At 63.2% G+C, this 57671-nt stretch carries 56 protein-coding genes (1 of these 56 running past the window's edge); 35 read left to right on the top strand and 21 right to left on the bottom strand.

Annotated features, from left to right (window positions below; translation table 11 throughout):
* The 5 genes from HRF45_11045 to HRF45_11025 form a co-directional block, all read left to right on the top strand.
* A protein-coding gene (locus HRF45_11045) for a hypothetical protein (GenBank protein MEP0767062.1) crosses the window boundary here: on the top strand, positions 1-34 show its 3' end. The gene continues 233 nt to the left of window position 1, outside the view; only the last 34 of its 267 coding nucleotides appear in the window; its start codon lies off the left edge, out of view; the stop codon is at positions 32-34.
* Positions 34-846 carry a 4-(cytidine 5'-diphospho)-2-C-methyl-D-erythritol kinase gene (ispE, locus tag HRF45_11040; GenBank protein ID MEP0767061.1) on the top strand — a complete coding sequence of 271 codons (813 nt, stop codon included), beginning with the start codon at positions 34-36 and terminating at the stop codon, positions 844-846. Before HRF45_11045 ends, ispE begins: the two co-directional genes overlap by 1 nt.
* Positions 837-1598 (top strand): NTP transferase domain-containing protein, encoded by a 762-nt coding sequence (locus HRF45_11035; protein ID MEP0767060.1) that lies wholly within the window; start codon positions 837-839, stop codon positions 1596-1598. Before ispE ends, HRF45_11035 begins: the two co-directional genes overlap by 10 nt.
* Before the next feature lie 79 nt (positions 1599-1677).
* Complete coding sequence (locus HRF45_11030) at positions 1678-2355, top strand: hypothetical protein (protein ID MEP0767059.1); 678 nt, start codon at positions 1678-1680, stop codon at positions 2353-2355.
* Between the two features lie 289 nt (positions 2356-2644).
* Positions 2645-3232: a GIY-YIG nuclease family protein gene (locus HRF45_11025; GenBank protein MEP0767058.1), complete on the top strand. Its 588-nt coding sequence runs from the start codon at positions 2645-2647 to the stop codon at positions 3230-3232.
* 312 nt (positions 3233-3544) lie between these two features.
* Here the strand turns inward: HRF45_11025 and HRF45_11020 are convergent, their stop codons facing one another.
* A complete protein-coding gene (locus tag HRF45_11020; GenBank protein MEP0767057.1) occupies positions 3545-4549 on the bottom strand; it encodes a Gfo/Idh/MocA family oxidoreductase in 1005 nt (334 codons plus the stop codon).
* Between the two features lie 155 nt (positions 4550-4704).
* On the opposite strand from HRF45_11020, the gene HRF45_11015 reads away from it, so the two are divergent.
* A complete protein-coding gene (locus tag HRF45_11015; protein MEP0767056.1) occupies positions 4705-8358 on the top strand; it encodes a PDZ domain-containing protein in 3654 nt (1217 codons plus the stop codon).
* Between the two features lie 47 nt (positions 8359-8405).
* On the opposite strand, the gene HRF45_11010 is transcribed toward HRF45_11015, so the two are convergent.
* Both HRF45_11010 and HRF45_11005 read right to left on the bottom strand, forming a co-directional pair.
* Positions 8406-9425 carry a beta-lactamase family protein gene (locus tag HRF45_11010; GenBank protein ID MEP0767055.1) on the bottom strand — a complete coding sequence of 340 codons (1020 nt, stop codon included), beginning with the start codon at positions 9423-9425 and terminating at the stop codon, positions 8406-8408.
* Positions 9422-10528 carry a family 10 glycosylhydrolase gene (locus HRF45_11005; protein MEP0767054.1) on the bottom strand — a complete coding sequence of 369 codons (1107 nt, stop codon included), beginning with the start codon at positions 10526-10528 and terminating at the stop codon, positions 9422-9424. Before HRF45_11005 ends, HRF45_11010 begins: the two co-directional genes overlap by 4 nt.
* Before the next feature lie 115 nt (positions 10529-10643).
* On the opposite strand from HRF45_11005, the gene HRF45_11000 reads away from it, so the two are divergent.
* From HRF45_11000 to HRF45_10990, 3 genes are read left to right on the top strand one after another with little or no spacing between them, the layout of a single operon-like run.
* Positions 10644-11147: a purine-binding chemotaxis protein CheW gene (locus HRF45_11000; GenBank protein MEP0767053.1), complete on the top strand. Its 504-nt coding sequence runs from the start codon at positions 10644-10646 to the stop codon at positions 11145-11147.
* Positions 11148-11155: 8 nt separating this feature from the next.
* Entirely contained in the window at positions 11156-13084 is a 1929-nt protein-coding gene (locus HRF45_10995) for a chemotaxis protein CheA (GenBank protein MEP0767052.1), read from the top strand.
* Positions 13085-13963 (top strand): HDOD domain-containing protein, encoded by an 879-nt coding sequence (locus HRF45_10990; protein MEP0767051.1) that lies wholly within the window; start codon positions 13085-13087, stop codon positions 13961-13963. It begins immediately after the preceding gene.
* Between the two features lie 64 nt (positions 13964-14027).
* Here HRF45_10990 and HRF45_10985 read toward each other — a convergent pair whose 3' ends face one another.
* On the bottom strand, positions 14028-15128 hold the full coding sequence (locus HRF45_10985; GenBank protein MEP0767050.1) for a hypothetical protein: 1101 nt from the start codon (positions 15126-15128) through the stop codon (positions 14028-14030).
* 30 nt (positions 15129-15158) lie between these two features.
* On the opposite strand from HRF45_10985, the gene HRF45_10980 reads away from it, so the two are divergent.
* Positions 15159-15671, top strand: a complete 513-nt coding sequence (locus tag HRF45_10980) for a hypothetical protein (protein ID MEP0767049.1) — start codon at positions 15159-15161, stop codon at positions 15669-15671.
* Positions 15672-15816: 145 nt separating this feature from the next.
* Positions 15817-16668 carry a sugar phosphate isomerase/epimerase gene (locus HRF45_10975; GenBank protein ID MEP0767048.1) on the top strand — a complete coding sequence of 284 codons (852 nt, stop codon included), beginning with the start codon at positions 15817-15819 and terminating at the stop codon, positions 16666-16668.
* A 49-nt stretch (positions 16669-16717) separates the two neighbouring features.
* Here HRF45_10975 and HRF45_10970 read toward each other — a convergent pair whose 3' ends face one another.
* Both HRF45_10970 and HRF45_10965 read right to left on the bottom strand, forming a co-directional pair.
* The gene (locus tag HRF45_10970; protein MEP0767047.1) at positions 16718-16924 is read right to left on the bottom strand and encodes a hypothetical protein; all 207 of its coding nucleotides are present in this window, start codon (positions 16922-16924) and stop codon (positions 16718-16720) included.
* A gap of 126 nt (positions 16925-17050) precedes the next feature.
* Positions 17051-20497 carry a DNA polymerase III subunit alpha gene (locus tag HRF45_10965; GenBank protein ID MEP0767046.1) on the bottom strand — a complete coding sequence of 1149 codons (3447 nt, stop codon included), beginning with the start codon at positions 20495-20497 and terminating at the stop codon, positions 17051-17053.
* A 598-nt stretch (positions 20498-21095) separates the two neighbouring features.
* On the opposite strand from HRF45_10965, the gene HRF45_10960 reads away from it, so the two are divergent.
* The 17 genes from HRF45_10960 to HRF45_10880 all read left to right on the top strand — a co-directional run bounded on the left by HRF45_10960 (position 21096) and on the right by HRF45_10880 (position 34695).
* Positions 21096-22079: a hypothetical protein gene (locus HRF45_10960; protein ID MEP0767045.1), complete on the top strand. Its 984-nt coding sequence runs from the start codon at positions 21096-21098 to the stop codon at positions 22077-22079.
* Between the two features lies 1 nt (position 22080).
* Complete coding sequence (locus HRF45_10955) at positions 22081-22515, top strand: hypothetical protein (GenBank protein ID MEP0767044.1); 435 nt, start codon at positions 22081-22083, stop codon at positions 22513-22515.
* Between the two features lie 47 nt (positions 22516-22562).
* Positions 22563-23528, top strand: a complete 966-nt coding sequence (locus HRF45_10950; GenBank protein ID MEP0767043.1) for a Mu-like prophage major head subunit gpT family protein — start codon at positions 22563-22565, stop codon at positions 23526-23528.
* Between the two features lies 1 nt (position 23529).
* Positions 23530-23805 carry a hypothetical protein gene (locus HRF45_10945; protein ID MEP0767042.1) on the top strand — a complete coding sequence of 92 codons (276 nt, stop codon included), beginning with the start codon at positions 23530-23532 and terminating at the stop codon, positions 23803-23805.
* The gene (locus HRF45_10940; GenBank protein ID MEP0767041.1) at positions 23802-24257 is read left to right on the top strand and encodes a hypothetical protein; all 456 of its coding nucleotides are present in this window, start codon (positions 23802-23804) and stop codon (positions 24255-24257) included. The genes HRF45_10945 and HRF45_10940 overlap by 4 nt, the downstream gene beginning before the upstream one ends.
* Positions 24247-24492, top strand: a complete 246-nt coding sequence (locus tag HRF45_10935; GenBank protein ID MEP0767040.1) for a hypothetical protein — start codon at positions 24247-24249, stop codon at positions 24490-24492. Before HRF45_10940 ends, HRF45_10935 begins: the two co-directional genes overlap by 11 nt.
* Positions 24489-24668: a hypothetical protein gene (locus HRF45_10930; protein MEP0767039.1), complete on the top strand. Its 180-nt coding sequence runs from the start codon at positions 24489-24491 to the stop codon at positions 24666-24668. Before HRF45_10935 ends, HRF45_10930 begins: the two co-directional genes overlap by 4 nt.
* Complete coding sequence (locus HRF45_10925; protein MEP0767038.1) at positions 24665-25102, top strand: DUF1320 family protein; 438 nt, start codon at positions 24665-24667, stop codon at positions 25100-25102. The genes HRF45_10930 and HRF45_10925 overlap by 4 nt, the downstream gene beginning before the upstream one ends.
* Positions 25099-25581, top strand: a complete 483-nt coding sequence (locus HRF45_10920) for an N-acetylmuramoyl-L-alanine amidase (GenBank protein MEP0767037.1) — start codon at positions 25099-25101, stop codon at positions 25579-25581. Before HRF45_10925 ends, HRF45_10920 begins: the two co-directional genes overlap by 4 nt.
* Positions 25582-25592: 11 nt before the next feature.
* Complete coding sequence (locus HRF45_10915) at positions 25593-26012, top strand: hypothetical protein (protein MEP0767036.1); 420 nt, start codon at positions 25593-25595, stop codon at positions 26010-26012.
* The gene (locus HRF45_10910; protein ID MEP0767035.1) at positions 26009-26371 is read left to right on the top strand and encodes a hypothetical protein; all 363 of its coding nucleotides are present in this window, start codon (positions 26009-26011) and stop codon (positions 26369-26371) included. The genes HRF45_10915 and HRF45_10910 overlap by 4 nt, the downstream gene beginning before the upstream one ends.
* Positions 26372-26474: 103 nt before the next feature.
* On the top strand, positions 26475-26822 hold the full coding sequence (locus HRF45_10905; protein ID MEP0767034.1) for a hypothetical protein: 348 nt from the start codon (positions 26475-26477) through the stop codon (positions 26820-26822).
* Positions 26823-29048 carry a hypothetical protein gene (locus tag HRF45_10900; protein MEP0767033.1) on the top strand — a complete coding sequence of 742 codons (2226 nt, stop codon included), beginning with the start codon at positions 26823-26825 and terminating at the stop codon, positions 29046-29048. It begins immediately after the preceding gene.
* A gap of 34 nt (positions 29049-29082) precedes the next feature.
* Positions 29083-29310, top strand: a complete 228-nt coding sequence (locus HRF45_10895) for a hypothetical protein (protein ID MEP0767032.1) — start codon at positions 29083-29085, stop codon at positions 29308-29310.
* Between the two features lies 1 nt (position 29311).
* A complete protein-coding gene (locus tag HRF45_10890) occupies positions 29312-32236 on the top strand; it encodes an exo-alpha-sialidase (protein ID MEP0767031.1) in 2925 nt (974 codons plus the stop codon).
* Positions 32237-32245: 9 nt separating this feature from the next.
* Entirely contained in the window at positions 32246-33436 is a 1191-nt protein-coding gene (locus HRF45_10885) for a hypothetical protein (GenBank protein MEP0767030.1), read from the top strand.
* A 620-nt stretch (positions 33437-34056) separates the two neighbouring features.
* Entirely contained in the window at positions 34057-34695 is a 639-nt protein-coding gene (locus HRF45_10880; GenBank protein ID MEP0767029.1) for a hypothetical protein, read from the top strand.
* 74 nt (positions 34696-34769) lie between these two features.
* Here the strand turns inward: HRF45_10880 and HRF45_10875 are convergent, their stop codons facing one another.
* Positions 34770-35000, bottom strand: a complete 231-nt coding sequence (locus HRF45_10875) for a hypothetical protein (GenBank protein MEP0767028.1) — start codon at positions 34998-35000, stop codon at positions 34770-34772.
* Between the two features lie 474 nt (positions 35001-35474).
* Here HRF45_10875 and HRF45_10870 point away from each other — a divergent pair, with 474 nt between their 5' ends.
* The 3 genes from HRF45_10870 (at position 35475) to HRF45_10860 (ending at position 38550) form a co-directional block, all read left to right on the top strand.
* Entirely contained in the window at positions 35475-36362 is an 888-nt protein-coding gene (locus HRF45_10870) for a PEP-CTERM sorting domain-containing protein (GenBank protein ID MEP0767027.1), read from the top strand.
* Between the two features lie 163 nt (positions 36363-36525).
* A complete protein-coding gene (gene miaB / locus HRF45_10865) occupies positions 36526-37818 on the top strand; it encodes a tRNA (N6-isopentenyl adenosine(37)-C2)-methylthiotransferase MiaB (protein MEP0767026.1) in 1293 nt (430 codons plus the stop codon).
* Between the two features lie 180 nt (positions 37819-37998).
* Positions 37999-38550, top strand: coding sequence for a tRNA methyltransferase (locus tag HRF45_10860; GenBank protein ID MEP0767025.1), 552 nt, complete (start codon positions 37999-38001; stop codon positions 38548-38550).
* Positions 38551-38698: 148 nt separating this feature from the next.
* On the opposite strand, the gene HRF45_10855 is transcribed toward HRF45_10860, so the two are convergent.
* The 14 genes from HRF45_10855 to HRF45_10790 all read right to left on the bottom strand — a co-directional run bounded on the left by HRF45_10855 (position 38699) and on the right by HRF45_10790 (position 54056).
* Positions 38699-39301 (bottom strand): hypothetical protein, encoded by a 603-nt coding sequence (locus HRF45_10855; protein MEP0767024.1) that lies wholly within the window; start codon positions 39299-39301, stop codon positions 38699-38701.
* A 1-nt stretch (position 39302) separates the two neighbouring features.
* Positions 39303-41552 (bottom strand): hypothetical protein, encoded by a 2250-nt coding sequence (locus HRF45_10850; GenBank protein ID MEP0767023.1) that lies wholly within the window; start codon positions 41550-41552, stop codon positions 39303-39305.
* Positions 41549-42625: a YjgP/YjgQ family permease gene (locus HRF45_10845; protein ID MEP0767022.1), complete on the bottom strand. Its 1077-nt coding sequence runs from the start codon at positions 42623-42625 to the stop codon at positions 41549-41551. Before HRF45_10845 ends, HRF45_10850 begins: the two co-directional genes overlap by 4 nt.
* A complete protein-coding gene (locus HRF45_10840) occupies positions 42622-43416 on the bottom strand; it encodes a zinc ribbon domain-containing protein (GenBank protein MEP0767021.1) in 795 nt (264 codons plus the stop codon). The genes HRF45_10845 and HRF45_10840 overlap by 4 nt, the downstream gene beginning before the upstream one ends.
* Positions 43417-43542: 126 nt before the next feature.
* The gene (plsY, locus tag HRF45_10835) at positions 43543-44202 is read right to left on the bottom strand and encodes a glycerol-3-phosphate 1-O-acyltransferase PlsY (protein ID MEP0767020.1); all 660 of its coding nucleotides are present in this window, start codon (positions 44200-44202) and stop codon (positions 43543-43545) included.
* Positions 44203-44243: 41 nt separating this feature from the next.
* Positions 44244-45092 carry a carbon-nitrogen hydrolase family protein gene (locus tag HRF45_10830; protein MEP0767019.1) on the bottom strand — a complete coding sequence of 283 codons (849 nt, stop codon included), beginning with the start codon at positions 45090-45092 and terminating at the stop codon, positions 44244-44246.
* Positions 45093-45097: 5 nt separating this feature from the next.
* On the bottom strand, positions 45098-45544 hold the full coding sequence (locus tag HRF45_10825; GenBank protein ID MEP0767018.1) for an acetyl-CoA carboxylase biotin carboxyl carrier protein: 447 nt from the start codon (positions 45542-45544) through the stop codon (positions 45098-45100).
* Between the two features lie 273 nt (positions 45545-45817).
* Positions 45818-46189, bottom strand: coding sequence for a YraN family protein (locus tag HRF45_10820; protein MEP0767017.1), 372 nt, complete (start codon positions 46187-46189; stop codon positions 45818-45820).
* The gene (gene rnhB / locus HRF45_10815) at positions 46182-46805 is read right to left on the bottom strand and encodes a ribonuclease HII (GenBank protein MEP0767016.1); all 624 of its coding nucleotides are present in this window, start codon (positions 46803-46805) and stop codon (positions 46182-46184) included. Before rnhB ends, HRF45_10820 begins: the two co-directional genes overlap by 8 nt.
* 40 nt (positions 46806-46845) lie before the next feature.
* Positions 46846-50226 (bottom strand): efflux RND transporter permease subunit, encoded by a 3381-nt coding sequence (locus HRF45_10810; protein MEP0767015.1) that lies wholly within the window; start codon positions 50224-50226, stop codon positions 46846-46848.
* Positions 50227-50241: 15 nt separating this feature from the next.
* On the bottom strand, positions 50242-51738 hold the full coding sequence (locus HRF45_10805) for an efflux RND transporter periplasmic adaptor subunit (GenBank protein MEP0767014.1): 1497 nt from the start codon (positions 51736-51738) through the stop codon (positions 50242-50244).
* Positions 51739-53052: a TolC family protein gene (locus HRF45_10800; protein ID MEP0767013.1), complete on the bottom strand. Its 1314-nt coding sequence runs from the start codon at positions 53050-53052 to the stop codon at positions 51739-51741.
* A 2-nt stretch (positions 53053-53054) separates the two neighbouring features.
* Complete coding sequence (locus tag HRF45_10795) at positions 53055-53324, bottom strand: AbrB/MazE/SpoVT family DNA-binding domain-containing protein (GenBank protein ID MEP0767012.1); 270 nt, start codon at positions 53322-53324, stop codon at positions 53055-53057.
* Between the two features lie 117 nt (positions 53325-53441).
* On the bottom strand, positions 53442-54056 hold the full coding sequence (locus HRF45_10790; GenBank protein ID MEP0767011.1) for a LexA family transcriptional regulator: 615 nt from the start codon (positions 54054-54056) through the stop codon (positions 53442-53444).
* A gap of 251 nt (positions 54057-54307) precedes the next feature.
* Here HRF45_10790 and HRF45_10785 point away from each other — a divergent pair, with 251 nt between their 5' ends.
* From HRF45_10785 to HRF45_10770, 4 genes are read left to right on the top strand one after another with little or no spacing between them, the layout of a single operon-like run.
* Positions 54308-54550: a hypothetical protein gene (locus HRF45_10785; protein ID MEP0767010.1), complete on the top strand. Its 243-nt coding sequence runs from the start codon at positions 54308-54310 to the stop codon at positions 54548-54550.
* The gene (locus tag HRF45_10780) at positions 54547-54897 is read left to right on the top strand and encodes a hypothetical protein (protein ID MEP0767009.1); all 351 of its coding nucleotides are present in this window, start codon (positions 54547-54549) and stop codon (positions 54895-54897) included. The genes HRF45_10785 and HRF45_10780 overlap by 4 nt, the downstream gene beginning before the upstream one ends.
* Positions 54887-56254, top strand: coding sequence for a phage terminase large subunit (gene terL / locus HRF45_10775; GenBank protein ID MEP0767008.1), 1368 nt, complete (start codon positions 54887-54889; stop codon positions 56252-56254). Before HRF45_10780 ends, terL begins: the two co-directional genes overlap by 11 nt.
* A gap of 7 nt (positions 56255-56261) precedes the next feature.
* Positions 56262-57458 (top strand): DUF935 family protein, encoded by a 1197-nt coding sequence (locus tag HRF45_10770; protein MEP0767007.1) that lies wholly within the window; start codon positions 56262-56264, stop codon positions 57456-57458.
* Positions 57459-57671: the final 213 nt, after the last annotated feature.

Below are 57671 nucleotides of genomic sequence, written 5' to 3'. Positions count from 1 at the left end.
CGCCCTCGCCGTGGTAGCAGAGGTGATGCGCTGATGATGCAGCCCCCCGCCAAGATCAACCTCACGCTGGACATCGGGCCTCTGGGAGGGGATGGATACCACGCAATCGATACGATCTTCCAAGCCGTAGACCTGCGGGACGATCTCGTCGTGGACCTCTCCGGCGGGCCGGTACTGCCCGAGGACAACCTGGTGACGCGCGCGCTACGGCGGCTGGACGCGGAAGCTCCGTGGTCGGTTCGACTGAAGAAGCGCATCCCTGAGCGAGCGGGCCTCGGGGGAGGAAGCTCGGACTGCGCTGCGGCGCTACTCGCAGGCGCCCGGCTCTTGGACGTGCCCGTCACCCGCCTCGCGCGTCACGCCGCGTGTCTCGGCAGCGATGTGGCCTTCTTCCTGGTCGGGGGCGCTGCAAGGGGTCGTGGACGAGGCGAGCATCTCACCCCGCTGCCAGACCTGCCGCCGATATGGTTCTGCCTGGCAAAGCCGTCGCACGGCGTGCCTACGCCGGAGGCGTTTGGGCTATTGGACAAAGACGCGTGTACGATGGGCGCGGCTACGGAGCGACTCGCGCAAGCGTGGGCGGGGATCACCTCGCCGGAGATCCTTGCTCCACTGCTGGCTAACGACTTCGAGCCGGTTGTACGGCGCGCGTACCCCGAAGTGGATGCGCTGATGGACGAGGTGAGACAACGCGGCGCGCTCGGCGCCGTGCTGTGCGGAAGCGGCTCGGCAATTGCGGCCCTGACCACAGACGAAGAGCAGGCACGGCGGATGGCCGAGGCGCTCGAAGCGGAGGGCTACTGGGCCCGTGCCGTTCGCACGTTGCGTCGGGACGAATGGCCTTAGTACCCGGCTCCGTCGGGGCGGTTTTGCTCGCTGGAGGTCGCTGCCCCCCAGACCTAGCCGCTGCAGCGGGAGTGGAGTGCCGGGCGCTACTGCCCTTTCGCGGGCGCCCGATGGCCGAGTGGGTGCTGGAGGCCGTGCGCGCGGCACCTTCGATCGGGCGGATCGTGGCAGTCGGTGACCTGCCACAGACTCTGGGCTGCACGATAGCCCCGGGGGGACGAACGATTCTCGAGAGCATTCGAAATGGCACCGAAGCGTTGGGTGGCGACAGCTTCCTCCTCGTTTCCGCGGACATACCCTTCCTCACGCCAGACGCGGTGGAGGATGTCTGCCGGAAGTCGGTGGAGTCCGGCGCATGGTTCTGCTACTCCATCATCCCGATGTCGGCGTGCGAGGCGGCATTCCCAGGGGTCAAGAGGACCGCGGTTCGGATCCGCGAGGGGTACTTCACCGGCGGCAACATCACCTACTTGCACCGGCAGTTCTTGGAAGAGAACTGGGCGAGAGTGGAAGCCGCCCACGCCGCGCGCAAGAGCCCGCTGCGGCTCGCAGCCATGCTCGGACCGGGCATGACCCTTCGCCTGCTCATTGGCTGGCTGGCTCCGAGCACCTTGTCGCTGGGGTACCTGGAGAAAAAGGCGAGCCGGATGCTCGGCGCCCCCGTGAAGGCGATTATCACCGAGCACGCGTCGGTAGGCACCGATATCGACTCGATCGAACACTGGCAGGCGTTTTCTCGGGCTGATGCATAATAGGGCTGCAGGATAGCGGGCGTCCGCTGGCGAAAACGCAGATCGGTTGCCGCTGGCGACCTCAACAGGGAGGTGTGTAATGATTCTGGGAACGGTCTTCCATGTGGCGACGGCATGCGTGATCGCCACCTCAGCGGCCGGTGTAGGCGGCGGGCAGGTTGTCCAACGCTCACGCGAGGCCCTCACGAGTTCGAACACGCTTTTCGGCCCCACTGGGCTGATCAACGTTCCTACGGCTTACGTAACACAGCACGGCAAGGTGCAATTCAGCACATCGTTCGGTGAGGACATCCGCGGGCCGGCTGCGAACTACGGCATCACCCCTGGCGTGGAGATCGGCGGTGCCTTCATTGACCGAGAGGGCCGAAAGAACAAAGGCGTCGCGAACGCCAAGGTCAACATCATCCCAGCCAACTTCGACTTCTTCGAAGTCGGGGTCGGAGTGATAGACGCGGCGGACGCGATCACTCGCTCCTACTATGTGATCGGCTCAGCGGACTTCGCCATCCCGCGCGCCGTGGAGGACAGAGCCATCGGCTTCCGCCTTCACTTCGGCGCAGGTACGGGCATGTTCGAGGACGAGTTCATCTTCGGTGGTGAACTGCAGCTCGATCCGAAGTTCAGCGTCATCGGCGAGTACGATGCGAAGGACTTCAACGGGGTGCTCCGCTACTCGCACGACCGGAACTTCCGCGTGCAAGGCGGCGTGCAGGGAGCAGAGATCTTCTTCGGCGCAACGTATCTGCTGGAGTTCTAGATCGGCGCTCGGCCCGAGGCGGGTCCGGCGGGGAGAAGACCACTTCCATCCGATGGCGAGGCAGGGTCAGTGGTTTCCGCCATGCTGAGCCTGTCGAAGCTAACGTCATGCTGAGCCTGTCGAAGCTAACGTCATGCTGAGCCTGTCGAAGCTAACGTCATGCTGAGCCTGTCGAAGCTAACGTCATGCTGAGCCTGTCGAAGCATGACGGTCTACCGCCGTGCCCGGTACCGTCATGCTGAGCTTGTCGAAGCATGGCGGTCTACCGCCGCGTTGTCGGATAAATGCAATGAAGTCACCTGCAGTGTACATCCTGAGATGCATAGACGGCCGGTTCTACACGGGAGTCACGGCTCAGGCCGAGGTGCGGCTCGGCGCGAACCACGCCGGTGCGGGCGGAGAGTTCACCCGGAAGTACGGACCGTGCGAGTGTGTGTGGGTGGGGCACTTCGGGACCATGGCGGAAGCGATCACCGCTGAGAAACAGATCAAGGGCTGGCGACGGGAGAAGAAGCTGGCCCTGATTGAAGGGCGCCTGGAGGACCTCCCCGCGTTGTCTAGGTCCTACAGCAAGAGGGAGCGGGGATCGGTGTCATGCTTCGACAGGCTCAGCATGACGGGATGGAGGCGTGTGGGTGGGCGTGCTTCGCCGAGATACGCGTTCGGCCGCAAGACCAATCGTGCGAAGGCCAGCCGCGCCCGGTACCGTCATGCTGAGCCTGTCGAAGCTAACGTCATGCTGAGCCTGTCGAAGCATGACGGTCTACCGCCACGCCCGTTGGTGGGGTTCGCGGACGGTGGGGGCGTAGGAGAACATGGCGGGTCGCCCCGGCAGGGAGGCGGGGATCGGTGTCATGCTTCGACAGGCTCAGCATGACGGACCCGGGCCGGGTCCGCAGGACGACGGAATTACGGCAACCGGCCCTCCAGCCCGTGAATGCGGCTTGGCCTCAAGACAATACGGGAAGCTCCATGCGCAGCGTCTCATCGGAGCAATCCGACCACCGATCCGGTTCGCCGACGAGCCGAATCACGGTAATGTGGGAAGCTCCATGCGCAGCGTCTCATCGGAGCAATCCGCCACCGATCCGGTTCGCCGACGAGCCGAATCACGGTAATGCGGGAAGCTCCATGCGCAGCGTCTCATCGGAGCAATCCGATCGCCAATCTGGGTCGCCAACGCCCCGACTCAAGGCAATGCGGGAAGCTCCACGCGAACCGACTCGCCGCGCTCGGCGGACTTCATAGCGGCCTCGATGCAGGCGACGCCGATGCGCACCTCCTCTGGCTTCACGAGCAGCTCGGTGCCCTCGTTCAGGTGGGCCGACACGTTTCGGTAGAGCGCGTTCCAGTCGTCCTTCTCCATCTCGACCTTCAGCGACCCGAGCACGCCGTTCATCTCGACCTGCGCGGTCGCGGTGTCCCAATCCGGCAGGTGCAGTGCTCCCTTCTCCCCTCTCACCAGCCATCGGGACCGCTGTGTGCGGCTGATGCATCCGACGTCGATGCACGCGGTGACGCCGTTGTCGAAGAGCACCATCACGCTGTTCTGTGTGTCCACATCCACGTCCATCCACACCCGATGGGCGCGGCTGGCGAAGACGGAAGTGGGTAGCGACGGCAGGTTCATCTGGACGACCTGGTCGAAGAGGTGCGCTCCCCAGTCGTACAGCATTCCTCCGCCTGCCGCACGGGATCCGCGCCAGCCCGAAGGCTTCCACCAACCGTTGACGGAGCTGTCTACGTGGAACACGTCGCCGAGCAGGCCCGAAGAGACCACCTTTCGGACGGTCAGATAGTCATGGTCCCATCGCCGGTTCTGGTACACGGAGAGCATTCTGCCCGCCTCGCGCGCGGCAGCGATCATTGCGTCTGCCTCGGCAACGTCGAGGCACATGACCTTCTCGGTAAGCACGTGCTTGCCCGCCTTGCTGGCAGCTATGGACATCGGGGCGTGGGTGTCGTGCGGGGTCACGAGGATCACCATGTCTACACCCGGATCGGCGAGCACCGCCTCGTAAGTGTCGTGGACCGTAACTTCGGGCAGTTCCTGCCGGGCAATCTCTCGGCGCTCGGGGTCTATGTCGTACACGGCGGCCAGGTGCAGCCCGGGGGTGTCCATTACCTGCTTGGCGTGGTGCAGGCCCATAGCGAATCGGCCGCCGAAGCCGACGACGGCGCATCCAATGCTCATCGAGTTCCTCCTCGAACTTGGGGGTATTCGCGGGACTAGCTTCGTTTCGGACTAGGCCTTTCCTTGCCACGTGGAGGAGGACGGACCCTAGGATCGCGAATCTCCTGGGCTGATCCCCGAAGCCGCGTGAACGGCACGGGTGCGGAGGTTCGAAGATGCACATCGTCGCCGCGTTGCTCGCCACCCTTCTTTCACTACCGAGCACACCGCCTAGTCCTGCTCAGACCATCGAGCCGCACCCCGGCATGTTGCGATATCCCGCCGTGAGCGCGAAGCACGTTGCGTTCGTGTATGCGAACAACCTGTGGATCGTGCCTCGCGAGGGGGGCACCGCGATGCCGGTGGCGATGCCGCAAGGCTCGGTGACGCAGCCGCGGTTCCGTCCCGACGGAACGGCGATAGCGTTCGGCGCGAACTACGACGGCAACCTGGACATTTACACGCTTCCCATAGGAGGAGGCATCCCCTTCCGGGTGACCTATCACCCCGCAGGCGAGCAGCCGATGCAGTGGACTCGACAGGGCAAGCTTCTGTTCGCCGCGGGCGGAATGCATCCACACCCCCGAAGCACGCAGCTTTGGCAGGTTTCAGAGAGGGGTGGCTTGCCCGAGGCGCTGCCGATTCCTTATGGGACCAACGGCAGCCTCAGCGACGATGGGGAGTGGCTCGCCTACACGCCGCACTCCACAGATCGCATGAGCTGGAAGCGCTACCGCGGCGGCATGGCCACCGACATCGTGCTGTTCAACCTGAAGACGAAGCAGGCGAAGCGCATCACCGACTGGGAAGGCACGGACACCCTTCCCATGTGGCACGGGCGGATGGTCTACTACCTCAGCGACCAAGGGGCCGAGCACCGCCTGAACATCTGGTCTTATGACACGCGCACGGGAGAGCGTAGGCAGGTGACCAAGTTCGCCGACTTCGACGTGCGCTGGCCGAGCATGGGGCCCGGTCCCGATGGAGGCGGGGAGATCGCGTTCCAGAGCGGAACCGACATCCACCTGCTGGACCTGCGGACCGGGCAGAGCCGAGTGGTGCGAGTGCAGGTTCCTGGAGCACGCCCGACTCTGCGTCCTCGCACCGTGAATGCCGCTGGATACATCGCGAGCTGGTCCCTATCGCCCTCGGCAAAACGAGCGGTTGTCGAAGCGCGAGGAGACATCTGGACGCTGCCAGCGAAGGAGGGCTCGCCGCGCAACCTTACGCGGAGCAGCGGCGTGGCAGAGCGCGATCCGGCCTGGAGCCCCGATGGTCGCTGGATATCCTATTTCTCCGATGCAACCGGCGAGTACGAGCTGTACATCACGGAGTCGGACGGCAAGGGCGAGACCAAGCAGCTCACCCACGATGGCAAGTTGTACCGCTACTTCCACCGATGGTCACCGGACTCGAAGCACCTCGCGTTTGCCGACAACTCGGGCACCATCTACATCCTCACCGTCGAGACCGGAGTGGTCAAGCAGGTGGACACCGACCCGTGGGCGGCCATCGGGACCGTCAACTGGTCTCACGATAGCCGGTGGCTCGTCTACGATAAGACCGAGCAGCGCTCCACGATGTCCGCGATCTGGCTGTACGACGTGGAAGAGGGGGCTCGGCACAAGCTCACCTCGGGAATGCACTCCGACTCCGGGCCCGTGTTCGACCGCAAGGGGGACTTCTTGTTCTTCGCCTCGAACCGCTCGTTCCGGCCGACCTACGACGACATGGGTGCGACGTGGATATATCGGGGCACGCAGCAACTCTTCGCCGTGCCGCTTCGCAAAGACGTGAAGCGGCCCTGGCCGCTGAAGAGCGACGAAGAGAGCGTAAAGAAAGAGGAGCCCAAGAAGGAAGAGCCCGCGAAGGACAAGCCCAAACCCCCGAGCGAGGCGGCAACCGATGACGGGGTCAGCGGCACTTGGACCGGCACGGTCAGGGGACCCAGCCCCATCCCGCCGGAGGGTTTGCCGCTCACGATGGTTCTGAAGCTAGAGCCCGATGGCAAGGTGACAGGCACCGTAGAGGCGATGGGCCAGTCGGCGCAGATCACCGAAGGCAGCTACGACAAGGCCACCAAGCAGCTTAGCCTCACGGTGGAGTGGCCTGGTGGAAGCGCGACGATCTCCGGGAGGGTCGAAGACGGCACGCTGACGGCGACCGCCACCGTCGAAGGGCTTTCGTTCACGGTCGAGGCAAAGCGCTCGGCTCCTGCCAAAGGCGACGAGACGAAGCCGGAGGACAAGAAGCCCGAAGAGGCTGCAAAAAAGGTGGAGATCGATATCGAGGGCTTCGAGGGCAGGGCCATCGAGCTACCCATCCCACCAGGACGGTTCGGTAGGTTGGGCGTGAACGACAAGGGAGCGCTGTTGTTCGTGCGCTTCGGGACGCCTGGCTCCGGCGAGGGCTCGGGCATCAAGTTGTTGGACCTGAACGACGACAAGCGAGAAGAGAAGAGCGTCGCGACCGGCGCTAACGACTTCGACCTGTCGGCCGACGGGAAGAAGATCCTCGTGATGCGTGGTGCGAGCGCTTCGATTCAGGACGCTTCGGCCGGTGCGACTGGCGATGCAGTAGTGACCGCGGGCATGAGCGTGCAGATCGAGCCGCGCGAAGAGTGGAAACAGATCTTCACCGATGCATGGCGCATCATGCGCGAGTTCTTCTATGACCCCGGGATGCACGGCGTGGACTGGGCAGCACAGCGTGAGCGCTACGCTGCGATGCTTCCAGACTGCGTGTCGCGCGAGGACCTGAACTTCGTGATTGCGGAGATGATAGCGGAGCTGAACGTCGGGCACGCAGGCGTCGGCGGCGGTGATACGGAGGGAGGCCCCTCGGTTCCAGTAGGCCTGCTCGGCGTGGACTTCGCACTAGAGAACGGCGCCTACCGGATAAGTCGCATCTACCGCGGAGCTCCGTGGGATACCGACTCACGCGGCCCGTTGGACGGCTTGGACGTCGAGGAGGGTGACTATCTGCTCGCCGTCAATGGCGTGCCGGTGGATGTCGCGAAGGCACCGTGGGCCGCTTTCGCGGGGACAGCGGGTCGGACGATAGGCATCACGGTAAGTGAGAACCCCACGAAGGACGAAAAAGCTCGTGAGGTGCTCGTGAGGCCCACCTCATCGGAAGGTGGGTTGCGCTACCGGGACTGGGTGGAGCGCAACCGCAAGTATGTGGAGGAAAAGACGGGCGGGCGCGTGGGGTACGTGTACGTGCCCGACACTGGTCAGAACGGTCAGACCGAACTCTACCGCCAGTTCCTCATGCAGTTCACCAAGGACGCGCTGATCATAGACGAGCGCTGGAACGGCGGAGGGCAAATCCCCAACCGCTTCATCGAGCTGCTGAACCGTCCGGTAATCAGCTACTGGGCTCGTCGTCACGGCAACGATTGGGTCACCCCTTCGCCAGCGCACTTCGGACCGAAGTGCATGTTGATCAACGGCCTGTCCGGCTCCGGAGGCGATGCCTTCCCCGCGTTCTTCCGACAAGCGGGGCTGGGCAAGCTGATCGGGATGCGCACGTGGGGCGGCTTGGTCGGTCTGAGCGGCAACCCATCGTTCATTGACGGCGGCAGCATGTCCGTTCCCACGTTCGGATACTTCGAGCCGGACGGAACTTGGGGCATCGAGGGGCACGGCGTGGACCCGGACATCGAGGTGTGGGACGATCCTTCTGTTCTGATGACCGGTGCGGATCCACAGCTCGATGCCGCCATCGCGCTGATGCTGGAGGAACTGCGGACGAAGCCCTACGTGAAGCCCGCCAAGCCCGCGTATCCGATCCGTAGTGGCATGGGCATCAAGGAAGAGGATAAGTAGCGCTACTTCGGCTCGCGAAGTAGTGGGCTTGCCGGTGGCCGCGGTCGCTAGCGCGGCTCCGGCGAGGCGGCCAATGTGCTCATCAGACGACGGCGGAATCGGCGATAGCGGTCACCCTCCGGATCGCAGTGCACACGGTTGGTAAGGAGCACCGCTGCGGGACCACGATCGGGGTTGATGAGCATGGCGGTACCGGTGAAGCCACTGTGCCCGATGGCCGACGCTCCGAACATCTGCACGTCGGGAAGTAGGGGGTTCCCGTGTGTAAAGAAACCTACAGATTGATTCCCTAACCCCTCGATCACGTTGCGGACTAGGTTGTCCATGCCGCCCCGCGATGCCAGGACCGGGTGCGGTGCGCCGGGAAGCAGCGCTTCGGCGAATGAGGCGATATCGGCAAGGGTCGCAAACAGCCCGGCATGACCAGCGACACCTCCGAGCGCGGTGGCGTTTGCGTCGTGCGGCACTCCGCACAGCGTTTGGCCCTCTCGCCAGGTGCAATTCGACGTTGGCGCGGCCGACTGCGTGTTCGGGGGCAGGAACCCTGTTCGCGCCATGCCCAGCGGCTCGAACACCAGTCGGCGACACAGGCAAGACAAAGGCTCGCCCCCGGCACGTTCCAGAATGACCCCGAGAAGGATGTAGCCTATGTCGCTGTAGTTGTAGCCCAAGCCCGGAAGTCGCTCTAGGGGAATGTGGAAGGCTGCGCGCAGCGGGTCGTCGGCTTCGTACAGCGGCTTCCAGGCCGGGAGCCCCCCCGTGTGGGTTGCCAGGTGAAAGACGGAGGCGGTGCCGAGGTGCCGGCACTCGGGCAGCCAGTCGGAGACTGGGTCGGTGAGGGCGAGGCGCCCCATCTCGACGAGGCGCAGCAGCGCGACAGCGGTCGCCACGGGTTTCGTGAGCGAAGCGAGGTCGAACAAAGTGTCGGCAGACGCCTCTCCGAAGTACCACTCGGTGCGCTCGGCCTGACCGTTCTTTGCGGGTCTGCTGAGCGAACAGGCAGCGGCGGAGAAGACGCCTTGTTCGAGGCCTTCACGTAGGATTGCCTCGACTCGTTCGCCCGTCACCGTTCCGTACCGAATACTTCCCGCAGAGCGGTGAGTTTCTTCTCGGAAGTCCCCTCGTTCGTCAGGCCGCCATAAGAGAAGAGACTGACACCAGCGGCGCCCAACTGTCGTGCGATGCGGATCCGCTTGACGTTCTCCTCGGGCTCGAGCCTCCAGGCGCCGATGCCCATCCAGACCTGGGTAGTACCTGCCTGTCGCATCGCTTCCTCGGCGAGCTCGCGATACGTTGCCTCGTCCACTGCATAGTTCATAGGCAGCACGGCGTCCAGCCAGCCTTCCTTGCACCAGCGGGGCCAGTCCTGGAACTTGGTATCGCGAGCCCTCTTCACATCTACCCAGACGGCCGCCGTCAGCGCAACGCCGGTTTTCGAGAGGTCATCTCGGATGTCGCGGACGAGCGCGGATATCTGCTCCCTTCGCCAATCCGTCCACTGCGTGGCGAAGCGCTTGGGGGTGTCAGGGACGGCGATCCCCTTTGCGGCATCGCCGAGGTATTGCTTGAAGCGTTCGATGCATCCGGGGCAGTAGCAGTAGTGCTCGTTCGGATAACGGATGTAGTCTAGGTGGATACCGTCTAGTCGGTAGCGGGCGACCAGGTCCCTGATCACCGAGCGGATGTGCGCTCTCACCTCGGGGTCGGACGGGCACGTATAGGCACCCTCGACACGGCCCGAGGTCTTCGGGCGCACGCCGTCCGAATCCATTGCTAGCCACTCCGGCTTTGCGTTCACCAAGTGCGAGGGGTCCAGAGGCAGCTTATTGCCGCTCCACACGTAGTTCACGTTCACCCACGCGTGAACGCTCAGTCCGTTCTTGCCCGCGGCATCCAGAACCGCGGCTAGCGGGTCGAAGTTGCTCGATTGGGCGGCCAGATCTTCGGCTCTCGGTTCGGTGCCACCGAGGAAGTAGGAATCTCCTCGGCCCCGCACCTGAACGAGTAGGGTGTTGAACCCGGTATCCACAGCGCGCCGAACGAGATTGGTGACCTTCGCCGGGCTGGTGATGCTCGTTCGGACTACCCAGAGCGCGCGGACCTCCTTGCTGCTTGCGTTTGCGGCTCCTGCGTCCGCGTCTTTGCCCGCACCGACGCACAACAAGGCCATCGCCAGGCCGATTATCCCCCGTGTCCAGAGTCTTCGTGACGATTGATCTTCGTTTCGCAAATGAACTTCACTCCGTGAGGACGCCTCGGCCCTTGGCCGAGAATTCGAGTGTGCGGTGCTTTGCCGCGCCGCACTTCTTGCCATTATGGCGCTGTGGGAGGGGGACGTGTCGGAAGTCCAGGTGCTGGAAAGCGGCATCCAGATCGTGGTGTTCGAGCTTGCGGGCGAATTGTTCGGTGTGGACATCTTTCGCGTGCAGGAGATCATACGCAATCGGGACGTAACACCCGTCCCGAAAGCACCCGATCACGTGAAGGGCCTGATCAACTTGCGGGGTCAGACCATTCCCATCGTCGACCTAAGTTGGCGTCTCGGCTTGGGGCCGAACACGCCGAGCGACGCCACGAGAATCATCGTGGTTGACGCGTGTGACGGGCACGTCGGGCTTCTGGTGGACGCGGTGACCGAGGTGCTCACGGTGCCCAAGGAGATGATCGAGGAAGCGCCCAAGCTGGCAACCGGCGACAGCAGTAGCCATGTGCTTGCCATCGCACGGAAGGAGAGATCGCTCATCAGCCTCCTGGACGTGGACCGGGCACTCGCCACGAGTAGCAGCTAACCGCTCCGATGGTCCCGAATCCAGACACGGCCCAGTACCTCGATCTCTTCCTCGAGGAGTGCGCTGAGCAGATTGCAGTCCTGGAGCGAGAGATCCTTGCTCTGGAGCAGGACCCGTGCCCGGAGCGAATCCAGGCCATGTTTCGCGCCGCGCATACTGTGAAGGGCTCTTCGCGCGCGATGGGCTTCCAGAACCTCGCGGAGCTGACCCACGAGATGGAGAACGTGCTGGACCGGGTACGGGGAGGTGCGCTACCCTTCACCCACGACATCGCCGACGTGCTGCTGCATTGCTTGGACGCCCTCAAGCTGATGCACGAGTCAATCTCCTCCGGCTCGGGAGATGGCGTGGCGACGGACGAAGTGCTCGCTGCGCTGCGCGCCTGCGCGGCTGGAGAGGCCTCGGTTCCTTCGTCGGAAGCTGCGTTCACCGTAACGGTCGTGCTCCGGGACGATTGTGAGATGCCGTACCTGCGAGCGTTCTTGTGCATCACCGTTTTGGGCGAGATGGGAACCGTGCTCGGCACCACGCCCGCCGAGGAGGAGATGGAGCAGGAGCGGTTTGGCGGACGGTTCTCCGTGAACCTTCGCACGGAAAGGACTGCAGAGGAAGTACGCGCCAAGCTAGGAGCGGTACCCGGAGTAGCGGATGTGAGTGTGATCACTGCCTCACCCTTGTCGCCGAAACCCACACCCGCCCCTCCAGCGCCCGCTGACCGACTGCGTCAGGAGATCTCGAGCACGGTGCGTGTGGACGTAGGCAAGTTGGACGCGCTGATTAACCTCGCCGGGGAGCTGGTGGTAGAGCGGTCCCGCCTGGGAAGCCTCGGCCGGTCGGTTGCCGCTCGGTATGGTCGAGACCCAGAGGTCGAGTCGCTGGTCGAGGTGGTGGACAGGTTCGGACGCATTACCGAGGCACTGCAAGAGCAGGTGACGAAGGCGCGGATGCTGCCGATTGGCACCGTGTTTCAGAGGCTGCCACGGGCGGTTCGTGACATAGCACGCAAGACCGGCAAGCGGGTCTCGCTCACCCTAGATGGGGAGGAGACCGAAGTGGACCGATCTGTCATCGAGGCCATCGGTGACCCGTTACTTCACTTGGTCCGGAACAGCGTAGACCACGGGATCGAGCCGCCAGAGCAGCGCAGGGCTGCGGGCAAGCCCGAGACAGGCACCATCCGCGTCTCAGCGCGCCACGAGTGCGGCCACATCATTGTGGACATTGCAGATGACGGGGCGGGCATTGATGCGGAAAAACTCAGAGGTAGGTGCGTGGAGGCAGGAATCCTGACGCCGGATGCAGCCGAGCGGCTGTCCCATGCCGAGGCTTGTCGGCTCGTGTTCCAGAGTGGCGTGAGCACTGCGGAGGCGGTCAGTGAGGTTTCTGGACGCGGAGTCGGAATGGACATCGTTCGGAACAACTTACAGCAGTTGGGGGGGGTCATCGCAGTCGACTCGGTTTCTGGCCTTGGAACGACCTTCACTCTGCACCTGCCGTTGACACTAGCAATCGCGCGGGGTCTTTTGGTGATGGTGGGCCCGACGGTGTTCGTGATTCCAGTGCGAAACGTGGTGGAGACGGTGCGCCCGGCTTCCGCCGAAGTGCATCGGGTGCAGGGCAATTGGGTCCTGCACCATCGGGGCCTGACGGTGCCGTTGGTATCGGCGGCAGATTTGCTGGGGCTGGACAAGGGTGTGGATGGCGCCGCGGGCCGTAAGCCCGTGCAGGGTGCAGAAGTCGTGGTTCTTGGTACAGCAGAGCAGAGGTTCGGACTGATCGTGGACCGAGCTCTGGGTGACGAGGACGTGGTCATCAAACCGCTGGGTGCGTTAATCGGGAGGACCTCGGGTGTTGCCGGTGCGACGATACTGGGAGACGGCAGTGTCGGACTCATCTTAGATGTTGCCGGTCTAGCGAAAGAAGTTCTTGGGGGCTAAATGGGATTCAACATAGACAAAGAGGCACTTCGACTTCATGTGAACCGGTGCGTGGGCGACCTCCCAGCGCTGCCCGAGGTGGTGGCACGCGTGTTGGAGCTGACGGACAGCAAGACGAGTACTGCGGGCGACCTCGAACGCGCCATCAGCACCGATCAGGCGCTGGCCGGCAAGATCCTCAGGGTGGTCAACTCGGCATTCTACGGGGCTGCAGGCAAGGTTTCCACCATTAGCCATGCAGTGATGGTTCTGGGCGTGAAGCAGCTCCGGAACCTGACCCTCAGTGTGGCCGCCATGAGCCTCGTCAAGGCGCGCATGCCTCACATGGCCGAGCATCAGAAGCAGTTCTGGCGCCACTCGCTCGGAACCGGTGCGGGAGCCGCCGCCATTGCCCGAAAGCTCGACTTGGGTCGCGACATGATGGACGAAGCGTTCACGGGCGGCCTGCTGCACGACCTGGGCAGGCTGTTCTTATTAGGATACTTCTTCAGCTTCTTCACGGAGACGACGGAGCTGTCGGCGCAAAAAGGCATCCCCACGCACGAGGCGGAGCGGGAGCTCCTGGGGATTGACCATCCTGAGATCGGTGTGATGCTGGGTAACCACTGGCATTTTCCTCAGCCACTGCTCGCGGTCATCGAGCGTCACCACGGCCCCCTGGGTAACGACGAGTACTTCCCGCTGTGCGCCTGTGTGCACATCAGCGATAGCCTGACCAGCGATCTCGACGCCCACGAACTTTCCGAGGTTAGCAGTGTGCTTCCCGACGCGTTGGCCTGGGCCAAGTTGACACCCGAGGACCTGTCCGAGATATCCGCAGAGATTAAAGAGAAGATTCGCGATTCCGAGGAGTTCGTCAATAGCCTTCGCGCCGCTTAGTCCTGAGTGAACGGGAATCCGATGCCTCTGCCGCGTGCGGTGGAGGCATCGCCCGTCTGCCTGACTACCCGTCGTAGATGCATTCACGGGCGGCGTCTGCGTAGGCTTGCAGATTCTCGGGCGGGACGTGGAAGAAGTGGTCGCTCGGGCTCATGATGTAGCCACCTCCCGGCCCATATGCATCGAATAGCTCGTGGATGTGGCGATGCACGTCCTCCTGCGTGCCGACCTCGAGCACGGTGTTCTGATCTAGCCCGCCGATCAGTGCAACCTTGTCACCGATTCGCTGCTTCAGTTCCACGGGACGCGCATCCCCTCCCATGCTCGGCGGCGTGAGCGTCTCGGAGGCGTCGCATCCGTTCTCCACGATCAGCTCTAGGATTGGCATCATCCCGCCGCAGGTGTGATACACGACTTTGTGGCCGTAAGAGTGGAGCAAGTCGTGCATCTTGCGGTCGTAGGGAATGCAGAACTCGCGAAAGTACCTCGGGGAGATAACCGTGGAGGATGCGGCGCCGCCACCCGTCTCGATCAGGTCGTACTTGGCACCTGCGAGACTCTCGTGGATGAAGCGTTCCTTCTTCCGCCACAGTACTTCGAGAAAGTAGTGGACCCAGTCTGGATCGTCGGCAGCAGCCATAATCATCTGCTCGGTGCCCATGAGACAGGTGGCGTCCTGCCAGCAGCCCCCTTGGTACCCCCACACGAAACCGCGCATGATGCCGTCGTCGCCCAACTCGTCGTAGTCGCGGGCCAAGGCCTCTTTGTCGAGCTTGGGGACCGGCATGTACTTATCCAGCAGCTCCACGTCTTCCGGCTTCTTGACCAGGTACTCGATGGTCCAGCGGGTGATAGGGTTCTCGCCCTCTAGGGTCTCCAGCGTTCCACCTGGGGTGGTGACGGTGGTGAGGAAGCGTCGTTCGCCTTCGGGAGCAGGGACCTCGCGCCGTTCGGTGACCCATTCGGGGCTCTCCATCGGGAGCATCGGGCTTCGCGGTAGGGCGGCGTCCAATCCGAAACGGCGGAAGGCCTCGAGATCGGAGATTCCCCCGAGGTAGGTGTTCAGATGGAACGGTTGCCACTGGTGCACGGAAGCGGGGACGCGATCCGGGATGCCGAGGTCTAGGGCGGTCATCATCCGCTCTTTGGGGGTCATGGGTTTCATCGCCAGGGATTCTGGCAGAAGACTCGGCATATGTCCACACGCAGTGCAATGGACCTTGCCGCGTTGGTCGGCGGCGCGGTTAGCTGGTACCATCTTGCCCAATACAAAGGGGGAGGATTTCGAATGGACAAGAGCAAAGTCATCGAGCTTCTGAATAAGTGTCTTGCCTGGGAGTATCGCGCGCACCTGCTCTATGCGCATTACGCCGAGTTCGTAGGGGGAATCAGCACTGGGTGGCTGAAGAGCCACTTCGAGGAAGAGGCCGAGGAGGCCATCGGACACGCGGGGAAGGTGCGCGGGATCATCGCTCACCTGGACGGCGTGCCGACCGTGACGCCGGACCCGACGCCCATTCCGCACACCCTGAATGCCAAGGAGATGCTCCAGAACGCGCTGGCGACCGAGAAGGGCGCAGCTGCAGCGTATGCCGAGGTGTTGCCACTGCTCAAGGAGGACCACTGGGCGATGCACGACATCAGTCACATCTACATGGACGAAGTGAAGGCGGCGGAAGAGGTGGAGCAGATCCTGCGGGAGTCGTAGGCCTGGATTCCAGCTTGGGTCGTCTGGGCGCCTCCGTGGCCTCGGCCGCGAAGGCGCCCTGCTCTCTGGACCGCCCGGGGGCTGCATTCGCGGGCGGCGGCAGGGAGGTGCGGTGCCGGCAGGGAACCCTTGACCGGAGGATGCCATGCGAGAAGAGAGAACCGGCATGACCCGGCGCGACGTGCTTCGGGCCGGACTGTGCCTTGCGGCCGGGACTGCACTGGCGCGCACCGGCCTGGCTACACCGCGACAGGAAAAGGAGAAGCGCAGGATGGTCCATATCGGGATTCAGAGTTACTGCCTCAGGGGACTGCCCTGGAAGCAGGCGATGGAGAGGGCGAAGGCGCTCGGGGTCAGTGCGTGGGAGGTGTTCCCCGGCCACATCCCGACCACGCTCGACGAGGCCGCAGACGCTGCCAAGGACGCCCTGGCCGCTGCCAAGATGGTCATGCCCAACTACGGCGTGATCGGGCTGGGCGACGATCCGGAGGCCGACCGCAAGCAGTTCGAGTTCGCCAAGAGGATGGGCATCTCCATCCTGACCGCCGACCCTAATCCGGCAGGGATGCAGCGCGTGTCCGCGCTCGTCCAGGAGTTCGGCATCGGCGTCGCCATCCACAACCACGGGCCCAAGGCACGTTACGACCGCGTGGAGGACGTGGAGCGGGTGCTCGTCGGTATGCCGGCCAAGGTGGGTGCGTGCGTGGACACGGGTCACTACATTCGCTCCGGCGAGGACCCGGTCGGCGCGCTACGGGCATTCGGCAAGAAGGTGCTGGCAATCCACCTGAAGGACTACGTGGACGCCGACACCGAGACCGTGCTGGGCGAAGGCAAGCTGGACGTGGACGCGACAATGCGTGCCGCGAAGGAGATCGACTTCGAGGGCCTGATCGCCGTGGAGTACGAACCGGACCCGAAGGGTGAGGGCGATGCGCTGAAGCGCTGCCTGGAGATCGCGCGAGCATCGGCCCGCAAGGCTGGGCTGATCGAATAGCTCTACGGCTGAGGGCCAAGGAACTCGAGGCAACATCGCTGCGTGGTCTTCATAGGTGGATGACCCGCGTTGCGACGGAAACGGGTATCTGCTCCCCGTCGCCTTCGGCCTGCCAACGCGTCGCCCTCACCCAGCTTCCCTTCTCGTCGAACTCGTAGCGATAACCGACCCGCAGCACAGGTTTGCCGTCCACCGAGCGGGAGATGGCGGCAGGAAGGCCCCGCTTGTCGAATCGGGTGACGGGGTCTCGTGGCACGGGCGTCCCGCCCGTGTTTCAAGCCCTCGCCGGGACGGTGAAGCCACGGACATCGCCGGGACGGCGATGCCACGACGGTGAAGCCACGGACATCGCCGGGACGGCGATGCCACGTTGGCAACTCGGTTAGTCGTGGAGGTGGACGGCGGAGGGGCCGAACAGCTCCCGTAGGCGCTGTAGCAGGTCTGTGGTCGGCGTGACGGAATGCGGGATCACGAATCGGGTTCTGGTGCCGTTTTTCTGAATCTGGACGAGGACGTGGTAGTCGCCGGGATGGCTCCGGAGCTCGGCATCGGCTTCGCGAAGCTGCTCTAGCGTTGCGCGGCTCAAGTTGAGAACGATCGATGGTCCCGTCAAGGCCTCGACTCCCTGCGGCTCGAAGCGCTCCATGCTCTCTACCCGGAGTTCTACCTCTGGCGTGCCGCTGTTGCCTGGGCGATCGCGGTGCATCGTGCGCCCGCGTACGAGCACGACCGCTCCCTTCTGCAGCATCTCGTTGCAGCGCTCGAGTATGGCGGGAAATACCGCAAGGGTGACGTGGCCCGTCAGGTCCTCCAGCACGCCGGTAGCCATCTGCTCGTTTCGTGTCTTCGTTCGGAAGCGCTTCACCGAGGCGATGACCCCGCCCAGCGTGACCTGGGAGCCCTCTTCCATCTCCGCCAGATGGTCCACGGTGGCCGTGACCGCTCCCTCGAGGGCAAGCGCCACGGAGCGCAGGGGATGGTCGGACACGTAGATGCCGAGCACCTCCTTCTCCAGCGAGAGCCGCTCCAGCCGACTGGGCTCGTCCACCATCGGGAGTGGTGGGTAGTCCACGACTCGGCCCGATGCCTTTACATCGCCGAACAGGGCTTCCTGGCCCGCCTGCCGGTCCCGGTTGGCCTTCTCTGCATAGTCACAGATGAGCTTTACGCCGTCCAGAAGCTGCCTACGATTGGGATGTAACGAGTCGAACGCGCCGGCCTTGATGAGCGCTTCGAGGAGCGACTTGTTGAGACCCTTGGCTGCGCGAGTGCGGTCCGCGAAGTCAAAGACGTTCTCGAACGGCCCGCCTTGCTCGCGGGCGGTGAGGATGGTTTCCACGGCGGCTTCGCCCACGCCCTTGATAGCACCGAGTCCGAAGCGAATGGCATCGCCTTCAACGGTGAAGTCCACCGAGCTGTGGTTCACGTCCGGCGGTAGCACCTTTACGCCCAGACGCCGGCACTCCTCGATCTGGGCCGTGACCTTGTCTTCCTTCGCGCGATAGCATGCGAGCAGCGCGGCCATGTACTCGACGGGGTAGTTGGCTTTCATGTAGGCAGTGCGGTAAGAGAGTGCGGCGTAGCAGTAAGCGTGCGCTTTGTTGAACGCGTATCCCGCGAAGGGCTCGATCAAGGCCCATATCTCTTCCGCCTTGCCTTTTGGTATGCCGCGCTCCTGGGCTCCCTGATAGAACATGGCGGTCATGCGCTCCATGTCCTCTTTCTTCTTCTTGCCCATCGCGCGCCGCAGCACGTCGGCCTGTCCGAGCGTGAACCCTGCAACCGCCTGCACGATCTGTAGGACTTGGTCCTGGAACACGATGACTCCGAATGTGGGTCTCAGGATGGGTTCGAGGCAGGGGTGGAGGTATTTCGCTGGAGCCCCGTGCTTGCCGGCAGCGTACTCGCCGATGTGGTCCACCGGTCCGGGTCGGTAGAGGGCTACCAGAGCCGCGAGCTCGTCCAGGTTGCTGGGCTTGACCTGCGCGATGGCTCGTCTCATTCCTGGGCTCTCGAGTTGGAAGACGCCGGTGGTCTCGCCTTTCTTGAGCATCTCGTAGGTTTTGGCGTCGTCGAATGGAATGTCTTCGACGCGAAGCTCGATACGCCGCGTGCGCTGCACGTTCTTGATCGCTCTAGCGAGCACGGAGAGGTTGGCCAGTCCGAGGAAGTCCATCTTCAGCAGGCCAAGCCTGTCGAGGGAGTTCATGTCGTACTGGGTGATGAGTTCCCCGTTGCCCCCTTTGGTCAAGGGCACGTTCTCTACCAAGGGGTCGCGCGAGATGACCACACCCGCCGCGTGCGTGCCGGCGTTTCGAGCGAGACCCTCGACTCCCATCGCAGTGTCGAGCAGCTTTCGCATGTCGCCGCCCGAGTCGTAAATGCGCTTCAGCTCGGGGACTTCGTGCATCGCGCGCTCGATGGTCATCGGCTCTGTGGCCGTTCCGGGAGGGATGAGCTTGGCCACGTGGTCCACGTCCGGGAGAGGCAGCGCGAGCGCGCGCCCGGCATCGCGAATGGCAGCCTTGGCCGCCATCGTGCCGAAGGTGATGATCTGCGCAACGTGCTCGGCACCGTACAGGTCCACCACGTATCGAATCACCTCGTCCCGACGCTCGTCCTCGAAGTCCATGTCAATGTCCGGCATGGAGAGCCGATCGGGATTAAGGAAACGCTCGAAGGTGAGACCGTAGCGTATCGGGTCGAGCTCGGTGATGCCCAACAGGTAGCTGGTGAGGCTGCCGGCAGCCGAGCCGCGCACCCCGAAGTAGATGCCGGACTTCCGCGCGAACTCGGTGAAGTCGCGCACGATGAGGAAGTAATCGCTGAAGCCGGTCCGCTCGATTACCGAGAGCTCGTAGTCCAGCCTCTCGCGCACCTCGTCCGGGGTGTCGGGGAACATCTCGGGAAGGCTGCGATAGCAAAGGTTCTTGACGTGTTGGTGGGGCGTGACGCCTTCCGGAAGGCCTGGGCACGGAAGCTGCAGGCGCTCGGCGCTCAGCTCGACGTCGCACCTCTCAGCGATCTCCAGCGTTCTCTCAACGGTGCCGGGGTCGTCCTTGAACAAGTCGTACATTTCGCGCGGGGACTTGAGATAGAACTCGTGGGTGCCGAACTTCAGTTTGCGGCTCTCATCCTTCACCGTGGCGTTGGTCTGGATGCAGAGCATCACATCATGCAGTCCTGCGTCTTCGCGCCTTAGGTAGTGCACGTCGTTCGAGCAGATGACTGGGATCTTGAGCTGCTGCGCGATGCGACGAAGGTGTTCGTTGACCTGGCGTTGCTCTTCCAGGCTGTGGTCCTGCAGCTCGATATAGTAGTTCTCGGCGCCGAAGATGTCTCGGTACTCGGCGACGCACTCCTTACCGGCCTCATACCCTTCGGCGATGATCTTGCGGCAGACTTCGCCGGAAAGACAGGTGGAGGTGCCGATGAGGCCTTCCGCGTGTTCGGCCAGCACCGTCTTATCTATGCGCGGGCGCATGTAGAAGCCCTCAATGGCTGCGATGGTGCTGAGCTTCATCAGGTTTTTGTAACCGGTCCGGTTTTTGGCCAGTAGCAGGAGATGGTGGCGGACCTGGGCCTGCTTTCCGGACTTGTTCTTCATCCCGTGTGGGGCGATGTACGCTTCCAGGCCGATGATGGGTCGGATGCCCTGTGCCTTGCACGCGTTGTAGAACTCCACTACGCCGTACATCACGCCATGGTCCGTGATGGCGAGGGCGGGCAGTTCTAGCTCTTTCGCACGCCTCACCAGCTTCTTGATCGGCTGCGCTCCGTCGAGAAGGCTGTATTCGGTGTGGACGTGCAAGTGCGCGAAAGAGGACAACGCGTGCTTCCTTTCCTGTCGTGTGAACTAGCTTGGAGGCGACGGCCCTTGGGCTACCGGCGCAACACATGGTTCGACGAGAGTCCGCGGATTCCCCGTGGATTTTGCGAGCGACGTGTCTCCGGTCGTTCCGACGCCTTGCCGGAGACACGTCATCGCCGGGACGGTAGCCCAAGTGGCACGGGCGTCCCGCCCGTGTTCAAGCACATCGCCGGGACGGTAGCCCAAGTGGCACGGGCGTCCCGCCCGTGTTCAAGCACATCGCCGGGACGGTGATGCCACGTATATCGCCGGGACGGCGAAACCGCGGGTTACGTACAGGTGCGGCAAAAGCGAGTGGGCCCTTGACATGTAGACGTGTGTCTGGTATAATAGGCCCCAGCGTTGCTCGAAGAAGGGTTTCTAGCGGTACCCCCTTGAGCGACGGACGCTGCATCGAGTGAAAACCGGGCCGGCCCGGAGATTGGGAGGCCCTCGCCGGGGACGTCTTGGCGGGGGCTCCTTTTCTTTGGGAGGACGGACGAGTTAGACCAGTCGGACGGGTCCGAACTGCCCGACTAGTCCAACCATTCCGCAGCAAGAGAGAACGGAGGATGGAGTGCGTGAAGTGATCAAACACGCGAAGCTCTTCGAGGCGGGGGACTATCCCGACAAGGGGCTAAGCGTTTCCGAAGAGGACCTAGACGTGATGGCCCGCACGTCGGGCGAGGTGCCTCTGACCGTCGGTCATTTGGACCCAGATTCCGAGAACCCGCTCCGGCTGGGTGCCGTGAGCAATCTACACCGGAAGGGCCGCGAGCTGTTCGGCGTGATTCGATTCGCGCCGGAGGCGTGGTCGCTGCTGTTGCGATCCGGCGCGAAGTACCTCTCGGTGTGCCTCGACCGGCTGCGCAAGCGGCTGCTGGAAGTGTCGCTGGTGGTGAAGCCGCGAGTGCCGGATGCCCGCGTGCGGTTTTCCGAGGATGAGACGCCGGTGCGGATTGACGTTCCGTTCGACTCCACCCTGGACGATAAAGCGGGGGCCGTGCGCGCGGCGATCTACGAAGCGTTCGGCCCGGGCGTGTGGGTGCCCGAAGTGTACGAAGACCATGCCATCGTGGAGCGCGGAGCCGATTTGCTGAAGGTGCCCCATCGCTTGACTCGCGATGGCGCGGTTCGGCTGGGACGCGGCAAGCGGGTCGAGCGGAAGTACGTGCCCCTGGGTGCCGAGGACACACGTTCTCGGAGGCCGGCTGAGGGTTCACGCTCCCAGGCCAGGCTGCACGCCGAGGTGGAAGCGCGCATCGAGCGATGGCGGCGGGACGGTCGTATCACGCCAGCCACCGAGAAGCACGCACGGCGTCTGCTGCTACATGCCGAGCCGGAGACCCGGCGTGTGTTCATGGACTTCGTGGAGGCTCAGCCGGAGAGCATTCTGTTCACCCAGGTTACTCCCTTCGCCATGAGCGACGACGAGCCACTGCCGGAGCTGGAACCGACCGAAGCAGCGCTTTGCGAGCGCTTCGGCATTGGACTGGACGAGTATCGGCGCATCAAGCGAAGCGCCCAGGGCAACCACCGACAGATCGGAAGGAGGGCATAGGTTGGCGGCACTGACATCCGAGCGAAACCACCCTGTCAAGGACGGCCTCATCGTCAGTCTTAAGATGGCGGCGGTCAAGATCTTCAAGGGTGCTATGGTAGGTATGGCGGCAGAGAGCGTGGCGGGAGTGCCTGACACCGGATATGTCACCAATCTTGCCACTGGTACCACGAACCCGATGCTGTTCATGGGAGTTGCCGAGGAGACTGTGGATAACAGCACCGGACAAGCAGGTGCGAAAGCGATCCGGGTGCGGCGCGCGGGCCGGTTCGTGTTTGCCCGGTCCGGTGCCTCGCAGGTGGACGTCGGTCGGGAGTTCTACGCCTCGGACAACCAGACACTCACTACTACCTCCACCAAGAACGCGAAAGTCGGGAAGTGCGTCGGCTACGTGGACGCCTCGCACCTCGAGGTGGACATCTCCAACTACACCTAGACTGAACGCCACACACCTCACGATCACACTCATAAGGGGGGATCATCATGCCTGTCACCGACAGTGACATCCAGGGCTTCATTGCGCCGGTGTTGCGCAACGACTTCTACGAGGCATACTTCCAGGCGCTGGAGGGTGACGACCAGCGGGTCATCGATCTTCTGGCTACCACCGTTCCCATTTCCGGCAACATCGCGCGCTTCCCGTTTGTCGGGGACGTTCCTGAGATGACGCGTTGGACCGACGAGCGCGCGTACGACGCGTTCAACACTTATAACTACACCGTGACGCTGGGCGATCCGTGGGAGGAGACGGTCGCTGTCAAGCGCACTGCCCTGCGCGATGACATGACAGGTCAGCTCCGACAGCGCGCACGAGACTTGGGTGCTCTGCCTGCCAGTGCACGCCTCAAGCAACTGATTGCAGCGTTGGAAGCTGGGGGAAGCACGGCTTGCTATGATGGTAAGAGCTTCTTTGCGCCCGACCATCCGGTGCGGACCCTTTCGGGCCAGGCCGGCACCGCAGCGAACACGGGCAGCAGTGACCTGGGCACGGATGCCATCGAAGACGTGATTCAGGCCATGCGCTCGTTCACTTCCGACCAGGGGAAGCCGCTTGCGGTCACGCCCTCGCACCTATTGGTGGGTCCGAAGTTGGAGTGGCGTGCGCGCAAGCTGCTGGAGTCGCCCATCGTGGTAGTGAACGTCGGTGAGGGTACCGTGGGCACCGGTGCGACGGCTTCGACGCCCTATAAGAACGTACTGGAAGGACAGCTCCAGCTGATCGTATCGCCTTGGATTGACAACTATCACTGGTACGTGTTGGACTTGACCAAGTCCGCCAAGCCGCTGGTATTGGTAACCGAGTCGGGGGAGCCGGTGGAGTTTCAGTACCTCGAGCAGGGCAGCGAGCATGCCTTCAAGCGCGACGAGTTCGTGTTCGGCGTCCGCGATCGTTTCGAGGTTGGCTATGGCCTGTGGCAGCTCGCTTACTACCATGCGGGGACCGGTTAGGATGCAGCTCGACTGGCAGGTCGGATTGCAGTGGCTCGCGCTGTTAGGTTTTGGCGGGGTGCTGGGAGCGCTGGTTGCGCTGGTTTCGGTCTCTGCCCGCCTGCGCACACACTGGAACGCCCTTCGCGAGGCACTCACTCCCTACCTGGAATGGCGACAAGAGGAAGGCGACGAGACCGCCGGCCTGCTGCTACAGGCCGTGGCGTCCGTGGACACGGACATGCAAGCCGCATCGAAGGCGCTCCGCGATCTGCAGGAGCGACTGCGCAAGCGATGAGCATCGCGTTCCCGCTGGAGTCGGTTGCGGCGGCGCTGCAGGGGATGATCTCTACTGCGTGGCCCGAAGTGACGTCGGCCATCCTCTACGAGACGGATCCGATCCGCCTTCTGCTGGACCGGCAGTCATCGCCGCAGGTCGCTGTGGTGTGGGGGGGCGTCTCGGGAGAGTCGGACTGGGGGCCGACGGTCGGCACGCTCGACCTTGACATGGACGTGTTCTACTTCCAGCGCGCCGAGGCACCCGCTTCGATGGAAGCGACCATGCGAGCTAAGGCCGCCGCGCTACTGAATCGCGCGTTGGAGGCTGGAAACCGCTGGAGCGGCGTTACCGGCATGCACGGCTGGAAACTACGCGACGCAGAGCCCCCGGAGGCCGCGAGGACTTGGCGCGCATCCGGCTGGGCGGTGGCACACATCCCTTTGGTGGTGAGGTTCGACTATGAACGGTAGCGACGCATCGGCGTCGGGTGTGACGCTCTCGTGGCTGCAGCTCATGCTCGGCGTGGTCAGCCTGCTGGGAACGGTGCTGTGGTCGTGGCATTCGATTGCTTCGCGGCTGGAGGTGACGACAGCGGTGCAGAGCGAGCAGCTCGGTCGGCTGTTTCACACCGCGGAGGAGCACCAGCGTCTGCTTGCCGACGTGCGGGAGCGGGTGGCGCGGATCGAGGAAAGAGGGCGCAAATGACCTACGATTTGTTCAAGTTTCGCTGGACGATCTTAGGCGCAATGATGGTGGGATTGGGGGCCGGGCTGGCAGGATCGGAGTTTCATCCGATCCTCCGCGCCCTCGGCGCCATGCTGTCGGCGGGAGGCGCGGCCATCGGCGGGTTCTTCCTGGATCGGAAGGCGGCTGGGTCGTGAGTTACTTCAGCGACGCCGACCTGACGGAGAGACTGCGAGGCACTGGGATCACGCCCGCGTCTGCCGAGATCGTTGCGGCGAGGGCCTTCGCCGAGGGCTACGTGGATGCGGCCCTGAATGGCCGGTACCGCGTGCCGTTCGACCCCGTGCCCGACGCGGTGCGCTTCGTGGCCCTGGACATTGCCGCGTACGAGGTGCTCTCCAAGCACTTCACGTCCGAGGACCCCAACGTAGGCGACCTAGTGCGGCAGTTCTGGAGCAGGGCGCAGGACACTTTGGGCGGCCTGGCAGCCGGGCGGTTGAGGCTTGGAGGCGATGCCGTAGTGGACGAGCCTGCGGAGAAGCAGCCGCTCGCGAGCCGTAAAGCCGACGACAGCGTGTTCCGCCTGCCTGACGGGGGCTCCGCGGAGTCGGGCACTATGGAGGACTGGTGACGAGGCGCTACATCGAGCGCCGGTCGCCCAACCAAGGTAGCCGGCGCGGTGCCACTGTAGACACCATCGTGCTGCACGCGACTGGTGGTACCGGCTTTGACGGGGCGGTTCAGTGGCTGTGCGACCCGGCGAGCCGAGTGTCGGCGCACTACGTTATCGGAAAGCGCGGCGAGCTGGCCAAGTTGGTGCCGCTCTCTCGAGCGGCGCATCATGCAGGGAGGTCGCGGCTGCCAGACGGCACAAGCGGCGTCAACAGCCGTTCCATCGGGATCGAGCTAGTGAACCGCAACGATGGCACCGACCCCTACCCGCCTGCTCAGGTGTCACGTCTGAAATCGCTGCTAAGCGAGTTGATCCGCGCCTTTCCCGTTCGGTGGTTGGTGTCGCACGCCGCCATCGCGCTGCCCGCGGGACGAAAGACCGACCCGCAGGGCCTGGACGTGCAGGCGCTCGCCCGTGAGTTCGGACTGGATGGTTAGGAGGGCCATTCATGGCACAACGCCTCATTGCGCAAGATGCTACCATAACCATAGCACCCGCGGGGCCGGACGACGGCGACTTCAGCCCCGGTGCTGCGGTCACGCTGCGATTTCGCAGTGCCAGCTTCCTCTTCCGTAGCGACCTCGTAGACGTAACAGCGGCTGGAGACCTCTATCGAATGCTGCGCATTGCCCGACGCGACTTCGTGGTGGAGTGCGAGGGGTTGGTGCATACGACGAACAGCGACTACCCGGATCTGACTCACCTCGCGTTCGGCAATGCACTCGCGCGGCTTACTTGTACGCTCATCGGATCCGGTAAGTCGGTAGTAGTGGATGGCATCATCGAGAAGCTGAACCTGAGCGTGGACGAGCCGGACACGGAGAGCCTGACCCTGCGGCCCTATGGCATCGCTCCGATACTAACATGACACCGGAGCGAACCGCGGAGATCGACGGTGCGCGCTTCGGTTACCCACACATCGTACGGCTGCGTCGTATCGAAGACCTGGGAACACTGATACGGGTAGCGCAGGACCAACGCGAGGCCAAGATGCTTGCCGCGCACTTCTCGAAGGTGTTCGGATTTCGTGTGACCGAGGCCGTGGTGCAAGCTGCGGCGGTCATCGGTGCGTGCTGGGATGCGGATCCGCCGAAGCGACTGGAAGACGTGGTCGTATTATCTCGTACGAAGGGCCCTCTGCTTTTGGAGATGCTACGCGTGTGCAACGAGCTGAACGGATGGGCCGACGGCCCTTTTGGGAGTGCCGCTGGTGGCAGCGGCTGCTAGATGCCTCGCTGGAGGTGCTCGGACGGCACCCGGTAGAGTTGACACACCTTCCGCGGTGGGCGTTGGATCAGGTCGTGGAGTGGAGGGGGCACTGAATCGACAAGTGGCCACTGCTCTGCGATGGTCGCAGGGTGTATTAGGGGTGCTCGAGGGCGCGCTGACACCCGCATTGTCAGTGGGTGGTAGGGCTGGCAACATGCTGCCGCAGCATCCCGGGACTGGTCGCGATAGCGCAGGCGAGAGGCTTCTCCCTCGCGCACGAGAGGAGCCCGAGTGGGACCCGGACCAGTCTCGTATGCGCGAGGAAGTCCCAGACGAGCTGCTTCGTCGCATCGAACGACTAGCCCGGCGGCTAGAGGATGTGCTCGTGCAAGTGTCTCACGAAGGCCGACCGGTGTTAGTAGACGACCCGTGGGCGTCCGCTTGCGAGTCTCTGAGCGAGGAGTTGTAGATGTCCGTCGAGCTGCTGCTGAACACCACGGAGAACGAACTGCGCGATCCTGGGTGGGGCAAGACCCTTTCGGCGTTGCAGATCGTGCATCGGGAGCCTTTGGACGGCGGCCTATGGAGGGAGCCCATCACCGGCGCTGTTATGTTACGCCCATCCCCGTTTCTACCGGAGTGGAGGGAGGGTGACACATACGAGGGGGACAAGCTGACGGCCGAGGACTTCCACCGACGCGAGCTGTTCTGGGAGACGGCGTACATACGCGAGGGCTTGAGGGACCCATTCTTGTCGCTGGGGTACCCCGCCGGTTCGATGCCCGGGGACGTGGAGTTGGACACGGGGCTGGGCATGGGCGGTCTGATCGAGGGCTACGGCGAGGGGCTCGTGTGGGCGCTGCAATCGAAGGACAACTTCGCGCTGAACCAAGGCCTGTACTTGGAAGTGCGGCATCTCGGTTTCACCTACGATCGCGCGGCGGACTACCTGGCCATCGTATTTGGCCAGTACGCGCTGAAGGTGCGGACGGACGGCACCGCACTGCTGCTGCGCTACCAGCCGCGCGAGAACGAGTGGTCGCAACTTCAGGCGATGCGATTTGCCGGCCCTTCGGAACAGCACGGAGAGGGTTTTTCGGTGGTAGTGCTACCAGTACTCGGGAATCGACTGCACTTCTATTACTCCAGCCTGCGACCCGTAGACGCTGCGAGCGAATCGGAACGGTTACCATCGCCGCGGGGCAGTTCGCATGCCTATCGCGTGCCACGGTCCGAGGAACGCTGGGACTCCTTGGCCCGTGTGTGGCGAGTGGTGGACGAAGGGCCGCTTCGCATAGCGGTTTCACCGGGGCGCCGCTACTTCTTTCAGATCGGTAAGGTGCGGTTCGCGGCCGGTCAGCACACCGTTTACCTAGGACATGACGACCTCGGTGCGCCGCTTGCGAAACCACCTAAGATCACGTTGCACGGATACCTACCAGGCGATGGCGAGATGGAGGGCTTGGTTCTGGACGCCGACACGGGTGGTGTGTTCAGCGTGGGTGATAGCACGAAGCCCCAGCCTCGCGTGTTGCTGACGGGTGCGGTGTCGGGACCGTGGTCTCCCGAGCTTCACGCGGTCACCGTGCAGTTTGCACCACGCATCGCCTCAGTGCAGCGCGACGCCTTAGACGTGAGCGACGACGTGATGAGATTGCGCGTGCGCCTGAGCGATGACACGCAGCCGCAGACACTGCAAGCGACTCTGCGCCAGCCCGTCGGTCTGCCGTTGCGCGCGGGCATTCCATGCCGACTGTCGTTGGGTAGCACGCCGCTTTTTCGTGGCGAGGTGGTTTCTGTGACGAGCCGAGACGGGCTGCCAGGGCAGACGGTGACACTGCGGATGAGAGATGGGTGGTCGCGGCTAGAGGGCGTTCAGGCCGCACCTTCACCCGCATTCGACGGTTGGATACACACGGAAGTAGTACGCTACCTGCTCGGACGTGCGGGTGTGCCGGACAACGAGATGGACATCGCGGAGGGCGACGGCACGTTGCCCGGTGGTGGGCAGACCGACGAGGAGCCGGATGCGATCCCGCTGAGCCCCTCGCTGAACGACTGGCGCTTTTGCGCGAAGCCGGGCGATACGGTGGCGGACATGCTTCGCCTGATCTGCACGCAGTTCAGTGGATGGTCGCTGCGCCACGATGCAGGTGTTTGGCGATATCGGCCACTACCCCAGGGGCAGGAGCCGGATCTGTGGGTGTTCGCGAGGACTGCGGACTACGTGGAGTCCAGCGAGCCCGACGAGCGCAAACTGCGAGCGCTGACACTCCGCCGCGTGGTGGTCCCACCCGAGTTCAATGTTTTATACGTGTACGGCGCCGACGGGTCGCGCGATGCGCAAAGAGTGATGACCTATGAGCGAAACCTCTCATCCATTCAGCAACCAGCCTCGGACGATTATCTCGGGCGGGCCGTCGAGGCACACCGTACGGCGTCGTGGGCCACCACGGCGGAGGCGTGCGCGCGCGTCTCTCGGCTTCTCATGACGGAGAAAGGACGGTCGCGCCACCTGTGCGTGTTCACATGTGAATGGCAACCCACGGTGCTGCCGGGTTCGATGGTGTCGGTAGTAGGTATCAGTGGCGAGGGGTTGGGTGAGTACCGGCTGAGCGATGTGCAGATCGAGACGGGTGGCAGGTTGGGCTCGTGGGTGCATGTGCGCTGCACGGGAGTGGCACCTTCGGATTGAGGAGTCGGTGACACGATAGATAGGAGGACCCGAAGTGGATTGGGAACGGGAGCGGATGAGAGATACGTTGTCGCGACTTATGAAGCAGGAGTACGTGCGCTCGGCGGACCAGGCTTTCACGAGTGGCAATCTCACCACACAGCGGCTGGACGTGGCACGTCTGCCGCTCGCCGAGTCGCGATCGCTCACTGCATCCGACGGCTCGCCTCTGCTCATCGTCGGGCTCAGCCGCATCGGCGACGGATCGGTGATAGGGCGGTAGGATGGCCGATCTGTTCCGCACCGGTCGTACGCGAAGACTGATGTTGGAGTGGGCCTTCTCTGTCGAGGCAGCTTACCGAGCCTTGCAGCCGGTGGGTGAGGGCTACACCGGTGGGTCCGGCATTGCGGTGGCATGGATGGGATTCGAGGTATGGGCGGGCAGCCCGGGCGATGTGTGTGGCCGCAGCGACACGGGCGCACCGCCGAACGGGTTTCTGCTACCTATCGCCGGCGGCCCCGACGGTCTCTCGTGGGTGCTGCAGATTCGGCTCCCGGGAGACCCGGACACGGGCTTCGGTGGGTACTTCAACGCACACGGGCCTTGGGGACACGTAGGCGCCGAGATGCCGGTTGCCGCATACAAGCCACTGGGGATGCCGACCGTGCCTCCTGGTGCGCGATATGGCGTCGTGGGCACCTGTACGCTTTGGATGGACGTCGAGGAGTGGAAGGCCATCGAGATAGACGCTGGTACGCCTCGGGTGCCGCTGTCGTACCCTACTAGCGGACAGGGCCCTGCCGACGACGAGTTCGTGGGCATGTGCACAATGCACTACTATGAAGGGCCACAGGGAGGCGGGCAGTACGGGTTCGAGATAACGGTCGAGGAGGGTTTTGGGGCAGCGGCATCGGGGGACATCCCTGCAGATATCGTTGGCCCCGATGTACTAGCACACACGCCGACCGTGCGGCTATTCCACTCCCCGTCGAATGCGGAGGGCTTTGCGGGCAGTGTCAGCGTCATGCATCTGAACGAGCTACCGATCAACTTCGACCGTGTGGCTTGTGAACAGCCGAACTATTCGTGCGCGGGCTCGGCGGAAGGCACGTTGTACGGCGAAACCGATGCGCACGCTTCCGGCCCCTATCTCGCCACGTGCGAGTGCGCTCCCGACACTGACCTGCGTCCGAGCGGAGTCACCACGAAGGTGTTCGAGCCGAACTATGGTGGGACCGTCCGCTACCGCCGTTCGTGGGCCGAGCCGGCGGAGGTCGAGAAGGCGAACGGCGTTTACGAAGGGCCCACCGAGACTTACACGGAGCAGCGCGCAGCCATCGAACGCTGCGAAGGAGGAATACCGGTGCCGTTGTGCGACGTGCTACTACCACGGCCCGACCTGTTCCTGTGGTTGGACAACGAGTGGCTCGTGCAGAACGGCGAAATCCCTCAGGACTGGCGAATTATGATCGCCGACGACTTCTCATGGACGCCCTTCGAGCTCGCGCATACCGCTGCGCGCACGGTGGACGCGTTCGACTCGGCCGATGGGTGGGTCGGCGACAATGCAACGGTCACCGCATCGGGCGGCATTCTGCGTGTCGTGGTGGCAGGCGGCGAGGGAAGCGTGCGCAAGAGCTTCTCGCGCGATGCATCGCAGTACCGCAAGCTGCGACTCACCGCGAGGAGCAATCCGGCAGGCCCTTGCTTGGTGCACCTGAACGACTCGGACCTGTACGTGTGGGAGCTCGACCTGACGACAGGGTTTCGCGATTACGTGCTCGACTTGTGCGTGCCAGAGGGCGCCAGCGCCGCCTCCGACCTGACGGACAGTTCTTATGTACCTCCGGGCGAGTATTACGGTCCGCGTCGGATCGAGAGCGTTGGCCTGGAGAGGCTGGCCAGTGGCACCACCTACAGTTTCGCTGACCTGTCTTTGGTACGTACGCGCGAGGTCTCCCTAATCGCGCTACCACCTTTCGACGAGAGCGTGATGGGTGACGATGGCGTTAGACGATACAGGTTGTGCTGGGGGTTGTGCGATGGCCGGCAGGTCCTCGACATGCCGTACCGCGTCGAAGACGCGCGATCGGATCGCTTCCTAACCGTGCGCGAGCTGATCGAGGAGCTAACGTCTCACGACGCGTGCGACGTTCGAGTTCCCACACCTCCCGGCAGCGACGAGCGCACACGGTACTACTACGATCACGACTCGCGCCTGGCGGCGTTCATGGCGTCGGAGTGGTATCCCGGTGGAGCCAGGCGGGACCTGCTAGATGTCAGTCTCGTTGGCAGGACTCCTATGCGCTGGCTGCAACGATACGACAAGGTGGGGATCTATCCCGGGATCGGTGATCCATCGGGCTCGCACGGCGGCCCTTACCCTCTGCGCTTCACCAAGAGACTGCGGGCGATGTGCCACGGCCTGACTGTGGACGCTGCGCAGCACCGCGCCGCAGAAGGGGTCCCAGTGATACTGTTTCGGAACGGCTCCAGCTACACGAGCGTGGTCAGTGGCGAGGAAGGCTACTACCGCGTAGGGCCGTTTCCTCCCACAGACGGAACGTGGTCCATCGGCACTCTGCAGAGCGGGCCGGTGCTGCTTGCCTCTGGCCTCACAGACAGGAAGTACCGATGGATTGGGCTAGCTGGCGAGCCAGGCACTCCGGGTGGTGAGACACGCATGACGCATAACGAGACCGGGCGGGTGTTCATGGCGTACACGGCACCCGACGGGCTACGGCTGCGGCGGTTCGAGGCGGACGAACGGAGCGAAAACTTCGTGTTGGAGCCTGGATATGTGGGAGGTGGCTTCGGCATTGCATGGTCGGTGCCGGGGCGCCTGCATTCAGTGCTGGTTCTCGACGGGGCCGTGTGGCATCGAAGGTCGCTCGATGACGGCGAGACATGGGTGGAGGATGTGATGGTTTTTGCTTCTGCGACTCATCCGAACTTGGCAGCGGACCCTGTGACCGGTTTTCTGTACGCTTTCTCGTACGACGGCGGTGGGATTCGCTGCAGGCGCTCCACGGATGGTGGCTCTACCTGGTCTGATCCGGTGACCGTGGTCGCTCAGTGCCCGGAGCAGACGTGTGGTGTGACGATCAGGCCAGATGGTGCCAACACGCTGCTCGTGAGTTACCTAGATGCGACTGGGGAGGTACGTCTCAGTCGCAGCTTGGACAATGGGATTACGTGGCAGGAGTAGGGAGGCAATATGGGTTACTTCCGATTGGTGGACGGGGCGGTGCTCTCGGCAACTCAGCAGAATCGTAACTGGAGCGACTTCGAGGCGCTTTCGCGCGTGTCGCAGGGGCACGTGGTGCTGAGCGGTCTCGGGCTCTCGGCGGGTCAGGGGCTATCGGTGGTCGTGGCCGAGGGCACGGCATCGCTAGACAAGTTGGTGCAGGTGGAGGAGACCGAGATCGTAGGTCTGCCACCCGCCAGCATCACCTACATTTGGCTGCGCGACGACGGCAGCTTCACGCTGACACCTACGCTGACGCCCCCGATGGGTGTTCATACGCTGATCGGATCGGCGACCACCGGGACGGAGAGCGTGATAGGAGTGGACACTTCGATCGCTTGGCGCGGCCAGCGAGTGGAGGACTCGATCCGACAGGTGACGGGTCCAAACTCACTGGTGGTGATGCTGAACGCCCCGAAGGTGGGTATCGGCACCGACAGTCCGTCTGACGCCCTGCACGTCTCCGGAGTTGCGCGTGCGGATGCTCTTAGCCTGCCGGAACGCACGAGCCCGCCGACTTCCAGCGCCAACCGGGGCTTCTTGTTCACGGCGGACGTCGGTGGACGGACCGAGTTGTTCTACCGCGACGACGCGGGCAACGACACGCAGATCACCTCGGAGGGCGAGCTTGCGCCGGGGGTCTTCCTGCTGCTATCCGGCGGGACCATGGCTGGCGACATCGCGATGGACGGGCACCGGGTGATGGGGTTGGCCAACGGTGTGGACGCTGCCGATGCAGTCCGCGTGTCTCAGCTCCTCGCGCACAGCATTCGCACCTTCATCGTGCACACCGGCTCGTGGGCGCAGCTCCAGAACACTACACGCTTCTTGCCACTTACGGGCTACCGTGGGCCATCGAGTGGGAACGAGGCCTATGCGCAGGTTCGGCTGTACGACCAGTCTCACACGCTGCGTAACCTCCGCGTCTACGTCAGCGGAAACAGCACGCTGGCCGATTCGACCGTGACGCTGCGGGCGGACGGTAGCGATACAGGCCTTTCGGTCACGATTCCTTCGGGGCAAACGGGGGAGTTCGAGAATACCAGCGGGGGTGCGGTGCTTTCGGCGGGCTCGCGGGCATGCTACAAGGTGTTCGTGGGCGCCGGCGGTACGGGGATCCTCACGGTGGAGACGATCCAGGTGGACTCCCTGAGCGGCTAGACGACGCCTATTGCTTCGCTCCAGCAATGCGCCAAGTCTGGAACGAAGTCGTAAGCTCGCCGTGTCGGCAGGTGCTGGTCTGGCGCGACGCCGGTGCGAGGAGATACGCGTTCGCCTTGAGGGCGGGACGGACCTTGTCGGCAGGTGCTGGTCTGGCGCGACGCCGGTGCGAGGGCCAGTCCGAGACCCCCGCACCTCAGAAGACAGACATCGTGCAGCGGCTACGAGCGCTCGGAGACATCGTCGGCACCAATGGGATTGCTCTGGGACGACGTCGTCGGGTTTTGTACCCCTGCCGACTCTGCGCGAGACCCCTTGCCCGGCACGTTGCTGTGGGCTGCATGGCAAGGCCTCGCCAGGGTGCGGCCCGAAGGATCATGCGAAGATCGCATCGGGCGTCGCAAAAGTTGTCGAAAGTTCCCCCGGGAGCAGTCGCACGGACCCGTTCGCTCTGGACCTACACTGCGTGTTCGGGCCTCGGCGGCTAGGACGACTCGCCATCTTCCAGAGGCTCCGAAGCCTGGCTGAGGGTGCTGCCCTGTGACTTTTCACAGAGTGATCCGACAATTCCTATGACACATCAGGCGTTTGCGCCTGAGCTATGGAGGAAAGTGCGGTTCATGGCTGTGAACAAACAGAACACGCCGAATACCGGCAACGTTGAGAACAAGCACGTGGGCACCTCGACCTACAGGCCCATCGGTGGTACGGCAACGCTCACTAAGCCTGTGAAGAAGAGCGGCTCCGCCAAGGTCAAGCGGACGACGAAGACGACGGCGAAGACCACCCGAACGGTCAAGCCGAAGGCCGTGACCAAGAGGACCACCTCGGTCCGCCGGACCACGACGACGACCCAGAAGTTCGGCGCCTTCACCGGCACTGCAACCGCTCCGCAGTTCCTGCCGTTCTTCAACATCAAGTTCGAGAAGCTGACCAACGGCATCAAGTGGCAGCTCATCAGCAACACGCCGGACGCCGTGAAGAGCCTGCAGAACTACTTCCAGATCTACTCGGGCAGCATGGTTAGCCTGAACATCCTGCAGAACGGCATCCCGTGGTACAGCTTCAACTTCGCCTTCGGTAACTGCACTTGGAAGCCGGCCGCCAACGGCGTCTGGTACCTGTGCAACACCACCGACAAGGACTACATCAAGGCGCTGCACATGTTCGTAGATCTTGCGAACTACAGCATGAAGTGGGGCTCGACCTGCTGCCTCTCCATTGGCGGCAACCCCCTGTGCTGCTGCTACGGGAAGTAGTCCGGTAAGGCAACTTGTGATGCGAGGGGGCCGTCCTTCGGGGCGGGCCCCGTTTCGTTGCCTGCGGGAGCGCCTCAATTCATGGAGAGATACTCTTCGGCCTCGGCGCGCTGGCGTTCCATCTCCGCTTCGGGGTCCACGGGAGCGGGCGGCTGGTGCGGAGGGCGCATCGTGCCGAAGAACGGCGTCATCCAGCCCCAGGCCGTGCGTGGCAGCGCGATCTCGCCGGGAGGCTCCGGCATCGGCAGTTCTTCTTCCTCGAGATAGTCGGCATCGTCGAATCGAGCTTCATCTTCCCCATACATGGGCCACCTCCGAGACGTTCGGAGAAACGTCAATCCCTGACGTGCAATGGCCGAGCCAGAACGGCCCGCACTCGTGCTGGGTGTCCGGGCGCGCGGGGCGCGCTCCGTTCGCGCACAGCGCATCCATTCCGTGGAGGCGCTGACATCTTACACACTCGCTTTCCGGGTTGCGGCCCCGCAGTTCGGCCTGGTTTCGCGCTACCGCGGGCGCATCCGGCAGAACTGCTTGGCCGTTGTGCGAAGTTGCGAACGTGGCTGAGGAAGTATCTGGCCTGCAGCGGAATCTCCCGGCATTGTGGCCGGGGCTCCGCGAACCAGGCTACAGCGAGTCTTGACAAGGCCGTAATCGTGTGTTAACATTAGGTTGCGGCGGGCCTACGTGCCTGCGGCGTTGCTTGTCTATGTATTACTACCATTGTGCCGCTCCCTTCCGTGGATGCAAGCTAATCGCAGTCACGTAAAGGAGATTGGACCATGTTTACCAGAAGCTTGCTGCTGGCCGCGTTCGCTATGGGCGCGATTAGCGTGGCATGTGCGGACCTCGCGGAGCAGGAGCCCAACGACACGTTCCCCGGCAGCCACATCGGCATGCTCAACAATGGGGAGAACATCACCGGCTCCATGACCTCGTCCGACGACGACTTCCACTACTTCGACACGGCCGCTAACGGCTCGTGGGCGCTGCGCCGGTACATTTTCGATGTGAATGTGGACCCCAGCAACGGTGACTCGTACCTGTACATCTACGATACTAGTCCGAGTGGCTGGATCCTCGGGAACAACGACGACGTGAACTATCCCGCAGACGCAACTAGCTGGGTCAGTTTCGACCTGTTCGACTCCGGCGGGACGAACACCTGGGGCTATTACATGTGGGGCTACAACACGTTCGACTACTGGCTGAACGTGTCTTGGTACGACCTGACCCCCACTTTCGCAGGTTCATTCAACCCCGGGGCATTGAACATCAACACGTTCGCGGCCACCTTCGATACCGAGTTGTCGTTCTTCGACGGCTTCGGCAACTTCATTGCTGCGAACGACGACTTCAGCGGCGCTCAGTCGAACCTGGATCTGGTACTGTCTCCTGGCCTGTACTATCTGTGCTTGGGCGGCTACAACACCCGCGATCCGGGTGACGCGATTTCCGGAGGCGGCAGCTGGGACCGCAGCGGCGCCGGCGGCGGGATCGACACCAGGGGGGGCGACTACGGCCTGAACGTTGGCGGCACCTTGATCAACGGTACGCTGGCTAGGGGCGACCGCCACTGGTTCACCATCGAGGTGGTTCCTGAGCCGAGCACCTACGTAGCATTGGCGAGCGGTCTTCTCGGCTTGCTCGCTCTTCGGCGACGCAAGTAGGCTCGGACGCAGGTACATCCGTATGAGGCGGGGCCGGACGGCCCCGCCTCCTGACTTTGTGGCCGCCGACCCGTCGGCACCTCTGTTCGGGACGTCCGTTTGGTATCATTGCGCACTCGAAATGGGCGCGGATAGCTACAAGATTGTCACCTGGGGCTGCCAAATGAACGAGGAAGACAGCGAACAGATCTCTCTCTTCCTCGATGAACGCGGTATGCATCCCGCCGACACCCTTCAGGACGCCAGTGTGGTGATCCTCAACACCTGCTCGGTACGCGCCAAGCCCGAGCAGAAGGCCTTCTCACTGCTCGGCCGCCTGAAGAAGCTGAAGAAAGAGCGGCCGGATCTGGTGATCGGGGTGGTCGGGTGCATGGCTCAGCTCAAGGGGGCGAGCATCCGCAACAGGGCGACCCATGTGGACTTCGTCGTCGGCACACGGGACCTAGCCGTGATACCCGAGATGGTGGAGCAGGCGAGAGAGCGGCGTGGCTTCGCGATGCGCACGGAGATGCCGGAGCGCAAAGGTGCCGTGGTGACCGACCTTCCCGGTCGAGCGACGGGGAGAAAGCCGAAACTGAAGGCCTTCGTGCCCATCCAGTATGGGTGCGACAAATTCTGCACCTTCTGCGTGGTGCCCGTGACGCGAGGACGGGAGCGAAGCAGACCCACCGAGGACATCCTGCGCGAAGTTCGCGAGCTGGCTGCGCATGGCACCAAAGAGGTGACGCTGCTCGGTCAAACGGTGAACAGCTACGGCAAGAACCTGTTGGAGGGCCGGGTGCCGTTCCACCTGTTGCTACGACGACTCGCAGAGATCGAGGGGCTAGAGCGCATTCGATTCACGTCGCCGTACCCGAGGGACTTCTCCGACGATCTGATCGAGACCATCCGCGATGTGCCCCAGGTGATGGAGCACGTGCATCTGCCGCTGCAGTCGGGCGACGACGAGGTGCTGCAACGGATGAAGCGGGTGTACTCGGTGAAAGAGTTCCTGCGCACGGCGCAGCGTTTGCGCGCCGCGGTGCCGCACATCGGTATCACTACGGACATCATCGTGGGGTTTCCTGGAGAGACGGAAACGCAGTTCCAGCGCACGCTGGATGTGGTGCGCGAGGTGCGGTTCGACAGCGCCTTCATGTTCGCGTATTCGACGCGGCCGGGTACGAAGGCAGCCGAGATGCCGGACCAGATCCCCGAAGAGGTGAAGGCCGAGCGTCTGAACCGGCTGATTGACCTGCAGAACGGGATCGCCATCGAGAAGAACCGTGGGTGCGTAGGACGCGAGTTCGAGGTACTGATCGAGGGGCCGTCGGACAAGGACCGGCGACTGCTGGCGGGGTACACGCGGGAGTTCCGAATGATGCACTTCCCCGGCGGCCCGGAGCGCAGAGGCCGCCTTGCCACCGTGCGCGCCACCGATGGCCATCTTTGGGGGATGATGGGCGAGCTGGTATAGGCGGTTGTTCCCCGACCGTCATGTTTGGCCCACTAACGTTTGTCTTGTCTCTCACCTCTCGCAGTGGTGAGGGTGACCAGCGGATCACCGCCCTGCTGATAGCGCTGCCACACTGCCAGCCCGATGTCAACTGAGAAGATGAAACGCGTCATGTGTACACGCTCTGCCACAATGCGAGTCATGCCACATGGCCACGCTATCCGAAAGAAGACCGCGCTGCGCAAGGAGAGGAAAGCGTTCGAGTCTCAGCACCCGCCGCAGAAGCACCTGGCATTCCTGCTCCAGGACTGGCAGGATGGCTACAACGTGGGTGGCATGTTTCGTGTGGCAGCGGCGTGCGGGGCACGGGAACTGGTGCTCGTGGGGCGCACGCCCACTCCACCACACCCGATGATCGGTGTCACTTCGATGGGAATGCACCGACGGGTGCCTTTCCGAACATTCGAGAAGTGGACCGAGGCGCTGACAGTGTTGAAGCAGGAAGGGTACTCGCTGGTAGCGGTCGAAGTGGCCGAGGGCGCTGAGCACTACATGGCATTCGAGTATCCTCAGAAGACCTGTCTGGTGCTAGGGGCGGAGGGGGGCGGCATCGGGAACAGACTGATCGAGGCGTGCGATGCTGCCGTGTACATCCCTATGTATGGAAAGGGACGCTCACTCAACGTACACGTCGCGGCTGCGGTCGTGGCCTTCGAGCTGATGCTACGTGGGACGGAGGGACACACACGGTAGCGTGTCCATCCCACCTCTCGAGTAACACGGGAGCCGTCATGTCGAGCGGTATTCGTACATGCTTCGACGAGCTCAGCATGACGACAGCCCATTTGCCATCCTCTTGTTCCGGTATGCGAGAGACGGACAGCATCGGTGACTCGTCAATCTACCTCCTCCCACGTAGCTGTGATTTGAGCGTAGATGTAGTGGCTGCGGCGCGTCGGCGCCAGTCACGGAGTCGGGCGGTCGTGGTGGCATAGAGCGACGCTTCTCCATCCCCCATGTCAGCTAGCGCGCGAGCCGGAACGCCGCCCCATGGCTCGCGATGTGGCTCGACTGCCATGCCGCGGGCCACCAGACGCATGCGCGTCAGGTCGCGAGCCTGGCGCCATAGTTGCTGGATATCATCCGCCTCACGTTTCACACTCCACAGAGCGGCCTCTCCCTGACTGATAGCCGTGGAGAGATGTCGCTCCCTTTCTCGGCACTGCTGTAGATGGCGGTCTAGGCGTTGCACGCGTCTTCGGATCTCGGCTGGCGACAGTCGGGCCGGGGTGGCATCACCTAGTAGCGCAGCCTCTGCTTCTATCCTTCGTAGCTCGGCAGACAGCTCCGTCATCTCGCTCTGTGCCGCCAGGCGCGCCCGGACGACATCTTCGAGCAACCGTATTCCCTTCTCGATGACCGCCTCCAGGCGCGCAATTTCCTTCGCGATCAGCTGGGTAGGTGGCTTTAGTATTTCGCGCGTCGACCGTCGCGGTGGTAGCATGTCAGAAGTCTACGCCCGTGCTAGTATCAAGCGGTTCGCCGGACACACCCAGACCGAAGTCGGAGCGGTAAGGCAGCGCCTTCAGGCGTATGGCGAATTGAAAGTCCTGCCCGCGCCGATATCCCGTCAGCGTGTTGCGGTAACCTATCACCGCCTCCGCGCAGTGGAGATCGTAGGTAAGTTGGAACTGCTGGGTGTCGAACTGCTTCAAGTACCCGTTGTAGAGCAACAAAAGCGAGGTCTTCAGGCGTCCGAGGCGAAACCCCTCCAACCTGAAGTTCGCATTCCCCCACCGCTCCAATCTACCGTCGTAGCGGCCCTCCGCTTGCAGGGTGGTCTCCCCTAGTCGCCAGGCGAAGGCCAACCGCGTGGTACTCCAGACCTTCTCGCGAGGGTCATACGAGGAAGTCGCTAGTGCCAAGAAGTCTTCTGATGGACGGTAGCGCAACGCCAATCCTAGCGTGTTCCACGCGACTTGTCCTCGCTTTTCCTGTAGCAGGTCATATCCACCACCGGCGCGAAACGTCAGTCCGTCGGCAAATGGCAGCTCCAGCAGAGCGGTCGCTATGTTCGTCTCGCCCCGTCGATCGAAAGAGAGCGGCGAGTAGCCGTAGGGGCGCGTGTAGCGGTATCGAAGAATGATGCCCTCTGCGCGCTCACCGGAAGACAGGCCGTACCGGGTCTCGAGTGTCTGATTCAGCACATATTGTGCGGTGCCGTCACTGTGGAAGGACTGCGCGAACTCGGAGCTGTAGCCGAACGATAACCCTCTGCCGGTCTTCGTGCTTTGCGAGGCTCGTGCGCCGAATCCCTCTCTTACAACGCGGACGTTGCGAAAGCCGTCCACGTACTCTCCAACGCTCGCTTCGAGTGCCACCCTCGGCTCATCGCGCCATCCTAGCAACCTGTTCGTATCGGTCCGGAAGGTTAGCGCCGGCGTGCGCTCGAAGGAGGTGCGATAGGTGGTCGTGCCGCCGATGGGCACGAGACGTTGATAGGTGAGTTCCGCGTCGAACTTCCGTGCGGCGTAGCGAAGTCCGAGGTTGACGTCCGCCTGCTCGCGCTGGCTGAGCGTCACGCCTCCGCGCTCGGTCTCGAAGTTGGTGTATGTGATGCGTGAGGTGGCAGAGAGTCCTCCACCCAGGCGCCTGTTGTCGGAAAGACCTATCGTGCGGTTGCCTGACCCGTAGTCACCGCTGTCGTTACGCGATTCGCGATAATCCAGTGACGAAGTGCCGTAGCGTAAACCGATGGAACCGTCCAGTCGTCGTGTTTCCGGGAAGTTCGCATAGATGTTGCGACTGAGCCCGAGGCGCGAACTGAATGCCAGCTTGCCCAGACGTTCGTTATGAGTGAAGTCTCCGGTTAGTGTGTTCTGTCCGCGCTGTTGGTCGTAGAGGTTGTAGACGTTGTAACCACCCGCTCCGGCTGCATACTTCCACGTCTGGCCTAAGCCGAGACCGAGGCCGCGCTTCTCCATGGCTTCCGCACGAATGGTAGCACGCTGTTTGCCGAGCAGGTCTGCGTCGAAACGCGATTTCACATACACACCCTCGATCTGCGAGCGACCCACGTCTGGCAGGTAGCCGTTGTAGTCTGGTCGGTCTAAGGGCAACACGAAGTGACGGAGCGTTAGCAGTGTCCGGTCCAGGGCACTGATCTTAACATCTCGTAGGATGGCGCGGTCTCCCGGTGTCACCTCGATGGCACGTGCTCCGAGGTGGAAGTGCGGGTGCTCCGAGGAGCAGGTGGTCAGCGTGCCAGCATCGAGCACGACATGCGACTCTCCACCCTCGGAGTGCTGTGCAGTGCCGTATAGGTCCGAGAGTAGTCGGCCATCGAAGAAGCTGGGCCGAAAGTCGGCAGTTCCGTCCGAGAACCGGTAGGTCTTTTCCCGGAAGTCCACCCACACTTCTGTTCCGGTGACCACTTGGTCTTTACCTCGCAGGGTGACGCCGCCGCGCAGTGTGAACTGCTCGGTATCCACGTCGCCCTCGGCCTCGTCTGCTCGTACGGTATAGCCGCGATACTGGAACTCCACGCCATTGCCGGCAGACACCTTGGGGCCCACCATCTTCATGAAGCCGAAGCGCTTCCAATAGATGCGTGCCGTGTCCTCCAGCGTCGGGTCCGGCGGACCCAAGTCGTGCTGCTTGGGCGGCGGGGGGCGAAAGCCGCTGGGCTTCAGTGGGTTGTCCTGGGCATACGCACACGCTGCGAACAGAAGCGCGACCCACAGGAATGCCCTCACTCGACCCTCCGCATCGCAAGAAGCGCTGCTAAGAAAAAGAACGCATTGGGTGCCCAGGCTGCCACGACGGGTGGTATCACACCCGGTTCGCCCAGAATCTTGCTGAAGAGCAGCAGCAAGTTTATGTGCGCAAAAACCACTAACACGGACAGGAGGATGCCCGCGAAGCCACCGCTGCGCGCGAAGGCCAGGCTGAAGATCGGGCCGAAGAGAGAGAAGATGACGCAGGCGAACGGAACGGCCAGTTTGGTGTGGTACTGCACCTCTTTCGCACGCACATCGCGGCCCGCCCGGCGCTCCTGCTCGATCAGCTCCCCTAGTTTCGCGCGCGTAAGTTCATCCGGTTGCGGGGCTCCCACGATGTCCTGCAGTGGAACGCGTCCCTCGATCACCATCCGCTCGATCTTCTCGAAGTGCAGCAGCCTGCCGCCGGCGCCGAAGACCCAGGTCTGGGGGTCTTCCAGCACCCATCGCCCGTTGTCGTATACGGCTCGTGGCGCCCGCGTGATCGTCACCTCCTTCACGCCCTTCGGGCGGAACGCAGTGATCTCTTGCACCTCGAACACACGCTCCGAGCGCTGCTGAACGAAGCCGAGGCAGAAAATGAACTCGCGGACACGCAGCACCGTATTCGGAGCGAGGCTCGGCTGACTCTGCATCAACGAGATGCGAAAGAAGAGCTGCTTGAACGCCGAGCCTGACCCAGGGACCACTGCCTCCTGGAACCAATACGTCAGGCCGAACATCAGAATGCCCATCACGATGTAGGGCAGGAAGATGCGTTTGACGCTAACACCCGCCATCCGCATCACCAGCACCTCTTGGTCCCGTGCCAGGCGGCTGACGGCCATCGCAGTCCCCACCGCCGTGGCGACCGGGGCGGCAATCACTAATAGGAACGGAAGGCGAAACAACAGCAGTTGCAGGACCGCAAGCATGCCCACTTTGCGATCCAAGAGCAGTGGACCGAACTCCGCCAGCAACCCGCCGGTCAGCAGCATGACTGCGGCAGCCGCGCCGATGCCGAAAGGTAGCAGGGTCTCTCCGATGAGATATCGGTCGAGACGTCTCATCGCGTGATGATACGCCACACCAGCAGCGCACCGCCGATCGCCAGAAGGGCGATGATGGGTATGGCAAGAGCGGACTTGATTGTCACGCCCACCAGCGGGGCGAGGAAGATGACTGCGAGCGCGACCACCCAAATACGCAGCAGCTTGCCGGGCGCAGACTCGGGGAGCCATCTTCCGCCCGCGATCAACACTAACACCATGCCGCCACAACGCTTACACAGGATGTCACCGGGGTCGTTCGCATAACGGCAGTTGGGGCAAGAGTTGGGATGATCGTGCGGATCGCCCTCCACGCTGCGCCGCACCCATTGGAGCATGCGTTTCTCGTCGTTCATGTATTGCGGAGCCGCTGCCACGGCTCGTTCTAAGAAGATGGCCGCGGAGGCATTGAGGTTGGCTCGGTGGCACGACCTACCGAGATCGGCGAGGGCAGAGGGATTGTTGGGATTGGAGAGAAGCGCCTTGCACGTCTTCTTCATGCGCTCGATGTCCAGCGTCTTGTGCGCCTGCTTGTTGATGAAGTTGGTTGCCACGGGTGCCCCGATGGCGGATATCCAGAGTGCGATGGACGAGCTGACCGTGACCCAGGCTTCGGGATGAAGAGTGCCGAAGGCTGCCAGACCGACAGCCGCGCCGATTCCGAGCGCGGCCTCCACGCCACCGACATCGGCCGCCACCGAACGCAGGAAGAGGTGGTGGATCCAATACCCTGCCGGCGCCCAGAGCAGCACCGCCTTCAGGAACAGCACAGCGGGCGTGTAGTCTATGGCAAGCGGCATCCCAATCGGCATCTCGCTAGAATCTTATCGTCTGCGAGCGGGCAGTCCTGCACGAATGCCCGGTTTTCGAGCAAGGTGGCGTTGGGCCCGGCGCCTAGAAACTCACGCAAAGGACGCAGAGAACCGCCGAGATCGCGACTACACCGACGCGGGCTCCGACGTATGCGCGGCATCTGCGGCCTTCGAGCCGCCGAAACGGAATTTCGGCTCTTCCCCACGCAGCAGACGGCGGATGTTCGCGCGGTGATTCACGATCAGCAGAACCGCGATCACCAGGATCAGAGCGCGCACGGACGTCGGCGAATCAATCACGAGCACCAGCACTGCCGCGCTGAGCGCCCCGAGGAGCGAGGCCAGAGACACCCATCGCGTGACGGCGAACACTACCGCGAAACTGGCTAGAGCGCCGCCCGCGATGCCCGGAGTAGCCCCCAGAAGCAGCCCCAGCGCGGCCGCAACGCCCTTGCCGCCGCGAAACCCGAGAAACGGGGAGAAGGTGTGACCGAGAACCGCCGCGGCACCTGCGGCCACCGCAAGGTCCGGCCCCGCGACCATGCGCCCGACCACAGCAGGCATGAACCCCTTCGCAACGTCCAAGAGCAGCACGACAGTGCCGATCAGCGGTCCGGCGCAACGAAAGACGTTGGTCGCACCGATGTTGCCGCTCCCCACCGTGCGAATGTCCACGCCCTTCAGCAGCTTGCACAGCCAAAAGCCGAACGGAAGCGATCCCAAGAGGAAGCCGCCGACTACGAAGCCGACGTACTGCAGCAATCGGGCAGAATCCACCTCACCCATCGGCTATCGGCTTCTCCTCATGCGGTCACGTTCCTTCGCGGCTACTCTGCGTTGCTCGGCGGTCTGCGAAGCGACTGCAGGTCATACAGCTCCGGCCGACGGTCTGCCAGCGGCTCCGACTCGAACTCGCCTGGCTTGACGATTACGCGCTTCTGACGAGCCTTCTCGGGGTCTATGGTGGCGGTCAGGATGGTCTCGTCTGCATGGTCCGCGAATGCGATCGGTTTGCCGTCGAAGCCCCAGATGCCGCTCTTGCCGATGAAGCGAAAGCCTGCTTCCTCCCCCACGCGGTTGGAGGCGATGACGTAGAGCCGGTTTTCGTTTGCTCGTGCGGGAGCCAGGAAGTGGGGCGAGCTTTCCGCCCCCTCCGGCCAATTGGTGGGGACCAGAATGGCATCCGCGCCGCGTAGGGCGAGCGACACGCCAGCCTCCGGGAACCGCAGGTCGTAGCAGATGAGAATGCCAAAGCGCCCGAACGGCGTGTCGAACACGGGCAGGGCGGAGCCCTTGTCGGCAAAGCGATCCAGCCCGATCCAAGGCAGGTGGGTCTTGCGGTATACGCCCAGCAGACCGTCCGGGCCGAGCAGCGCGGCGCTGTTGAACAGCCCCGGATCTCCTCGCTCGGTGAAGCCGATTGCAGCGCACACACCGAGCCGCGCGCACTCACCGGCTAGAGACCGGACCTCCGGCCCGTCGGCGGCCATCGCGTGGTTCAGCGCAGTTTCGCGGTCGGGGAATCCGTACCCGGTGAGCGCGCACTCGGGGAAAACGACCAGCTTGGCGCCGCGCCCGGCAGCGTCCCGAAGAAGTGCGATGACCCGGGAGAGATTGTTCTCGACGTCGGCGTAGGCAGGCGCGAACTGAACGGAAGCGACGAGTAGCTCTGGCATGGATGTTAGACTACCGCAGAAGACGGCTCGATGTAGAAGAGCACTTCACCCGGCTGCACCAAAGCCCCGTTCTCTCGCGTGATCTTGGACACGACACCCGCAATCGGGCTCGCTAGCTCACTGAAAACCTTGTTGGCTTCCAGTAGACACAGGACCTCGCCTTCGTCAATGCGGTCGCCCTCTTCGACGAAGGGGGGCTCGTTGGGTCGCCTCGAGCGATAGAAGACGCCCATGAACGGCGATTCGACGGGCTCGCCGGTGGGAGGTGCCTCGGTCGAGGCCGGCTCGGCCAGCCCGGTAAGCGATGGCACCATGGTCTCGTGCTCGAGGGGCTCCCGACGAATGCGAATACGTACCTTGCCCTCTTCGTAGGTGAGCTCGGTTAGGCCGTGCTTGTGCAGCAAAGCGGCAAGGTCTCGGAGGGTTTGAGCGTGGTTCGACAGGTCCTTCACGGCGCTTGGAGCATTATGGCCCGGAATCGAAAGAAAAAAAAGGAAGGCAGAAAGTCTCCGCCCTCCTAAGGCATACGCCCCAACCTGGATGGTACGCATATGGTATCAGAAGATTGGCCCGATGTCAAGACCGGTCCATCTTTTTTTTTGCGAGTGTTTCTACTGGGTCGCGCCTTGGCACACCGTCACCCGCGTACCACCAGGTCTGGGGCGCCCGTAAGTTCGCCGTCCAGGCGATGAACGTTGTTCGGCGGGCCGCCGGTAGGACGAGCTCTAGCTCCCCTCCTCGCCGAAGGCGGCGGGGTAGTGGGCGACCTTGGGCAAGCCAGGACCGAGGGTCACGCCGATCACGTCGAAGCGACGGGGTCGGTCGTCCTCGCTCGGGTAGTCCCAGGCGGCGGCCAACAGCTTGCGACGCTTGCTTATGGGGAACCACTCGGAAGGGGCCACTGCCGAGGGCCGGCTGCGTGTCCGAACCTCGACAAAGACCAAAGTCTCGCCATCTTCGGCAATGATGTCCAGCTCGCCGGTCGGGCCCCGCCAGTTGCGGGCAAGCACTCGAAAGCCGCGACTCTCGAGATAGCGTACCGCGACCTCCTCGCCGATCCTGCCGACGGCCTTCTTCCGCTCGCCCTCCCTAGGCACCGCGCGTACCCGTCTCCACGACGTCCGTCAGCGCAAGGACCAACTGCTCGCCACACATCGGCGCGAACGAGCGACGGTGCTCTGCACAGGGGCCGAGACGACGGAGCGCCTCGATGTGCTGAGGGCAGTGGTAGCCCTTGTGTCGTGCGAAGCCGTATCCCGGATAGCGCTCATCCAGCAACACCATGACACGGTCCCTCCATACTTTGGCGAGAATGGAGGCGGCGGCGATGCAAGGCTCGGACGCATCGCCATCCACGATGGCGGATTGGGGTAGCCCCAGACGAGGGATGGTCTTGTTGCCGTCCACGAGGCACCAATCGGGCGCGACAGAGAGGCAGCGCACCGCACGTCGCATTGCCGCGAAGGTGGCCTGCAGCACGTTCAGCCGATCTACTTCTGCGGCGCTCGCGATCCCGACCGACCAAGCCAGCGCCCGCTGCCGAATCTCGGCCTCCAGACGCTCTCTTCGGGTGGGCGTCAACGCCTTGGAATCGCGCAAGCCACCAATGGGCCGTTCGGCATCGAGGATCACGGCGGCTGCGAGCACAGGGCCCGCCAATGGACCGCGCCCCGCCTCGTCCACTCCAGCGACCAAGCCGTCCCTCGCGCGCATGGTTTCGCGCTTCCCGCCCAAGGGCCCGGATTCCTGCTGACTACACCTGAATAGATGCGCCCTCTCGTCGCCGGAACACCTTGCGGCCCAGCCAGTTGCTGAAATCGTCCACGATGGTGTAGCTGCATGGAATGACCAGCAGTGTGAGCAGCGTGGACAGCGTCATACCACCGATGATGATGATGCCTAGCGTGGCGCGGAACTCCGAGCCGCGGCCGAGCGCGAGAGCGACCGGGAGCATAGCCAGAACCAGAGCCAAGGTGGTCATAGAGATGGGTCTCAGACGTATCGGTCCCGCTTCCACCAGCGCTTCTTCTCGCCCTCTTCCGCGTCGCCTCAGGGTGTTGGTATAGTCCACCAGCAGAATCGCATTCTTCCCTACCAGTCCCACGAGCATGATGATGCCGATGAAGCCGACGATGTTCAGCTCGTAGCCTGTTATGATGAGCGAGAGCAGCGCGCCTGCCAAAGCCTGCGGTTGCGAAAGCATGATGATGAATGGGTACAGCAGGTTGTCGAATAGAGATGCCATCAGCATGTAGACGAGGATCAGCGAGAGTAGCAACGCCCTGAACATGTATCCCTGCTCATCGCCCATCACTCGGTTCTCGCCCTGCCATGCCTTCGTCACTCCCTCTGGTGGTAGGTTCATCTCGGCCAACTTGCCGTCAATCACTCGCTGCATGCTACCCGGGTTGTAGCCGGGCAGGAGTTGCGCTGTGACCTGCACCTCGCGCTGCTTATCGCGTCGTGTGATTTTGGTAGGTCCAAAGGCGGGCCTTGGCGTCGTGAGATCTTGAAGTGTCAGCAGGCCGCCGTTCTGCGAGAACGCCACGGGGACGGTCTCCACCAATCGCACCACGTTTCGGTCCCGCTCGGAGAGTCGCACGCGAATCGGATACTCCTGGCCGTTCTCGCGAAATTTGATCGTGTCGTCGCCCTCGTAGGCAATACGCATCGCGCTGCCCAACTCTTCTACGCTAACACCCAGGTCGGCCATGCGCGTGCGATCCACGTAAGCGCGTATCTCGGGTTTTCCGGGCTTCGTGGAGATATCGGCATCCACTACTCCTGGTATCTCCGAAATGGCATCGCGCACCTGCTCGGCACTCTTTCCTACCAGGTCTGCGTCCTGACCGTACAGCGAGATGATGATTGGTGCGCCCCATCCCCAACCGCTCACCGCGCTCACGGTCAGCGTGCAGTCGGGGATGCGTCCGATCTTCGCGCGCAACTCGTCTGCAACGATGGTGTCTGGTCGGGTACGAATGTCTGGACCGGTTCTGCCGAGCAGCTGCTCGCCGAAGCTTCGCTTATCGTTCAGGACCACGCGAAGCTGTGCCACCTGTGACCCCGACTCGCCGGAGCCGAAGAAGCCGCTGGCAGTAGAGCCGATGGTGGAGAAAACATACTTGACGTCCTTCGTGGCCATCGCGATCTTCTCCACCCTCTCCACCTCGCGCTTGGTGGAATCCAGCGACGTGCCGGCGGGGAACAGCATGTTTATGGAGACGTTAGCGGTGTCTGTGCTGGGAGCGAACCGGAACTGGAAGACGGGCTGACCCTTGAGTTGGCCCAGAAACGTGCCAAGAAGCATGGAAGCCGCGAACATTCCCGCCCACATGGCGAACAGCGCTCCGGCCCGGAACCACTCCGCGCGCCGACGCAGCACCGAAATGAGTGCTAACACGGCGGCAATGCCGAGTAGGTACATGGCAATCGCTGACACCGCGCCCGCCGAGGCTGCATAGCTCGGCATGAACGAGCCGGCAATCAGGAAGAAGACCGAAAACAGCACGCCAGCACCCAGGAACACGGTAAGCCATCGGTGCCTGAGGGCGGCGGCCAAAGACACGCGATAGGCCCTGGTGCAAGCTCCCCACACCCTCTCGAACAGACCGAAGAAACCGCTGACGTGTTCGATCTGCTCGCCCGAACGGTACCATCGGGCGGCGAGCATCGGAGTCACTGTGAACGATACGAACAGCGAAAGCAGGGTCGCCGTCGCAACGGTGATACCGAAGCTGCGGAAGAACTGGCCGACGACCCCACCCATCAGGGCGATCGGGATAAACACCACGACGTCTACCAGCGTGATGACAATGGCAGCGAGTCCGATCTCCATTCGCCCGTTCAGCGCCGCCTGAGGTGGGGGCTCCCCCATGGTTAGGTGCCTGTAGATGTTCTCCAGCACCACGATGGCATCGTCCACGAGGATTCCGACCGCAAGCGAGATGCCGAGCATAGTCATCGTGTTGAGGGTGAACCCGAGAGCCTTGAGCAGCATGAAGGTGGCAAGAATGCACGTCGGTATGGCGATTGCCACGATGATGGTTCCCCGCAGGTTGTGCAGGAACAGGAAGATGATACCTATGACCAAGGCGATGCCTACGTACAGACTCACCTTCAGGTCGGTAAGGCTCTCCTCGACGTGCTTCGCCTGGTCTTCGATGGTAGTGAACACGAGATCCGGATACTCCTTCTTCAGCTCCTCGACCTCGAGCTTGACCGCCTTGGAGATTTCGACGGCGTTGCCTTGGCTCTGCTTCTGAAACACCATGGCAATGCTGTCGTTTCCGTCCAGCCTCGTCTCCGTGGTTCGCTCGGCCACCGAGTCCGTCACCTCGGCTATGTCAGATAACCGTATGACAGGCCCCTTGGCCATGGGATTGGCGCGATTCTGAAGCTGTATGCGTAGACTGCGCAGCTCGTCTATGGTGCGGAACTCGCCGTAGATTCGAACCGTGTACTCACGATTGCCCTCGATGGAGCGCCCGGCGGGAACATTGTAGTTTGCGGCACGGATCGCGCTCCAAACCTGCGTGATGGGTAGACCGTAGGCTATCAGCTTCTCCCTACTGACCGATACCTGTATCTCACGCTCGTCGCCTCCCGTGACTGCGATCGCGCCCACCCCGTCTATGCGGCTGAATCGGTCCTTGAGCACGCGGTCCGCGAGGTCTCGAAGCTCTGCAGAGGGACGCGTGGAGGACACCGTCATGTACAGGATCGGCTCGCTGGTAGTCTCGAACTTTTGGATAGTAGGGGATAGTGCGTCTCGTGGCAGGTCAGCTCGAATCGCTTCCACCTTGGCACGCACGTCGTTGAACGCGACCTCTACATCAGTACCGACGTCAAAAGTCGCCAGAACGACGGCCGCACCTTCCTGAGACGTGGATGTTAGTTCGCGCAGCCCAGCGGCAGAGCTGATGGCGTCCTCCACCTTGCGCGCAACGAGAGTCTCCACCTCCTCCGGACCCGCACCGGGGTATGCCACCACTACCGTAACTGCGGGGAAGGAGACCTCCGGCTGAAGCTCCACTCTCATGGTGTTCAGCGCCAAGCCGCCGAGCACGATAGAGCCCACGACAAGCATGAGAATGAAAATCGGCCGGTTGATGGCCAGTTTGGTAAGCCACATAGTCCGAGCTCCCCTCTAGCGGACGGATCCCGCTGGACGTCCCGGTTCGTCGGTGTCGGCATCCTGTCTCTTTTCTAACTGCACCTTGCCACCGTCTACCAGCATGTCTGCGCCTTTGACTACCACTTGCTCGCCTGGCTCGACACCTATCACCTGCACCAAGTGAGCGTTGCTAAGGCCCAGCGTGACGGGGCGCTTCTGGGCGGTGCCTCCCTTCACGACGAACACCACTGGCTCGCCACCCCGGGACACCACCGCATCCTTTGGCACTACTACCGCTGAAGGAACGCGACGAACGGCAATCTCGCCCCGGGCGAACATGCCCGGCTTCAGCACGAGCCCTTCACGCTCCAGAGCGACGCGTACCGTGAACAACCTCGCCTGGTCGTCGCCAACCGGACGCAAGGCTGCCACGCGGCCAGTCAGGGTCCTGTTCGGATAGGCATCCAGGCGAACGGTCACCAGCTGACCCACGCCGATGTTGGCTAACTGCGTCTCGGAGACGTTGCCCTCGAAGTACACACTGCCGAGGCTGACAATTCGAAGGATCGCCTGCCCCGGCATGGCCATCTGTCCCGGGTGGCCCATGCGTGTTTCCACCTGTCCGCTCACGGGTGAATAGATGCGGGTGTTCTCGATCTGCTGGTTGGCGAGTTGCACCTGCGCACGTGCCTGTGCAACCGCGGCGCGTGCGGCGGCCACCTGCTCTTGCCTAACAACGTCGGTGGTGCGAAGCTCCTTGGCCTGAACCAGCTGCTGCTCGGCTTGACGCACGGCCTGCCGCGCGGCCTCGATATCCTCTTCGCGTGTACCCTCTTTGACGAGGCTCAGGGTGGCTTGAGCCGCCTCGTACTGTGCGCGCGCAGTGTCCATGCCCGTCTTCGCGATGTCGAGCTGCTGCTTGCTCACCGCATCCTTAGCGTAGAGGTCTGCAATGCGCGCATGGTCGGCAACGGCCAGGTCCCAAGCTGCCTTCGCGGCATCTACCGTCTTCTGCGCCTGCTCGATCTCCTGCCGCCTGGCGCCCTCTTCCAGTTTCTTCAGCGTCGCTCTCGCCTGAGCCAGACCAGCTTCTGCAGCGCGAATGGTGGCCTCGGTGACCACGGGCGAAGACCGCGCGCCTGCCTCGGCCTGCGCAAGGGCAGACCATGCCGACGCAAGGCCCGCTTCTGCTTGGCGAAGCTGCGTTAGCAGCTCATCCGTCTCTTGCGTCGCGACGAGCTGTCCTGCGCGAACCGCATCGCCCTCACGCACCAACACTCGAGACAGGCGCCCGGCGATCTTCGGGCTTAGTGTCAAATCGTCGAGTGCTGCCAAGCTTCCGGTGATCTCGACTGTCTCCACCATCTCCTCGACCCTGGCCGGTTCCAGGCGGACCACCGTGCGGGTCTCCGGTTTTGCAGGTCCTGCGGACGGGGCCTGCTCGGGCTGGACCTTCGCGGGACCGCCGCAGCCTGCTATAGCGAGCGCGAGTGCTGCCGGCAGCACGAAAGGGACTCTCTTTAGGAACATTTACACATCCTCCGATCCGACTGCACGCTGCAGTTGGGAGTAGGCCTGCAGGTAGTCGTATCGCGCGTTCAGGGCGTTCAGCTTGGCTTGAGTCAGCGCCAACTCGGCGTCACTGACCTCGAGCTGAATCGCCAGTTCGTTCTTGTAGCGGAGCTGGGCGAGTCGCAGCACCTCTTCCGCCTCGGCAAGCGCGGCCTCCGCGGTCACCAGACGCTCCGACGCCTCCTGTACCGACAGCAGTGCCTGCTTCACCTGCAAGGCCACTCCCAGCTTCGCTTCCTCGAAGCTGGCCCTCGACTTCTCAACGTCTGCTTTGGCCTGCCCGACACGGGCCTTGGTGATGTTGCCGTCGTACAGCGGGAAGGAGAGGACCGCAGCACCCGTGTACCGCTCGCTGCGGTTGTTGAACAGCGTGGTGCGAAAGTTGAAGTCTCCGACCACGGAAAGGGTGAGCGAGGGCATCATCCCTAGCCGCTCCAGGCTCAGCACCGACTCCTGTACGCGAGCCACCCACTCGAGCTGTCGCAGCTCCGGCCGCTTCTCGAATGCCTCGGCGGTCAAAGCGTCCAGCTTCCCTCTGCATTGGGGCAGATCGCCCGCGGGTGCCAGTTCGAACGGCGTGTCCACCGCACGAGCCAAAACGTTGTTGAACGCCGCCTTCGCAAGGGCCACGGCGTTGCGTGCCGAGATCAGCCCTTGGCGGTTCTGGGCTACTTGCGTCTTTGCGCGCAACACGTCTATCTTGCTCGCGGTGCCTGCCTCTACTTGGGCTTCGGCTACGCGCTGCCGCTCCTCGGCGTTCTTGACTGCGTCTTCGGCAATGGCCACCGAGGCCTGCGCGCGCAGCACGTTGTAGTACGCGAGCTTTACGCGCAGCGCGACTTCGGCTTCCTCCGCACTCAGGCCCGCGTGCGCCGCGGTCTCAAGGGCCTTGGCGCCACGCACACCGATCCGTTGCTTGCCGGAGATGTCCACCGCCTGGCCGAGCACCACTTGGGCAGTGCGCGAGTCTTCGGGTTGGATCACGATGGACTGGGTGATCGAGTTGCCGTCGGGGTCCTGGCCTGGAAACTCCGCCGTGGTCTTCTTGTCGAAGCGCGTGTACGTTGCCGAGCCGGTGACCTGAGGACGCATCGCGGCATAGCCCTGATTGACCTGCTCGCGGCTCTTCGCGAGTTCGGCGCGAGCGCGGCGGACGGACAGGCTATTCTCCAGGGCGATTCCGATCGCCTGATCGAGAGTAAGCATCTGAGGGGATTGCTGAAGCGCAACGGTGCTTAGAGCCGCGAGGGCGGCTGCCATACCGAGAACCATCCTTAGTCCTCCTCCTTCGTAAGTTCCGACGCTCCTTTGCGTTCCACGCTCTCAATCCCTTTGGCCATGAGGTCGAGAAAGGAGCGCACAGCGTCAATCCTGCACATCATAATCCCGGCGTACACTGGATGCCGCATCACCAGTAGCTTGTCACCGGGGTAGTAACCCAACTCGTGCCGCGCCTCCGCCGGGATAACGACCTGCCCTCGCTCCCCTACGGTGACAGACCCGTAGAAGTGCTTTTCACAACTAAACTGCTCGTGATTCGCCACGGACCCTCCTTCCAATCCGCACGAAAACTCATGCGAATCATGCGAAGTATACGGCGCCGGCGTGAATACGAAACGGCTGAGGAGCGGGCCTTAGGCCAATGGGCTCGTCTTGCCGCCTCACACGTCGCGGATGACGAGCAGGCGGATGGGGATGCCGACCACCTCGTGCTCGCCGAGGGGAATGTCCGGGTGGCGCGGGTTGCGACTGCGGAGCACGGGTCCCGTCGGCGTATCCACCCACAGCTTGACCACGGGACACCCCTCCACCTGCACCACCACCGGATCGCCGCTCGCCACGCGAAACGACCGCTTCACGGCCACCAGCGCCCCGTGAGGAAAGTCCGGCTCCATCGAGTCGCCCTGTACTCGAACGTAGAAGTCGGCCCCGCGCGCGAACTCCTCCGGCACGACCGCGGTCTGCGGCTCGACCAGTGCCTCGCCCTGCCCCGCGAGGCAAGTGCCCTCGACGGTCACTTCCACGAACGCGCCAGGGGGTGAGGCAAGGTCGGCCAAGTGGTCGTAGCCCGCCGCCCGCAGCCACACCTCGCGCGGCTCTCGCAATGCTTGGGCAAGCCGCAGTACGACCTCCGGCGAGGGAACCACCTGCCCCAGCATCCAGTTGGACACGTAGGACGGGTTGACGCCGGCGAGCGCTGCGAGCTTGCGCTGGCTCAGTTTGCGCTCTCGCATCACACGCTCCACTTCGGCTAGAAACCTCGCTGCTCTCGCCACAGCTCCCACCTCCTTCTCACGCGTGCATCCATCGGGTCCCCGCCTTCGCGGGAAAGACCGGTTGACCACTTACGTCGTTCGGCAATTGTCGCTCCCGCGAAGGCGGGGACCCGGGCATTCCCCACGCGCCGGGCCGCGTCTGCCGCAACGGGGCTCTTGACATCGCGCCCATTCTACCCCTAGGTATTGACTACAGTCAACAATTATGGTAGACTTATGTCTACACCTTTTGCATGGATGAGGGGGCGTGAATGGTTTTCGTGTGTGAGGCATGCGGCAAGGAACACTCCTCCTGGAGCAGCCTCTGCTCCGAGTGCCGGGAGTTCCTCGACCGATTTCAGGGGCTGCTCGCTGAGTTCGCCGACCCGGTCCCTGCGCTGAGACAATACTGCTCCGACGAGCTGAACTGGATCGTTTTCGATGGAGACGACGACTTCGACCTGGACTGCCTGGCCCGCATGAGACGGCTGCACGACGAGGGCGTGCGTCCATGACGCGGGTCGGCCGCAAGACGAAGGTGACCGGAGCCGCCGGGGGGTGCGCCAACGGGGACGGCGCGCGGGCTCCGGTCCCTTCCCCATCTCCCATGCCGCTCACCGTGGAGCACGCGTTTCGGCGAATCGCCGGCGAGAGGGGATTGCCCGAGGGCGACTTGTTCACTCGGGTGGTGGAGTCCGGGCTGGTCTCACAGGCCGAGCAGGGGCAGGGCTGGGCCGTGAAGCTGCTGCTCGAGTCGCTGACTGCGGAGTCCGCCGAAGAGGAGGTTGCACACCCGCTCAGCCCGGAGGCCGGTCAGCGCATCTACGAGATACTTATTCAGGAGCGGGCGATTGACAGGTAAACGGGCCCTTGCCCTGGCCGCGCTTTCTTCGCTGTCCGTGTATGGGCGCGTTGTGCACGGCATCGAGGCTGCGCGCCATCACGACGTTTGGATTCGAGCACTGGAAGGCCCAGAGCCGGAGCGAGTGCTGATCACCGCGCCGCCGGAGCACGGGAAGTCCACATGGATAGCGGTCGTCTATCCTGCGTGGCGGCTGGCTCGCGACCCGTCGCAGCACATCGTCCTCGTTTCGGTCACGGACGCCCAAGCCGAAGACAGAGCGGACGCCGTGGCGGGCACGGTGTTGTCCGCGCCTTACCGTCGTCTCTTTCCTCATGTGCGCAAGGGGGGCCGATGGACGAGGGGAGACTGGGACCTCGCGAGGCCTCGAACGGACGACAAGGACTCGACGATGTTCGCCTGCGGAGTGGGCAGTTCTGCGCTGATAGGTCGCAGAGCGAGCTGCATTCTGATAGACGACCCGATGAGCGAAGAGACCGCACGAAGCCCCGCGGCGCGCAGGCATCTAGCGACTTGGTGCCGTCGCACGCTGCTAACACGCGCGGAGCGTGGCGCGAAGATCGTGTGCATCATGACCCGCTGGCACCAAGACGACCTCGCGCCCGTGCTGCTCCAAGCGGGCTTCACACACATCGCGATGCCCGCCGAGGGGTATTGGGGCCAGGGCACGGCGCTATGGCCGGAGCGTTTTCCGTTGGAGTACCTGCAAGGCCGACGGCGCGACATGGGCAGCGCGCTGTACAACTGCATGTACCTTGGAGACCCCAGCGGTCTGGAAGGGCGCTTGTTCAAGCGTGAGTGGTTCGAGGTGGTGGATCGTCCACCCGCGTTGCGACGCATCGTGTGTGGGTGGGACCTAGCTGCCAGCGAGCGTACCGAGGCCGACTTCACCGTGAAAACCACACTCGGCCTGGGAGTGGACGGTGTCACCTACGTGTTGGACGTGTGGCGCGCGCGCAGGGAGTTTCCTGCCGTACGCAGGGAGATCGCCGAGCAGGGGCTGCACGACCGTGCGGATGCCATCGCGGTGGAAGCCAACGCCTTCCAACTTGCCGCCGTGCAGATGCTGAAGCGAGACGGCCTACCGGTTCCTCTGCTACCCATTTCGGCAGATCGCGACAAGGTGAGCAGGGCGCTGGAATGGATCGCAGCTGCCGAGTCGGGCCTTGTGAAGCTACTGAATGGTAGTTGGAATGACGACTGGCTGGCGGAAGTGTGTGGCTTTCCGGATGCACCGCACGACGATCAGGTGGACAGCTTCGGCGTGGCTTGGAGGGCCTTGCGGCGGTTCGTGCCTGAGGGGCGGACGATACGCGCGGGCGAAGATAGGCTGGACTCGGCACTAACAGATTGGTAGGGGGATCATGATGAGCAAGCTGTTCGGGGATAGAACGCCGCACCTGACGGGATCGGTGCTGCAGTCCATGCGCTATCCGGTGGGTGCTGCGACGGAGCCGGTTGCGGGATACGACGATCTGCGGCGGCGTTGGAGCGTGTTGAGAAAGATGGAGCGCGACCCGGTGATCGCCGCGGCGCTCGCAGTGAAAAGGTGGCTGCCGATCGGCGACGGGTGGCGGGTGTATGCAGCAGGACCCGATGAGAACAGCCGCGAGCGAGCGGGCTTCGTTCGCTGGGCGTTCCAGCAGATGCTGGGTACGGTGGAGGGCCTGATCTCCGATGTGCTGGATGCGGTGGGCATCGGATTCAGCGTGCTCGAGAAGGTGTATCACACAGTGCGCACTGGGCCCTACGCAGGCAAGATCGTGCCGCTGCGATTCGTGCCGAAGGACCCCTCCACCATAGGATTCGAGATGGATGAGCGAGGCGACGTGCATGCTATCACCATCACGGTGCCCGGCGTGTGCCATGCAAAGCCCTACCCGCCCGAGAAGTTCGTGCACTACGCTCACGAGCCTCGGTACGGCAGCCCATACGGCAGCGGTGACTTGCTACGTGCTTATCGCTCGTGGTGGTCGAAGGATAATGCACTGAAGTGGTGGGCAGTGTATGTGGAGAAGTACGGCATCATCCCTCGCGTTGCCATGTATGAAGACGGCGCGAGTGTCGAGTTCCAGCAAGAGCTTCTCGACCAGTTGAGGGTGTCGGCTGCGAACACGGAGTTCGTGCTACCGCGCTCGGTGCAATTGCAGCTGCTACAACCGACGGGAGACGGCACCGCGTTCGAGCGCTTCGTGCAGTACCACGACAAGGAGCTCGCGAAGGCCGTGTTAGGAAACACACTGCTATTGGACGAAGGAGATCGCGTAGGCAGTTTAGCCTTGGGACGGGTACACCAGTCGGTGGTCGAGTCTCGTGTACGGAAACTGAAGCGGGAGATCGAGGACCGCGTGATGGGAGAGCAGGTGATACGGCCGCTGATCGAGCTGAACTACGGTGACAGCGAGGCGATGCCACGCTTCGCCTTGCCCGAGCCCAGTCGCGAGGACGTGGCGCGGCTTTCGGACGCAATCGCGAAGCTGACTAAGGCGGGTGCCGTGGACCCACGCGAGCCCTGGATCCGCGACCTCCTCGGCTGGCCGACTCGGGGTGGAGAGGAGTAGGTCTCCGAGAGCCACGACGGTTCGTGTCATGATACTGCGTTCGCGACTGGTGGGTGCATGCTTCGACGGGCTCAGCATGACGGGTGCTTCGACGGGCTCGGCATGACGGTTGGGGGTGCGGGGGTGGTTGCGGTGTCATGCTTCGTCAGTGATGAGGCCCAACATGGTCCCCTCCACCCGTAGGCGGACGGAGGGATAAGATGGGGTGAGGGG

This window comes from Fimbriimonadia bacterium (assembly GCA_039961735.1).
Classification (GTDB): Bacteria; Armatimonadota; Fimbriimonadia; order Fimbriimonadales; family JABRVX01; genus JABRVX01.
This window is presented reverse-complemented; position numbering and strand designations above follow the sequence as displayed.

What these genes read in the sequence shown, in the direction of transcription:
- ispE (MEP0767061.1), top strand. Translation starts at nt 34, where the DNA reads ATGATGCAGCCCCCCGCCAAGATCAACCTCACGCTGGACATCGGGCCT.
- HRF45_11035 (MEP0767060.1), top strand. Translation starts at nt 837, where the DNA reads ATGGCCTTAGTACCCGGCTCCGTCGGGGCGGTTTTGCTCGCTGGAGGT.
- HRF45_11030 (MEP0767059.1), top strand. Translation starts at nt 1,678, where the DNA reads ATGATTCTGGGAACGGTCTTCCATGTGGCGACGGCATGCGTGATCGCC.
- HRF45_11025 (MEP0767058.1), top strand. Translation starts at nt 2,645, where the DNA reads ATGAAGTCACCTGCAGTGTACATCCTGAGATGCATAGACGGCCGGTTC.
- HRF45_11020 (MEP0767057.1), bottom strand. Translation starts at nt 4,549, where the DNA reads ATGAGCATTGGATGCGCCGTCGTCGGCTTCGGCGGCCGATTCGCTATG.
- HRF45_11015 (MEP0767056.1), top strand. Translation starts at nt 4,705, where the DNA reads ATGCACATCGTCGCCGCGTTGCTCGCCACCCTTCTTTCACTACCGAGC.
- HRF45_11005 (MEP0767054.1), bottom strand. Translation starts at nt 10,528, where the DNA reads ATGGCCTTGTTGTGCGTCGGTGCGGGCAAAGACGCGGACGCAGGAGCC.
- HRF45_10995 (MEP0767052.1), top strand. Translation starts at nt 11,156, where the DNA reads ATGGTCCCGAATCCAGACACGGCCCAGTACCTCGATCTCTTCCTCGAG.
- HRF45_10990 (MEP0767051.1), top strand. Translation starts at nt 13,085, where the DNA reads ATGGGATTCAACATAGACAAAGAGGCACTTCGACTTCATGTGAACCGG.
- HRF45_10985 (MEP0767050.1), bottom strand. Translation starts at nt 15,128, where the DNA reads ATGAAACCCATGACCCCCAAAGAGCGGATGATGACCGCCCTAGACCTC.
- HRF45_10980 (MEP0767049.1), top strand. Translation starts at nt 15,159, where the DNA reads ATGTCCACACGCAGTGCAATGGACCTTGCCGCGTTGGTCGGCGGCGCG.
- HRF45_10975 (MEP0767048.1), top strand. Translation starts at nt 15,817, where the DNA reads ATGCGAGAAGAGAGAACCGGCATGACCCGGCGCGACGTGCTTCGGGCC.
- HRF45_10950 (MEP0767043.1), top strand. Translation starts at nt 22,563, where the DNA reads ATGCCTGTCACCGACAGTGACATCCAGGGCTTCATTGCGCCGGTGTTG.
- HRF45_10945 (MEP0767042.1), top strand. Translation starts at nt 23,530, where the DNA reads ATGCAGCTCGACTGGCAGGTCGGATTGCAGTGGCTCGCGCTGTTAGGT.
- HRF45_10940 (MEP0767041.1), top strand. Translation starts at nt 23,802, where the DNA reads ATGAGCATCGCGTTCCCGCTGGAGTCGGTTGCGGCGGCGCTGCAGGGG.
- HRF45_10935 (MEP0767040.1), top strand. Translation starts at nt 24,247, where the DNA reads ATGAACGGTAGCGACGCATCGGCGTCGGGTGTGACGCTCTCGTGGCTG.
- HRF45_10930 (MEP0767039.1), top strand. Translation starts at nt 24,489, where the DNA reads ATGACCTACGATTTGTTCAAGTTTCGCTGGACGATCTTAGGCGCAATG.
- HRF45_10915 (MEP0767036.1), top strand. Translation starts at nt 25,593, where the DNA reads ATGGCACAACGCCTCATTGCGCAAGATGCTACCATAACCATAGCACCC.
- HRF45_10910 (MEP0767035.1), top strand. Translation starts at nt 26,009, where the DNA reads ATGACACCGGAGCGAACCGCGGAGATCGACGGTGCGCGCTTCGGTTAC.
- HRF45_10900 (MEP0767033.1), top strand. Translation starts at nt 26,823, where the DNA reads ATGTCCGTCGAGCTGCTGCTGAACACCACGGAGAACGAACTGCGCGAT.
- HRF45_10890 (MEP0767031.1), top strand. Translation starts at nt 29,312, where the DNA reads ATGGCCGATCTGTTCCGCACCGGTCGTACGCGAAGACTGATGTTGGAG.
- HRF45_10885 (MEP0767030.1), top strand. Translation starts at nt 32,246, where the DNA reads ATGGGTTACTTCCGATTGGTGGACGGGGCGGTGCTCTCGGCAACTCAG.
- HRF45_10880 (MEP0767029.1), top strand. Translation starts at nt 34,057, where the DNA reads ATGGCTGTGAACAAACAGAACACGCCGAATACCGGCAACGTTGAGAAC.
- HRF45_10875 (MEP0767028.1), bottom strand. Translation starts at nt 35,000, where the DNA reads ATGTATGGGGAAGATGAAGCTCGATTCGACGATGCCGACTATCTCGAG.
- HRF45_10870 (MEP0767027.1), top strand. Translation starts at nt 35,475, where the DNA reads ATGTTTACCAGAAGCTTGCTGCTGGCCGCGTTCGCTATGGGCGCGATT.
- miaB (MEP0767026.1), top strand. Translation starts at nt 36,526, where the DNA reads ATGAACGAGGAAGACAGCGAACAGATCTCTCTCTTCCTCGATGAACGC.
- HRF45_10860 (MEP0767025.1), top strand. Translation starts at nt 37,999, where the DNA reads ATGCCACATGGCCACGCTATCCGAAAGAAGACCGCGCTGCGCAAGGAG.
- HRF45_10855 (MEP0767024.1), bottom strand. Translation starts at nt 39,301, where the DNA reads ATGCTACCACCGCGACGGTCGACGCGCGAAATACTAAAGCCACCTACC.
- HRF45_10845 (MEP0767022.1), bottom strand. Translation starts at nt 42,625, where the DNA reads ATGAGACGTCTCGACCGATATCTCATCGGAGAGACCCTGCTACCTTTC.
- HRF45_10840 (MEP0767021.1), bottom strand. Translation starts at nt 43,416, where the DNA reads ATGCCGATTGGGATGCCGCTTGCCATAGACTACACGCCCGCTGTGCTG.
- plsY (MEP0767020.1), bottom strand. Translation starts at nt 44,202, where the DNA reads ATGGGTGAGGTGGATTCTGCCCGATTGCTGCAGTACGTCGGCTTCGTA.
- HRF45_10830 (MEP0767019.1), bottom strand. Translation starts at nt 45,092, where the DNA reads ATGCCAGAGCTACTCGTCGCTTCCGTTCAGTTCGCGCCTGCCTACGCC.
- rnhB (MEP0767016.1), bottom strand. Translation starts at nt 46,805, where the DNA reads ATGCGCGCGAGGGACGGCTTGGTCGCTGGAGTGGACGAGGCGGGGCGC.
- HRF45_10810 (MEP0767015.1), bottom strand. Translation starts at nt 50,226, where the DNA reads ATGTGGCTTACCAAACTGGCCATCAACCGGCCGATTTTCATTCTCATG.
- HRF45_10805 (MEP0767014.1), bottom strand. Translation starts at nt 51,738, where the DNA reads ATGTTCCTAAAGAGAGTCCCTTTCGTGCTGCCGGCAGCACTCGCGCTC.
- HRF45_10800 (MEP0767013.1), bottom strand. Translation starts at nt 53,052, where the DNA reads ATGGTTCTCGGTATGGCAGCCGCCCTCGCGGCTCTAAGCACCGTTGCG.
- HRF45_10785 (MEP0767010.1), top strand. Translation starts at nt 54,308, where the DNA reads ATGGTTTTCGTGTGTGAGGCATGCGGCAAGGAACACTCCTCCTGGAGC.
- HRF45_10780 (MEP0767009.1), top strand. Translation starts at nt 54,547, where the DNA reads ATGACGCGGGTCGGCCGCAAGACGAAGGTGACCGGAGCCGCCGGGGGG.
- HRF45_10770 (MEP0767007.1), top strand. Translation starts at nt 56,262, where the DNA reads ATGATGAGCAAGCTGTTCGGGGATAGAACGCCGCACCTGACGGGATCG.